Below are 57,671 nucleotides of genomic sequence, written 5' to 3'. Positions count from 1 at the left end.
GGGTCCGTTGCTCAAGCTGATCTTCAGACCATGGGCCGAGGGCACCGAGAACGTCCCTCGGGAGGGCGCGGTCATCCTGGCCAGCAACCACCTCTCGTACAGCGACTGGCTGTTCATGCCGCTGGTCATCCCGCGGCGGGTCACGTTCGTCGCCAAGGCCGAGTACTTCGAGGGCGTGGGCATCAAGGGCTGGCTCCAGAAGACCTTCTTCTCCGGCGCCGGTCAGGTGCCGATCGACCGCACGAGCGGCTCGGCGGCCGCCGGGGCGATCTCGACGCAGCTGCGGCTGCTCGCCGACGGCGAGGTGTGCGGCATCTACCCCGAGGGCACGCGCTCGCACGACGGCAAGCTCTACCGGGGCCGCACCGGTGTGGCCCGGCTGGCTCTCGAGGCCGGTGTGCCGGTCATCCCGCTGGCGGTCATCGGAACCAACGTCGTGGCTCCTCCGGGCAAGATCTTCGGCTCGTACGCGCGTCCGGGCGTCCGGTTCGGCAAGCCGCTCGACTTCAGCCGCTACGAGGGCATGCAGGACGACCGCTACATCCTGCGCGCCATCACCGACGAGATCATGTACGAGATCATGCGCCTGTCCGACCAGGAGTACGTCGACCTCTACGCGCAGGACGCCAAGAAGCGCGACCAGGCTCGCGAGAAAGAGGCGGCGCAGGCCGCGGCCCGCGAGGAGTCCGACGAGGTCTGGGACGAGATCAAGCCGGTCTGACCGAGCGAGCGTCAGACCGCGCCAGCGGAGCGCGAGCCTCCGCGGTCGGGCGAGGTCACGACCCATCCCGCTCGCCAGGGAGCGCAGCGACCGTGAGGGCGGAGCCCGAGGCGGACCGCCCGGTCAGGCTTGCGGGGGTCCCCCTCGCTTCGCTCACGGTCGGCCGCAAGCGTCCTTCCTGGAGGACGGAGGCGAGGTCGGCCTCGCCGCGGGCGCGAGCGGGCTAGTGTCGTAGGTCACACGACACTCAGGAGGGTCGATGCGCGTCGGCATGCTCACCGGGGGTGGCGACTGCCCCGGACTCAACGCTGTCATCCGTGCGGCCGTCCGCAAGGGAGTCCAGCAGTACGGGCACGAGTTCATCGGGTTCCGCGACGGTTGGCGTGGACCCCTCGAGGACGACACCGTCACGCTCGGCGTCGACGAGGTGCGCGGCATCCTGCCCCGGGGTGGCACGATCCTCGGCTCGTCGCGCACCAACCCGTTCGCGATCGACGACGGCGTGCAGCGCATCAAGGACAACCTCGAGAAGCACGGGTGTGACGCGCTCATCGCGATCGGGGGAGAGGACACCCTCGGCGTCGCGACCCAGCTCGCCGACCTCGGTGTCAGGGTCGTGGGGGTCCCCAAGACGATCGACAACGACCTGTCGGGCACCGACTTCACCTTCGGCTTCGACACGGCGGTCAACATCGCGACCGAGGCCATCGACCGGCTGCACACGACCGCCGAGTCGCACCACCGGGTGCTCGTCGTCGAGGTGATGGGACGTCATGCCGGGTGGATCGCGCTGCACAGCGGTCTGGCCGGAGGGGCCAACATCATCCTGATCCCCGAGCGCCCGTTCGACATCGACCGGGTGTGCGCCCAGGTCGAGAGCCGGTTCGCGACGCACTACGCGCCGATCATCGTGGTGTCCGAGGGCGCCGTTCCGGCCGAGGGCGGCGACATGTCGCTGGTCAGCGGCGAGAAGGACGCCTTCGGCCACGTGCGGCTCGGGGGCATCGGCGACCGGCTGGCGTCCGAGATCGAGCACCGCACCGGCAAGGAGGCGCGCGCCGTCGTGCTGGGCCACGTGCAGCGCGGCGGGTCGCCCACGGCCTTCGACCGCTGGCTCGCCACGAGGTTCGGCCTGCACGCGATCACCGCGGTGCACGAGGGTGCCTTCGGCACGATGATGGCGCTGCGCGGCACCGAGATCGCGCGGGTGCCGCTGTCGGAGGGCACCGAGACGCTCAAGACCGTCCGCCACGACCTCTACGAAGAAGCCGAGGTGTTCTTCGGTTGAGGCCGAGCGAGCTCTGCGAGCGAGCGCCGAAGCCGGGTTGAGCGTGACGCGGCGGAGCCGCCCGTCGACGAAACCTCGCACGAGATCAGGCACGGGCGGTTTCGAGGCTCGGCCGCGGGCGGCCTCGCACCTCAACCGGCGTGGGATGCCCTCCCACCACGAGCGGCGTAGCCTCACCGCATGCCTTCCTCCCGTCCTGTCGAGAATGTGTGGGACTACCCGCGTCCGCCGTCGATCGAGCCGAGCGACGAGCACCTGGTCGTCGTGCTCGGCGGTGTCACGATCGCCGACACCACGACGTCGTACCGGATCTGCGAGACCAGCCACCCGCCGACGTACTACCTGCCGATGTCGGCGTTCGCCGACGGCGTGCTGCGTCCGATCGACGGCTCGACGTGGTGCGAGTGGAAGGGGGCCGCCTCGTACTTCGACGTCGCCACCCCTGAGCGCACGATCGCCGCCGGCGCGTGGACGTACGAGACGCCCAACGACGGCTACCGCGACCTCGTCGGCCACGTCGCGATCTACCCCGGCAAGGTCGACGCCTGCTCGATCGACGGCGAGACCGTGCAGGCGCAGGAGGGCGACTTCTACGGCGGCTGGATCACGTCACGCGTCACCGGCCCCTTCAAGGGTGCTCCCGGCACGCTCGGTTGGTGAGCGGCGGGCCGACGGTGTCCGAGGTCGTCGCTACCGTCGACGCATGACCTCCACCCACCACACGATCGACTACGTCGAGCTGGGCGCACACGACCTCGCGGCGTCACAGAGGTTCTACGAGCAGGCGTTCGGTTGGCGCTTCACGGCCTACGGGCCGTCGCACGCAGGCATCCAGTCGTCCGACGGCGAGGGTGAGGTCGGCGGCATCGACGCCACGGCGTCGCCGAGAGCCGGGGGGCCGCTGGTGCTCCTCTACTCCGACGACCTCGACGCGTCCGCGGCGTCGATCATCGAGGCCGGTGGAACCATCGTCCGCGAGGCGTACTCCTTCCCCGGTGGCCGTCGTCTCCACTTCGCCGATCCGGGCGGCAACGAGCTCGGGGTCTGGTCGTCGACCTGACGGTCTCGTCAGCCGTCGCGGTGGTCGGCGTCCGGTCGAGCCCAGGTATTCTTCTGCGGTGAGCATTCCCAGCCTTGACGAACTCCATGCGATCGGCGCTGCCCAGCAGCCCACGTATGTCGACCAGTCCGCCCGCGACGCCGCGGTGCAGACGCTGCGGAAGATGCCGCCCCTGGTGTTTGCGGGCGAGTGCGACGCGCTGCGCGACCGTCTGGCCGACGTCGCGCGCGGCAAGGCCTTCCTGCTGCAGGGCGGCGACTGCGCCGAGACCTTCGAGGGCGTCACCGCCGAGAACGTCCGCAACAAGCTGCGCGTCCTGCTCTCGATGGCCGTCGTGCTGACCTACGCGGCCAGCGTCCCCGTGGTCAAGGTCGGCCGGCTCGCCGGGCAGTACGCCAAGCCGCGCTCGAGCGACACCGAGACCCGCGACGGCGTCACCCTGCCCGCCTACCGCGGCGACGCCGTCAACGGCTTCGACTTCACCCCCGAGTCGCGCGCGCACGACCCGCAGCGCCTCGTCGACGTCTACAACGCGTCGGCCGCCACGCTCAACCTCGCTCGCGCCTTCACGACCGGCGGCTACGCCGACCTGCGCCAGATGCACGCGTGGAACACCGACTTCGTCAAGAGCAGCCCCGTGGGCGAGCGCTACGAGCGCATCGGCACCGAGATCGATCGCGCGCTGGCCTTCATGGACGCGATCGGCGTCGACCCCGACGAGCTCCACACCGTCGACTTCTTCTCGTCCCACGAGGCGCTCATCCTCGAGTACGAGCACGCCCTCACGCGCATCGACTCGCGCACCGAGCAGCCGTACGACGTCTCGAGCCACTTCGTCTGGATCGGCGAGCGCACGCGTCAGCTCGACGGTGCGCACGTCGAGCTGCTGAGCCGCATCGCCAACCCCATCGGCGTCAAGCTCGGCCCCACGACGACGGCCGACGACGCGATCGCGCTCTACGAGAAGCTCAACCCCGACCGGACGCCCGGCAAGGTCAGCTTCATCACCCGCTTCGGCGCCGGCAAGATCCGCGACGGCCTGCCCAACCTGGTCGAGAAGGTCACCGCTGCCGGCATCGAGGTCGCCTGGATCTGCGACCCCATGCACGGCAACACGTTCGAGACGTCGAACGGCTACAAGACCCGTGAGTTCGACGACGTCATCGACGAGGTCCGCGGCTTCTTCGAGGTGCACCGCTCGCTGGGCACGTGGCCGGGCGGCGTCCACGTCGAGCTCACGGGCGACGACGTCACCGAGTGCGTCGGCGGCGGGGCCAAGCTCTCGGCCGAAGACTTGACCCACCGGTACGAGACGCTCTGCGACCCGCGCCTCAACCGTGCGCAGTCGCTCGAGCTGGCCTTCCTCGTCGCCGAGATGCTCGCCGGACGCTGACCGGCCCGGGGCGTGGCCCGCGCCCCGACGGGGTGCGGGCCACACCCCGTCAGAGCGGCGAGATGGTGACGGTCGCGTTGCGCTTGGCCGGCGTGCCCGCGTCGGGCGACTGGCGCTGGATGATGTAGTTGCCCGCCCCCGGGAACGAGAACGCGCGCACGTCGAAGCCGGCTGCCTCGAGCGCGGACCGGCCGTCGGACTTCTTCATGCCGATCACCGACGGGATCGGGGTGAACTCGGGACCCTTGGAGACCGACAGCGTGATCGTGTCGTTCTTGAATCCCTGGCCGCCCTCGGGCGCCTGCGAGATGACGGCACCCGGGGCGACGGTGTCGCTGAACGCCTCGCTGGCGTCGACCTTGAAGCCGGCCGACTCGAGGCCCTTGCGGGCATCGGCCAGGGGCTGACCCACGTAGCTCGCGATGTCGATGGGACGGCGTCCGAGGCTGACGCGCACGTCGACCGAGTCGCCGCGCTTGAGCGGGTCGGCGGACGTGATCGTGTCGGCCTTGATGATCAGGCCCTCGGCGATCGACTCGCTGTAGCTCTTCTTCTGCTCGCCGAGCTTGAGGTCCTGGGCGTCGAGCGCAGCGGTGGCCGCCTCGATCGTCATGCCCTTGAGGTTGCCCTCGGGGATGAACACGCGGTCGGGGCCCTTGGAGACCACCGCATCGATCGTGCCGCCGGGCAGGATCTTGTCGCCTGGCTCGGGGCTGGTGCTGATGATGGTGCCGGCCAGGACGGTCTCGGAGAACTTGCGATCGGTGACCTTGAACGTGAAGCCGGCCTTCTCGGCGTTCTGCTGGGCGACCGTCTCGGCGTTGTTGACCAGGAAGGGCGTCTCGTCGTAGCGCAGGTCGGTGACGTACCAGGTGAGCAGGCCTGCCAGGAGGGCCACGACGACGGCGGCGATCAGCAGGTTGCGCCCGCGCCGCGAGTGCCGCGGCGGCGCGGCCTGGCCGTACTGCTCGCGTGACATCGGCGGGTGCAGCCCGGCAGGCTTGGCCGCTCCCTCGATGGGCATCGGCGGGGGAGGCGGACCGCCGGCACTCCACTGCACGGTGGCCTCGGGCCCCGCCGCGGTCGCGGTGGTGACCGCGGACGCCGAGGCCGTGGCCGCGACGGTGGGGGCGAGCGCCTCGCGGGGGACGGCAAGGGTGGGCGCGTCGGCATCGACCCGGGCACCGGGCAGCAGGTCGCGGACGAGCTCGGGGTCGTCGTCGAGACCGGCGGCGAGGGCACGCTGGACCGAGCGAACCTGCTGCAGCAGCACGCGCGCGTCGGTGGAGCGCTGGTCGCGGTCGCGCACCGTCGCCCGCGCCACTAGGGCGTCGACGTACGGCGGGATGCCGCGCTGGACGGCCGAGGGACGGCCGATGTCCTCGTGGACGTGCTTGTAGGCGACCTGGATGGGCGACTCGCCGGCGTGCGGCTTGAACCCGGTGAGCATCTCGTAGAGCATCGCGCCGCACGCGTAGACGTCGGACCGGGCGTCGACGCCGTCGTTGGTGACGATCTCGGGCGCCAGGTACGACACGGTGCCGATCAGGGTGCCGCCGGTGGCGGTGGTCGCTGCGCTGACGGCGCGCGCCAGGCCGAAGTCGGCGACCTTGACCTCTCCGTCGGGCGTGATGAGCACGTTCTCGGGCTTGACGTCGCGGTGGATGATGCGCGCGGCGTGCGCCGCAGACAGGGCGATGAGCACCTGCTCGAGCAGCTCGAGCGCGCGGTAGGGAGGCATCGGCGCTTCGTCACGCATCAGGTCGCGCAGGGTGTTGCCGGGGACGTACTCCATGACGAGGTAGGTGACCTCGCCATCAGTGCCCTGGTCGAAGACCGACACGACGTTGCGGTGGTTGAGCTTGGCGGCCGATTTGGCCTCGCGCACGAACCGCTGCGTGAACTGTTGGTCGTCGCCGAGGCCCCGGTGCATGACCTTGATCGCGACCTCGCGGTCGAGGCGCTGGTCGGTGGCCTTGAACACGCTGGCCATGCCGCCGCGGGCGATGCGCTCGCCCATGAGGTAGCGCTCGTTGAGGATGGTGCCGACGAGGGCGTCGTCGCCTGTGATCGCCACTTGCCCTCCTCGTCGCACAGCGGACCCCGGCGGTCCTGAACGCATTCTAGTGACTCTGCCACATGGGTCCGTGACCAGCACCGATGCGTGTTGCGCGCCGCTGTGATCTCTCCCGCACGGGCGCTGCTGCCCTCAGCGAGCGCGGCGGGTCGCCTTCAGCGCCAGGGGATGGAGCACCTCGTGGGCCCGGCCGCCCAGCCGGTCGATCGCCGCGTCGGATGCCGCTTCGAGTCGCGAGATGTCGGCCTCGACCGCGTCCAGGGCACCGCTGCTGCGGATGAGGTCGGCGAGCGCCGCGACGCCGTCGACGGTGCCCAGGGCGTCGGCCAGCAGCGTCCGGCCGGCGGCGTCGGTGAGCTCGTGGGTGCGCGCGACCAGCACGGTGCGCTTGCCCTCGCGCAGGTCGTCGCCGGCGGGCTTGCCGGTCACCTCGGGATCGCCGAAGACGCCCAGCACGTCGTCGCGCAGCTGGAAGGCCTCGCCGAGCGGCAGGGCCACCTGCGAGAGCCCGGCGACGAGGTCCTCGTCGGCGCCGGCCAGGGCTGCACCGATGTGCAGGGGACGCTCGACGGTGTACTTGGCCGACTTGAAGCGGACGACCCGCATGGCCTCGTCGACCGACAGGGTGGGGCGGGTCTGCCCGACGACGTCGAGGAACTGGCCCGCGACGACCTCGGTCTTGCACAGGTCGAGGTACGTGAGCGCCCGCGGCACGGTGGGCAGGGTGCTGGCGCGGAACATCTCGTCGCACCACGACAGCATCAGGTCGCCCAGCAGCACGGCCACGGACTCGCCGAATCCCTCGGGGTCGCCGACCCGGGCGTCGTGCCGGTGACGTGACTCGAACTCGCGGTGCACGGCGGGGCGTCCGCGGCGCGTGTTGGACCCGTCCATCAGGTCGTCGTGCACGAGGGCGCTGCCCTGCAGCCACTCGAGCGAGGCAGCGGGCGGGACGATGCCGGGCTCGTCGGGATCGCCTCCGGCCACGAGCCACCCGGCGAAGCAGAACTGCGGCCGCAGCCGCTTGCCCCCCTCGACGAAGGCGGCCGCGGCGTCGGCGAGCTCGTCGAGATCGGGGCCCATGCCGGCGAAGAGCGAGCGCTGGCGCTCGACGAACCGTGCGAGCAGGTGATCGACCTGGGTGCTGAACACTGCATCAACCGCGTCGGTGGCCACGTCCTGAACGGTACCGTTGCCCCATGGCTTCCGATGACCGCTCCCTCGTCGCTGCCCTCCGGGCCCCCGCACCGAGCTACTCGTTCGAGTTCTTCCCGCCCAAGGACGACGACGGCGAGGCCGTCCTGTGGCAGACGATCGCCGATCTCGAGCCGCTCGACCCGACCTTCGTCTCGGTGACGTACGGGGCGGGAGGCACGAGCCAGGAGCGCACGGTCCGCATCACGGCGCGCATCGCCGAGCAGACCGCCATGCGTCCGGTCGGCCACCTGACCCTCGTGGCACAGACGCGCGGCGAGATCGAGTCGGTGCTCAAGCAGTACGCCGCCGCCGGCGTCGACAACGTCCTCGCACTGAGGGGCGATCCCAAGGGCGGGCCGCGGGCCCCGTGGGAGCCGCACCCCGACGGCATGACGTACGCCGTCGACCTCGTCGAGCTGGCCAAGGAGCTCGGCGGCTTCGAGATCGGCGTGGCCGCGTTCCCCGAGGGCCACCCCGATGCCGCCAGCCTCGACCACGACGCCGAGGTGCTGGCGGCCAAGGCGCGGGCCGGGGCCGACTACGCCATCACCCAGCTGTTCTTCCGCTCGTCCGACTACTTCGGGCTGGTCGAGCGGGTGCGCGCGCTGGGCAGCGACATCCCGATCGTCCCCGGCATCATGCCGATCCTCAACTTCGCGCAGGTCGCCCGCATGGCCGAGCTCTCAGGGGCGGCCATGCCGGCCGAGGTGCTCGAGCAGATCGAGCCGATCGCCGACGACAAGGTCGCCGTGCGCGCCAAGGGCATAGAGCTCGCGACGCAGCTGTGCCGCGACCTGCTCGCGGGAGGCGCTCCCGGCCTGCACTTCATCACGCTCAACCGGTCGCGAGCCACGCGCGAGATCTTCGAGCAGCTGCGGGCCGACGGCCTGGTCTGAGCCGCAGCAGGTCGTCAGCGACCGGCCGGGCCCACGTCGGCGGCGATCGCCGCCGTGGCCATGCCCACCGCCTCGAGCGAGCCGCCCGGGTGGGCGTGCGCGCCGGCGAGGTACAGACCGCCGGTCGGCGCGACGCCCGGCAGGTCGAACGCGGTGGTCCACCTGCTCCACGTCCAGCCCCAGTGGCCCATCGTCACGAGCTCGCCGGGGGACACGGTCGTGCGGTGCTCGACGTGGGCGCGCAGGTCGAGCCCGAGGCGGGCCAGGGCGATGATCGCGTCCTCGCCGCCGTGGTGCTCGATCGTCCACCGCCGGTCCCCGGCCCGGAACAGGCGCACCGGCGGATTGGCGTGCACCAGCATCTCGTCGGGCATCGGGGGAGCGTCGGCCGACAGCGTGACCAGGGTGCGGAAGGCGGGGATGACCGGCAGCATCCGCACAGGAGGCAGGCTGGCGGGCATCGTGGGTGCGCACCAGACGACGACGTCGGCGGCGATCGACCGGCGGTCGGTCACGACGCCGGTGACCTGCCCGTCCGACCGCGTGACGTCGACGGCCGTCTCGCCCAGGTCGACCGTGACGCGTCGCTCGGTGAGCCGCGTCTCGAGCGCGGCGGCCAGCCCGGGCAGCCCTCCCTCGAACCGCCACCGGCCGAACGAGCGCTCGACGTAGTGGCCGACCGCGAGGAACGCGGGGGTCGAGCGACGGTCGTGCCCCGCGAGCCGCACGGGGTCGAGGACGATCTTGGCCAGGCGCTCGTCGGCCAGCTCGCGGTCGAGCGCCGCGACCGTCCGGCGGGGGCGCAGCACCTTGCGGACCGCGCGGGTGACGGCCGGCCGGCCCGGGAAGACCTCGTCGAGCGCCATGCGCCGGATCAGGTTCCAGGGCTCGGCGAACTGGTCGACCCACGGCGACCACTCGTCCTCGCCGAACAGCGCCATGACGGCCTCGTGCTGGTCGCCGCGGTTGCCCAGCGGCAGGTCGAGCCGTGACCCGTCCTTGAACAGATGGCTGCGTCCGACGGTCTTGTCGAGGCCGATGACGCGGTCGATGGGGCGTCCGGACTTGCGGAACAGGTCGCGGAAGACGCCCGGCAGCGTCACGGTGTCGAGGTCGAGCGGCCAGGCGTGGCCGTCGACGACGTGACCGTTGAGGCGTCCGCCCAGACGGTCGCCGGACTCGACGAGCGTGACGTCGTGACGCAGCTTGGCCAGGCGCGCAGCGGCCGAGAGGCCCGCGAAGCCGCCACCGACCACCACGACGTTCGCCATGCGCGCAGACTACGGGCCGCTCGGCGCGACGAGGCGTGGGGGAGCGGGACGAGGAGGCGCTCGGGACCTGTGACTACAGTGTCGGTCATGGGTCCGGTGCGCTCCGAGCTGATGTGGCAGGCGGTCGCCGATGCCGTCCAGATCGCCGGTGACGGCGACCTGCTCGACGTGCTCGACCTCGGCGGTGGCACGGGCGGCGACGCCGTGCGCCTGGCTGCGCTCGGCCACCGGGTCACCGTGGTCGATCCCAGCCCCGACGCCCTCGCGTCGCTGCACCGGCGAGGTGTCGAGGCGGGTCTGGCCGTGCCGGTCACGGGCGTGCTCGGCGACTCGGCCGACCTGCTCGACCACGTGGCGCCGGCCTCCTTCGACCTCGTCGTCTGCCACGGCGTGCTCGAGCACGTCGACGATCCCGCCGAGGCCCTGAGGCCGGTCGCCGCGGTGCTCCGCCCGGGCGGCCACGTCAGCGTCATGGTGGCGGGGCGCAACGCCGCGGTCGCAGCGCGGGCCCTCGCGGGTGACTTCGCGACCGCCCAGACGCTGCTGGGCCGTTCGGCGTCCGGCTGGGACGTGCGCACGATGGGCGCTCGGCGGTTCGTCGCGCAGGAGGTCGAGACGCTGCTGGCCGACCTCGCGTTCGTGACCGTGCGCAGCCAGGGCGTGCGCGTGTTCGCCGACCTGGTGCCCAGCGCGATCGTCGACACCGAGCCCGGAGCACGCGATGCGCTGCTCGCTCTCGAGCGTGTCCTGACGGGGTCGTCGGAGTTCACGGGACTTTCGGCTGGTCTGCACACGATCGCCCGCCTAGACTTGACAGCAGCACCACCCGATCCAGGAGGCAAGAGTGCCACTCTCTGACGAAGAGGCCAGGCTGCTGCACCAGCTCGAGCAGTCGCTGGCCGCCGAAGACCCGGACTTCGCCTCCACGCTGCGCGGCGCCAAGTTCATGGCGCGCAACCGGCGGGTCGCGGTGCTCGCGGCCCTGGGCTTCATCGCCGGCCTCGCGGTGATGTTCTCCGGCGTGGTGTCCAAGATGACCTGGCTCGGCGTCATCGGATTCCTGGCCATGGTGGGCACCGCCTTCGTGTTCAGCCAGGCCTGGCGACGAGGCATCGGCGGCCGCGACGAGCAGACCACCGTTCCGTCGGCGCCGCGCGGACGTCAGCAGAAGTCGTCCGGCTCGTTCGTCGACCGCATGGAGGAGCGCTGGCAGCGCCGCCGCGACGGCGATGGCATCTAGCTCCCGCTGACGCGGTAGGGCGTTCTCGCCCCACTTCGCTCCACCACCACAACAACCGCCCCCTCGGGGGCGGTTTTTTTTGTGCGCTTGCAGGCGACATCGCGCTCTCCACCGGGTGGGGGGCGCGTGTCGACATGCCCGAAAACATGGCTCAGATGATGTCTGAGTGGTGCATAGTGGAGTACAGTGGTGCGAAATGGAGCGCATGACCGTCGACGAGGAGGAGCGAGGTGAACCCGGATGTCTCGAACTTCTTCGGCACCTACACCCCGCGACTCGACGACAAGGGCCGCCTGTTCCTGCCGGCGAAGTTCCGGCCGCGCCTCGAGACGGGCATCGTGCTCACCCGCGGGCAGGAGAACTGCATCTACGGGTGGACCACGGAGTCGTTCAACGCCTTCACCGACCGCATCCGCAACACCCCCTTCACCAACCAGGCGGCACGCAACTTCAACCGGATGTTCTTCTCCGGCGCCTCGTCGGAGGTTCCCGACAAGCAGGGACGCATCTCGATCCCCTCGGTCCTGCGCACCTGGGCGCACCTCGACAAGGAGTGCACCGTCGTGGGCGCCATGGATCGCATCGAGATCTGGGACTCCGGCCGCTGGGACGAGTTCTCCGCATCGCAGGAAGGTCCGTTCGCGGACATGTCGGAAGAAGTGATGCCCGGGATCTTCTGACGTTCGTGCGGCGAGATCTGCGCCCGCGCGGTTCTGACATCACTTCCCCGGTGTCAGACCCGGCGGTCGCGGATCTGGTCGCACGACGGTCAGCCGGGCAGCGCAGCACCACGGACAGCACGACCGGAGAAGGACGAGGAGGGGACATGACGATCGACATCGATACCGACACCGAGCCGACCAGGCGTGTGCGGCACGAGCTCGCCGACGGCGCCCGCCTCATGGCCTTCTCCCTCGGGTCGTCGATCGCCCTCGCGCTGCTGATCTCGATCGGCCTGGGCCACCTGTGAGCGACGCCAGCCACGTCCCCGTCCTGCTCGACCGCGTGCTCGATCTCCTGGCACCGTCCCTGACGGGGGAGCGGCCCGTGGTGGTCGACGCCACGCTGGGCCTCGGCGGTCACACCGAGGCGATGCTCGAGCGGTTCCCCGACGTCCACGTCATCGGCATCGACCGCGACCCCGAGGCGCTGTCGCGGGCCACGGCTCGGCTCGCGCCGTTCGGCGACCGCGTCACCTTCGCCCACGCCGTGTACGACGAGATCGGCGAGGTCGTCGCCGCTGCCGGGTTCCGGACGGTGTCGGGGGTCCTGTTCGACCTGGGCGTGTCGTCGATGCAGCTCGACCTGGCCGACCGCGGCTTCGCCTACGCGCAGGACGCACCGCTCGACATGCGGATGAACGGCGAGGACGAGCTGACCGCCGCCGACATCCTCAACACGTACTCCTCGCGCGATCTGTCCCGCGTGCTGCGCGAGTACGGCGAGGAGAAGTTCGCCAAGCGCATCGCCGACAACGTCGTCGCCGAGCGCGCCAAGGAGCCCTTCACCACCAGCGCCCGCCTCGTCGACCTGGTCCGTGAATCGATCCCGCAGGCCGCGCGCCGCACGGGAGGCAACCCGGCCAAGCGGACGTTCCAGGCGCTGCGCATCGAGGTCAACGACGAGCTGGGCGTCTACCGCCGGGCGCTGCCGGCCTCGCTCGACGTGCTGGCCCCCGGCGGCCGGGTCGTCGTCCTGTCGTACCACTCGCTCGAGGACCGCATCACCAAGCGCGCGTTCACCGAGGTCACCACGACCGACGTGCCCCGCGACATGCCGTTCGTGCCCGCCGGGCACGAGGCCAAGTTCACCCTCGTCACCCGCGGCGCCGAGATGGCCACGGACGACGAGGTCGACGACAACTCCCGGGCGCGGTCGGTCCGCCTCCGCGTGGTCGAGAGGACAACCGCATGAGCTCGATGGTCGCGCGTGCCCTGGCACCGGCTCCGAAGCGTCTGGAGGAGGCGAGGGCCGCCGGCCTGCGCCTCGTCCGTCCCGTCCGCAGCCGCGCTCGCCGTGCGCCGTTCGTGGTGGTCGTGCTGGCGGTGCTCGGATCCGGGCTCGTCGGGCTGATCGTCATGAGCACGGTGCTGCAGGCCCAGGCCTTCGAGTCTGCCAAGCTCGACCGTCAGGCCACGGCGCTCGAGACCCGCCAGCAGGCCATCTCCCGCGAGGTCGAGCGGCTCCAGAGCCCCGCCAACGTCGCGAGCCGCGCCATCGCGATCGGCATGGTGCCGAACGCCAACCCCGCCTTCCTGCGCCTGTCGGACGGCAGGATCCTCGGCAAGCCCGCCCCGGCGGAGCCCGGCAGCAACATCAGGAGCGTGACGCGATGAGCCGCACCAAGAACCGCGGCGCGTCCGAGCGTCACGTGCTGACCCGCCGCCGACTGAGGGCGTGCACCGTCGTCGTCTTCATCGTGTTCGGCCTGTTCGGGGCGCGCCTGTTCCAGATCCAGGGGCTCGACGCCAGCGCGTACGCGGCCCAGGCCGTCGCCCAGGGCACCAACCACTCGGTCGACCCGGCGCCGCGTGGCGCGATCCTCGACCGCAACGGCGCACAGCTGGCCACCAGCGTCGACGGTCTGGTCATCACGGCCAACCCGAAGATGACGACGGCCAAGGCGCCGCAGATCGCGCGCATCCTGCGGGAGAAGCTCGGCGACCAGATCGACTACTTCGACACGATCGACCTGCTGCGCAAGCCCGGCACCGAGTACGTCGTGCTGGCCCGCAACATCCCGCGGTGGACCGCCGACAAGGCGATCACGGCGCTGGGCAAGGCCGAGCTGGTCGGCGTGTTCACCGAGCGCGAGAACATCCGCACCTACCCGGGTGGCTCGCTGGCCGCCAACCTGCTCGGCTACGTCGACGGCTCGGGCAAGGGCGTCGCGGGCCTCGAGCAGCAGTACGACAAGGCGCTCACGGGCGTCGACGGCAAGAGCACCTACGAGGTCTCGCCCACGGGCCAGCGCATCCCGATGGCCGACAGCAGCATCACCAAGATGGTGCCCGGCAAGGACGTCAAGACCACGATCGACCGCGACCTGCAGTGGTACGCCGACCAGCGGCTCACCGATGCCGTGCACGAGTCCAGCTCGGACTGGGGACTCGCCATCACGATGGACGTCAAGACGTGCCAGATCGTCCAGATGTCGCAGTCGCCGACCTTCGACGCCGACACCCGCACCGGCATGGACGACTCCAACACCGTCTCGCGAGCCGTGCAGAACGTCTACGAGCCCGGCAGCGTCATGAAGACCGTGACGATGGCCGCGCTGGCCGACCAGGGCAAGATCGCCGCCGACACCCCGATCTCGGTGCCGTCCAGCCTCACGATCGACAAGTTCCGCATCGGCGACTACTGGGAGCACGGCAGGATCAACCTGACCGCCGCCGGCGTCATCGCCAAGTCGTCGAACCTCGGCACCATCGTCGCAGCGCAGCAGATGAGCGACCAGACGATGTACGACTACTTCAGCAAGTTCGGCTTCGGGCGCAAGACCGGCGTCAACCTGCCCGGTGAGTCCAACGGCATCCTGACCGACGGCAAGCTGTGGACCAAGGCCAACCACGCCACGATCGCCTTCGGCCAGGGCGTGTCCGTCACCGCGATGCAGATGATCCGCGCCGTCGGCGCCATCGCCAACGCCGGCACGATGTGCGAGCCCACCGTCGTCAGCGGCACGGTCGGTGAGGACGGCAAGGAGACGCCCGTCGCGACCACGCCCGGGCACCGCGTGGTCTCCAAGGACGCCGCCGCCACCGTCACCCGCATGATGGAGGCCGTCACGGCCGACGACGGCACCGCCCCCGCCGCGCAGATCGAGGGCTACCGGGTGGCCGGCAAGACCGGCACCGCGTGGCGCGTCGACCCCGCGACCGGTCGTTACATCCGCGGCCAGAACACTGTCTCGTTCATGGGCTTCGCGCCGGCCGACAACCCGCGGTTCCTGACCTACATCGTGCTCGACAAGCCGTACAGCAACGCGGGCGGTGGCTCCACCGCGGCGCCCGTGTTCCACGACATCATGTCGATGGCCCTCGAGCGCTTCGGTGTCGCGCCCAGCGGCTCGAAGAGCCCCAAGGTCGAGCAGACCTGGTAGGCGGGGCGGCTTCGCCGCCTCGTGCTCGTTCCTCGCACTCCTCCCGCCCCTCGCTGCGCTCGTGGCGGGCCCGCCTGTCCTTCGCTCGCTGCGCTCGCTCGGACCCGGGGCGGGTCTTTGCTCGCTGCGCTCGACTCGACCAGGGGGGACGTCATCACGGGTGTGCTCGCCTGGGTACTGATGTGATGACGTCCGGGCGGGTGGGGCGTTGTTAGGGTGCTGAGGTGACAGCCGAGGGGTCCGTGGGTCGTCGGCGGTCGATCGACGGCACCGGTCCCGTGGTCGGCGGACACCGCCTCCGCACCGACGTCCAGGGTCTGCGCGCCCTGGCCGTGACGGCCGTCGTGCTCTACCACCTCTGGCCGAACCGGCTCAGCGGCGGCTTCGTCGGCGTCGACGTCTTCTTCGTCATCAGCGGCTTCCTGATCACCGGCCACCTGCTCCGCGAGATCGACCGCACGGGCAGCGTCCGGCTGGCGCGCTTCTGGGCCGCCCGCGCCCGCCGGCTGCTGCCCGCCTCGCTGCTCGTGCTGACGGCCACGGCCGTCGCCGTGCTGATCGCCGTGCCACGGAGCCTGCAGGAACGATTCCTGTCCGAGGTCCTCGCCTCGGCGTTCTACGTGCAGAACTGGAAGCTGGCCGGCGACGCCGTCGACTACCTCGCCGCCGACAACCGGCCGTCCGCGTCGCAGCACTTCTGGAGCCTGTCGGTCGAGGAGCAGTTCTACGTCTTCCTTCCGCTGCTGGTGCTGGCCTCGGCGGTCGTGGCGCGCCGGCTCGGTGCCCGCCCGGCCCGCGTCGTGCTGGTCGTCCTGGTGCTCGTCACGACCGCCTCGTTCGCGTACTGCCTGCACCTGACGAGCACCGACCCCGGCATCGCCTACTTCTCGACCTTCACCCGCATGTGGGAGTTCGGGCTCGGCGGCCTCGCCTCGTTCGCGCCTCCCGCGCTCGCCGGGCTCAGCCGGCGACGGGCCGCCGTGCACACCGCGCTGACGCTCGCGGGAGGCGCCGCGGTCGTGGCGGCCATGGTCGTGATCGACGGGCAGACGCCCTTCCCCGGCAGCGCCGCCGTGCTTCCGGTGCTCGGCGCCACCGCCATCGTGCGCTGGGGTGGCTCGACGCTCGCGTCGTGGGTGGGGGCGCTGCCGCCCGTCGCGCTGCTCGGACGCATCTCGTACGCGCTGTACCTGTGGCACTGGCCCCTCATCGTGATGCCGCCCTTGGTCACGCTGACCGACCTCACGACGACCTCGAAGCTCGTGGTGCTCGCCGTCTCGGTCGTCGTCGCCTGGGCGTCGACACGGTTCTTCGAGGAGCCGGTCCGCTTCCGCGTGGCGCCGCGCGTTCGTCCCGTGGCGGTGCTCGGCGCCGTGCTGGTCGCGATGGTGCCCGTGGTGCTGGTGGCGGGCCTCGGGCGGTCGGCCGTCCAGGGTGACGACTCGGCGGCCGTCGCCGACGCCCAGCGGGTGCTCGCGGGCAGCCCGCGGTGCCTGGGTGCCGCGGCGATGGACCCCGACGGACCGCCGTGCGACAACCCCGACCTCGACGGCGTCGTCGTGCCAGACCCGGCCAAGGTCGCCGACGACACCTCGAAGCGTCCCGGCTGCTGGGCGACCCACGGGGTCGAGTCCGTCAACGTGTGCAGCATGGGCCCGCAGACGGGCTACTCGCTGCACCTGCTCGCGGTCGGCGACTCGCACAACCTGTCGATGGTGCCGGCCTACGAGAAGATCGCCGAGAAGTACAACTGGCGGATCGACCTGACCGGGCACGCCGCCTGCTACTGGACCACCGCCGATCTGCCGCTCAAGAGCCGCACCGAGAGCGCCAGCTGTGCCGAGTGGCGCAGCAACCTGCAGGACTACCTCGACGCGGCGGACGACATCGACGCCGTCCTCGCCACCAACTCCACGAGCGTCCCGGTCGACCCGCCCGAGGGGCAGAGCCGTCGGGCCACGATCGTCGACGGCCTCGTCGAGGCGTGGAGCACGATGACACGGCGGGGCGTGCCGGTCGTGGCCGTCGTCGACAACCCAGCCGCCGCCGACGACACGGTGCAGTGCGTCGAGCGGTACGCCCTGGACGATCCCGACCGCTGCGCGACGCCGCGGTCCGCGGCCTTCGAGCGCTTCGACGGCAACCCCGACGCGACGAGGCGCCTCGACCGCACGGCGCTGGTCGACATGACCGACTTCTACTGCACGGCCCGCGTCTGCCCGGCCGTCATCGGCAGCGTCGCGGTGCACCGCGACCGCACCCACGTGACCAAGACGTACATGGCCTCGCTGGCGCCCTACCTCGGACGCGAGATCGAGCGATCGCTGCGCTCGCTCGACGTGCTCTGAACCGGACCGTCGCCGCTGGCGGGAGGGTCCCGGTCGGTAGGGTTGCTGGGTGACGGATGCGATGCGGGTTCGGCCCAACCAGACTCCCCGGTGGCAGCTCTCGGAGCTGGCCGACCTGGTTGGCGGCAGCACCTCGGACGAGGCAGTGGTCACCGGCCTCGCGCTCAACACGGGGCAGCTGGTCGACGGCGACCTGTACGTCGCTCTGCCCGGAGCCAACGCCCACGGCGGCAGCTACGTCGAGCAGGCGCGTGACCGAGGTGCCTCGGCGGTGCTCACCGACGACGCCGGCGCCGCGCTGGTCGGCGACACCCTGCCGACGATCGTGGTCGACGCTCCCCGTCGCCGCCTGGCGGGCCTCAGTGCGGCGTTCTACGACCACCCGGCCGAGTCGTTCCAGACCCTGGGCATCACGGGCACGCAGGGCAAGACCACGACGACCTACCTCGCCGAGGCCGCCCTGGGCGACCGGGTCTCCGCCGTCGTCGGCACGATCGGGACGCGCATCGGCAAGGTCCCGGCGGCGTCCACGCTGACGACCCCCGAGGCCCCGCAGCTGCAGGCCCTGTTCGCGGTGATGCGCGAGGAGGCCGTGGAGCTGTGTGCGATGGAGGTGTCGAGCCACGCCCTGGTGCAGGGTCGCGTCGACGGATTCGTGTTCGACGTGGCGGTCTTCCTCAACCTCGGTCGCGACCACCTCGACTTCCACCACGACCTCGAGGACTACTTCCTGGCCAAGGCCGCCTTGTTCACGCCCGAGCGGGCCCGGCACGCGGTGGTCAACGTCGACGACGCGCACGGACGTCGACTGCGCGAGCTCACGCCGCTGCCGGTCACGACCTTCTCCACCGACGGCAACCCGGCCGACTGGCGGGGCGTCAACATCCGCCCGCACCGGCTCGGCACCGACCTCGAGGTGCTGGGGCCCGACGGGCTCGCGATCGACCTGTCGGTGCCGCTGCCAGGAGCGTTCAACGTGTCGAACGCGCTGGCTGTCGTCGCCGCGCTGGCGACCATCGGTCACGACCCCGCCGAGCTGGCCGCAGGCATCGCGTCGAGCACCGGCGTGCCCGGGCGCATGGAGCGGGTCGGGGCGGGCCAGCCGTTCACCGCGATCGTCGACTACGCGCACAAGCCCGATGCCGTCACCGCAGTCCTCACGGCGCTGCGCCCCGTCACGGCCGGGCGGCTGATCATCGTGATCGGCGCCGGGGGAGACCGCGACCACGGCAAGCGTCCGCTCATGGGAGAGGCCGCAGCACGTCACGCCGACGTGGTGATCGTCACCGACGACAACCCCCGGTCGGAGCGAGCCTCCTCGATCCGTACCGCCGTGATGGAAGGTGCTGCCGCCGGTCCGGGCCTCGCGATCGAGGTCGCCGACCGGCGCGACGCGATCGAGCACGCCGTGGCCATGGCCCACCTGGGCGACACCGTGGTGGTCGCCGGCAAGGGGCACGAGCGCGGTCAGGAGGTCGACGGGATCGTGCACTCCTTCGACGACCGCGAGGTGCTGGTCGAACTGATCGAGGCCGGCGCGTGATCCCCCTGACGCTCGCAGAGATCGCCGACGTCACCGGCGGTCAGGTCGTCGGCGACCCGTCGATCGTCGTCGATGCGCCCGCCACGCTCGACTCTCGGGCCGTCGAGCCCGGTGGTCTCTTCGTGGCGCTGGCCGGCGAGCACGTCGACGGCCACGCCTACGCCGCCCAGGCCGTCGCGACGGGAGCCGCCGCGGTGCTGGCCTCACGCGACACCGGCGTGCGCGGGGTCGTCGTGGGCGACGTGACGCGTGCCCTCGGCCAGCTGGCCCGTCACGTGCTCGACCTCCGCGAGGACGTCCAGGTCGTGGCCATGACCGGCTCCAGCGGCAAGACCAGCGTCAAGGACCTCCTCGCCCACGTCCTGGCGCCCGACGGCGCGACGGTCGCCACGAAGGGCAACTACAACAACGAGCTCGGCGTGCCGCTGACCGTGCTGGGCGTCGATGAGCTGACCCGGTTCCTGGTCGTCGAGATGGGGGCGCGCGCGGTGGGCGACATCGCGCTGCTGTGCCAGATCGCGCCTCCGTCGATCGGCATGGTCCTCAACGTAGGCTCGGCCCACGTGGGCGAGTTCGGCTCGGCCGACAACATCGCCCGTGCCAAGGGAGAGATGGCCGAGGCCGTCGGTGCCGACGGCGTCGTGGTGCTCAACGCCGACGACCCCCGGGTCGCCGCGATGCGGGCGCGCACCGAGGCCACCGTCGCGACCTTCGGCACGGGCCCCGACGCCGACATGGAGGTGGGCGACCTACGTCTTGACGAGGCCGGCTCTCCGCACTTCACGCTCGGGCACGACCGGCGGCGTGTCGAGACCACGGTGCCGCTGATCGGCGGCTACCACGCCATGAACGCCGCCGCGGCCGCCCTCGCCGCGGTCTCGCTGGGGCTCGACCTGCCCACGATCGCCGGCCGGCTCGCGACGGCCGGGGCGGCGCGGTCGCCGATGCGCATGGACCGCCAGGTGCGGCCCGACGGCCTGGTCGTGGTCAACGACGCCTACAACGCCAATCCCGAGTCGATGGCCGCGGCGCTGCGCGCGGTGGCCGCGATCGGCGGTGACCGGTCGGTTGCCGTCCTGGGCGCGATGCTCGAGCTCGGTGCCGACTCCGACGACGCGCACCGCCGCATCGGCGCGCTGGCGGCCGAGCTCGGCTACGCCCGCGTCGTCGTCGTCGGCGACGACGCGCGCGCGATCGCCGAGGGGGCCGGCGACGTGGCCGAGCTCGTCCCGTCCGTCGATGTGGCAAGGCGCACACTCCCCGCGAGCCTGACCGGGGACGAGGTCGTGCTTGTGAAAGCATCGAGGGGCGTTCGCCTCGAACGCGTCGCCGACGCTCTGCTCGAAGGGACCACCACTCGATGAAGGCCATCCTGATCGCAGGTGCGCTCTCGTTGCTGGTCACCCTGATCGGCACGCGGTTCGCCATCTCGGTGCTGGTCAAGCAGGGCTACGGCCAGCTCATCCGCGACGACGGACCCACGTCGCACCACACCAAGCGCGGCACGCCGACGATGGGCGGCCTGGTCATCATCGTGGCCGTGGTCGTGGGCTACTTCACCGCCAAGCTGGTCACCGGCATCTCGACGGACTTCCGTCCGGGCTGGGCGCCCAGCGCATCGGCGCTGCTGCTGCTGTTCCTGTTCGTGGGTCTCGGCGCGATCGGCTTCCTCGACGACTTCATCAAGATCTCCAAGCAGCGCAACCTCGGCCTGCGCAGCAAGGCCAAGCTGATCGGCCAGACGGTCATCGGACTGATCTTCGCCTGGCTCGCGATCGGCTGGGAGGACGAGACGGGTCAGACGCCCATCACGCACGCCGTCTCGTTCACGCGCGACATCGACGGCTGGCGCCTGCCGACGGTGCTGCTGATCGTGTGGGTGCTCGTGCTGATCGCCGGCACGAGCAACGGCGTCAACCTCACCGACGGCCTCGACGGCCTGGCGATCGGCGCGTCGATGATGGTCTTCGGCGCCTACATCTTCATCAACATCTGGCAGAGCGGCCAGAACTGCTCGGTCAGCGCCGGCATGAAGTGCTACGAGGTGCGCGACCCCCTCGACCTGGCCGTCGTGGCCTCGGCCCTCACGGGCGCCTGCTTCGGCTTCCTGTGGTGGAACGCGTCGCCGGCCAAGATCTTCATGGGCGACACCGGCTCGCTGTCGCTCGGCGGCGCGATGGCCGGGTTCGCGCTGATGACCCGCACCGAGCTGCTGCTGGTCATCATCGGCGGGCTCTTCGTGGCCATCACGATGTCGGTGATCCTCCAGGTGGGGTGGTTCAAGATCTCCGGCGGCAAGCGCATCTTCCGGATGGCTCCCTTGCAGCACCACTTCGAGCTGCTCGGGTGGGCCGAGATCACGATCGTCGTGCGGTTCTGGATCATCAGCGGCCTGTGCGTCGTGTCGGGCCTGGGCATCTTCTACAGCGAGTGGGTCACGGGAACATGAGCCTGGACGTGGCGAGCCTCGGACGCGAGTCGTCCTGGGAGGGTGTCCGCGCGGCGGTCGGTGGCCTCGGCGTCAGCGGCTACGCGGCGGCCGACACGCTGCAGCACCTCGGTGCGCACGTGATCGTGCTCGACGACGGCGACGACGACGCCCTGCGCGAGAAGGCGACGCTGCTCGAGATGCTCGGCGTCGACGTCCGCATGGGCCCAGGGTCCACCGCCTCGTTCCCCGAGGGAGTCGACCTCTTCGTGACGTCGCCCGGCTGGGAGCCCACGACACCGCTGCTGGCCGAGGCCGCCGCTCGAGCCGTCCCGGTCTGGGGCGAGGTCGAGCTGGCCTGGCGCCTGCGCGGCGAGGACGCCGCACCGTGGCTCACCGTCACCGGCACCAACGGCAAGACCACGACGGTGCAGATGCTCGAGTCGATCCTGCGCGCCCAGGGCCTCAACGCGCTGGCCGTCGGCAACGTCGGCACCCCCGTGCTCGAGGCGGTCATGAACCCCGAGCCCTTCGACGTCCTGGCCGTCGAGCTCTCGAGCTACCAGCTGCACTGGAGCCAGTCGTTGTCGGCGCAGGCCAGTGCCGTGCTCAACCTGGCTCCCGACCACATCGACTGGCACGGAGGGCTCGACGCCTACACCGCCGACAAGGCCCGCATCTACGAGCGCACACAGGTCGCGGCGGTCTACAACGTGCAGGATCCCGTCACCGAGCGCATGGTCGAGGAGGCCGAGGTCGTCGAGGGATGCCGTGCGATCGGCTTCACCCTCGGCATCCCGGCCACCGGCATGATCGGTCTGGTCGACGACGCCATCGCCGATCGTGCGTTCATCCCCGGTCGTGTCTCCAGCGCCGCCGAGCTCGGCAGCATCAAGGACATCGGCCTGGCCGCCCACGGCGACAGCAGCCGCGTGCCCGCCCCGCACGTGGTCGCCAACGCGCTGGCCGCCTCGGCCCTGGCCCGTGCCCACGGCGTCGAGCCCCGAGCCGTGCGCGACGGGCTGAGGGCGTTCGTGCCCGACGCCCATCGCATCGCCGAGGTCGCCACGGTCGCAGGCGTGCGGTGGGTCGACGACTCCAAGGCCACCAACGCGCACGCGGCCCAGGCGTCGCTCAACGGCTTCGAGCACGTGGTGTGGGTCGCCGGCGGGCTCGCCAAGGGCGCGTCGTTCGACGAGCTCGTGATCGCGACCCGCGACCGGCTGCGCGCCGTCGTGCTGATCGGCGCCGACCGAGAGCTGATCGCCGAGGCGCTGCGGCGACACGCGCCCGATGTGCCCGTCGTGGAGGTCGACACCGGCAAGACTGACCCCATGGATCGCGTCGTCGAGGTCGCGGCACCGTTGGCCCGTGAGGGCGACACCGTGCTGCTGGCCCCGGGGTGCGCGTCCATGGACCAGTTCCGCAACTACTCCGCCCGGGGCGACAGCTTCGCGGCGGCGGTGCACAGGTTGCGCGACCGATCCTGACCTTCCCCCGGACAGCACAGTCCCCGGCACAGAGGACGATCACGATGCGGAGCACCAGCGAGGCGATACGCCGGACGCTCGAGCGTCCGCTCGCGTCGTACCAGCTCGTGCTCGGCACCTCGGCCCTGCTGCTCGGCATCGGCCTGATCATGGTGCTGAGCGCCAGCTCGATCTACTCGTTGGTCAACTACGGCAACTCGTTCTCGATCCTCATCCGCCAGCTGATCTTCGCGGTGCTGGGAGTCATCGGTGCCGTCATCGCGGCCCGCATGCCGCTCAGCACCCTGCGCCGGTTCATCCTGCCGTTCCTGCTCGTCTCGGTGCTGCTCATCATGGCGACGTTCATCCCGGGCGTCGGCATCGAGCGCAACGGCAACCGCAACTGGCTGCCGCTGTTCGGCGGCTTCCAGCTGCAGCCGTCGGAGTTCGCCAAGCTCGCCCTCGTGCTGTGGATCGCCGATCTCTACGCGCGCCGGCAGAAGTACCTCGGCACCCCTCGCTACGTCCTGACCCCCATGGTCCCGGTGGCCGGCGCGGTGGCCCTGCTCGTCGTCGGGCAGCACGACCTCGGCACCGCGGTGGTCATCTTCGCCCTGACGGTCGGGATGCTCTGGGTCGCGGGTCTGCCCCGGCGGCAGATGGGCGGCATCCTCGCGGGCCTGTTCGTGGGCCTGGTGCTGGCCGTGGCCAACTCGCCCCACCGCGTCGCGCGCTTCCTCAACTTCCTCAACCCCGAGTCCGATCCCGAGAGCGCCGGCTACCAGGCGATCAAGGGCATGATGGCGCTGGCGCGTGGCGGGTTCTGGGGCGTCGGGCTCGGCAACAGCCGGCAGAAGTGGGGCGCTCTCCCCGAGGCCCACACCGACTTCATCCTGGCCGTCCTCGGCGAAGAGCTCGGCCTGCTCGGTACGCTCGTCGTGCTGGTGCTGTTCATCGTGCTGGGCTTCGCCGGCATCCGCATCGCGGCCCGCACCCGCGAGCCCTTCGTCCGCTACGCGGCCTCTGGCATCACGATCTGGCTGCTGATCCAGGCCATCATCAACATCGGGATGGTGCTCGGCATGCTGCCGGTCATCGGCATCCCGCTGCCCCTGATCTCGTACGGCGGCTCGAGCCTGCTCGTGACGCTGGTGTCGCTCGGCGTGCTGCTCAACTGCGCCACCACCGAGCCGGGTGCCCAGCGGGCCCTGGCGGCCGGTCGGGCCAACCGTCGCCGCGCCGCGGCCCCGACGCCCGTGCGCGTCGCAGGGAGGCGATGACGCGTGCGCGTGCTGCTCGCCGGCGGGGGGACCGCCGGCCACACCTCGCCCCTGCTCGCGACCGCCGCCGTGCTGGCCGACGCCGGTGACGACATCACGTGCCTCGGCACGCCGCGCGGCCTCGAGGTGACGTTGATCCCGCAGGCGGGCTACCCGCTCGAGCTCGTCCCGCCCGTGCCGCTGCCGCGTCGCCCCGGCAAGGCGATGGTGCAGGTGCCGGGCAGGCTCACCGCCGCGGTCAAGGCCACGGGCGAGGTCGTCGACCGCGTGCGGCCCGACGTGATCGTGGGCTTCGGCGGCTACGTCTCGGTGCCGGCCTACCTGGTGGCTCGTCGCCGTGGCATCCCTCTGGTGGTGCACGAGGGCAATGCCATCCCGGGCATCGCCAACAAGCTGGGCGCGCGCTTCACGCGTCACGTGGCCACCAGCTTCCCCGACACCGACCTGCGGCACGGGCGCTTCATCGGCCTGCCGATCCGGCGCGAGATCTCGCGTCTCGACCGGGCGGCCCTGCGGGCCGAGGCGCGCGAGTTCTTCGGGCTCGACCCCGATCGCCCGACGCTGCTGGTCACGGGCGGCTCCCAGGGCGCGCGGCGCATCAACCACGCGGTGTCGGCGGCAGCGCGCGACCTGGCCGATGCCGGCGTGCAGGTGCTGCACGCGGCAGGACGCCCCGACGAGGTCGCCCTCAACCCGCGCGCGGGCGACCCGCCGTACGTCGTGGTGCCGTTCATCGACCGCATGGACCTGGCCTACGCCGCCGCCGACCTGATCGTGTGCCGGGCCGGTGCCAACACCGTCACCGAGGTGGCCGCCGTGGGGCTGCCCGCCGCCTTCGTCCCGCTGCCCATCGGCAACGGCGAGCAGGCGCACAACGCTCATCCGGTGGTGCGCGCCGGCGGCGGGCTGCTGATCGACGACGCCGCCCTCACACCGGCGTGGATCGACAACGTCGTCATCCCGCTCGTCTCGCACGAAGGCCGCCTCGCGGCGATGTCGCGCGCCGCCTCGGGCATCGTGGCCCGCGACGCCGACGAGAAGCTCGCCGCCATGATCCGAGAGGCCGGGGGAGAGGCGTGAGTGAGCGCCAGCGAACGAACCATGGGTGCCGGTTCGCGCCGTCGGCTCCGTACTGTTGCTCTTTCTCGGAGGTGACGGCGTGAGTGAGCGCCAGCGAACGAACCATGGGTGCCGGTTCGCGCCGTCGGCTCCGTACTCTTGCTCTTCCTCGGAGGTGACGGCGTGAAGATCGAGGTTCCCGCCCACATCCCGCCGGTGGGCGAGCTGGGCCACGTCCACTTCATCGGCATCGGCGGTGCCGGTCTGTCGGCCATCGCGCGGCTCATGGCGCAGCAGGGCGTGGTCGTCAGTGGCAGCGACGCCTTCGACTCGGCCGTCGTCGCGGCGCTGCGGGCCGAGGGCATCACGTGCCACGTCGGGCACGACGCGTCGCAGCTCGACGGCGTCGACACCGTCATCGCCTCCACCGCGGTCCGCGACGACAACCCCGAGATCGTCGAGGCGCTGCGGCGCGGCCTGCGGCTGTGGCCCCGCTCGGCGGGCCTGCGCTCGGTCATGGAGGGGCGGCGCACGATCGCGGTGGCCGGCACCCACGGCAAGACGACCACCACCGCGATGCTGACGTGCGCCCTGATCGCCGCGGGCGCCGAGCCGTCGTACGCGATCGGGGCCGAGGTCGCGAGCCTCGGCGCCAACGCGCGGCTCGGCTCGGGCGACCTGCTGGTGGCCGAGGCGGACGAGAGCGACGGCGCCTTCCTGGTCTACGAGCCGGAGGGAGCGGTCGTCACCAACGTCGACGCCGACCACCTCGACAACTACGGCACGGTCGAGGCGTACGCGGCGGCCTTCGACGAGTTCGTCTCGCGCATCCAGCGGTTCGTCGTGCTGAGCGCCGACGACCCCGGGACGCAGGCACTCGCGCGCACCGCCCGGGCGGCCGGCCTCGAGGTCATGACGGCAGGCTTCTCCGAGGACGCCGACCTGCGCGGCCACCACCTGGTCGTCGAGGGCACGACCACGACGTTCTCCGCGTCGCTGCGCGGTGTCGACCTCGGGCCCGTCGAGCTGGCCGTCCCCGGCGCGCACTACGCGCTCGACGCGCTGCTCGCGCTCGGCACGGGTCTGCTGCTCGACCAGAACGTCGACCTGCTGATCGCGGGTCTTGCGGCCTACACAGGAGCCAACCGGCGCATGCAGCCGCTCGGCGAGGCCGGGGGAGTGCGGGTGTACGACTCCTACGCGCACCACCCGACCGAGATCGCTGCCGACCTCGCGGCGGCCCGGGCCGTCGCGGGCACCGGCCGGCTCGTGGTGGCGTACCAGCCGCACCTGGTCAGCCGCACCCGTGTCTACGGCGCCGAGATGGGCCGAGCGCTCTCGGCGGCCGACATGGTGGTCGTGGCCGACATCTACCTCGCGCGCGAGGATGCCGATCCCGAGGTCACCTCGGCCCTGGTGGTCGCCGCCGTCCAGGGGCCGCGGGCGATGCTCGGAGGCCCCGTCGCGGGGCTGGCCGACGTGCTCGTGCGCGAGCTGCTCCCCGGCGACCTGCTGCTGACCCTCGGGGCGGGCGACATCACGACGGTCGGCCCGGCGGTGCTCGAGGCCCTGGGATGACCGCGGAGCGGTTCTCCGAGAGAAGCCGCGCCGAGCGTCGCCGACGGTACTTTCGCGTCGCCCTGGGCGTGCTGGTCGTCGCCGCCCTCGGGGCCCTGGCATGGATGGTGTGGTTCTCGAGCGTCCTGGCGGTGCGAGACGTGGAGGTGTCGGGGCGCACGACGCTCAAGCAGGCGCAGGTGCTGCGCGTCGCGCAGGTGCCGCAGGGACGTCCCCTGGCCCGCGTCGACGTCGGCGCGATCGAGCAGCGCGTCTCCGGGCTCGACCGGGTCGACACCGTCGAGGTGGGACGCTCGTGGCCCCACACGATCTCGATCTCGATCGTCGAGCGCAAGTCCGTGGTCTGGGCGCGCGTCGACGGCCAGATCCGCGGCATCGACCGCAACGGCATCGCCTTCCGCTCGTACGGCTCGCCGCCGAAGGGCCTGCTCGAGGCCACGATCGACGTCACCGACGCGCGCGACCGGCTGCAGACGGCCGAGTCGCTCGCCTCGGTCGTCACGCTGATCGGCCGCAAGGACCCCGGTCTGCGCGAGCAGGTCGAGTCGGTCACCGCCTCCAGCAAGGACTCGATCGAGCTCAAGCTCACCAAGGGGCGGACCGTCGTGTGGGGGAGCAGGGACGACGGCGGTCGCAAGCTGCAGGTGCTCACCCCGCTGCTGCGCCTCGAGGCGTCCCGCTACGACGTCAGCGCGCCCGACCAACCGACCACGACGCCCTAGCTGCGGCGTGTCGTCGTCCCGGCCACAGCCCGTCCGCGTACGGTTCTTGTAGGTCGCAGGTTGACATAACTATAACCCTTCACTTGAGGGTTAGGGTTCATGCTCGGCGGCCGTCCCAGAACTTCATGAGCCTCGCGCCCGAGCTCATCCACCCTGCGCAACATCCTCGGAAGGACACACGATGGCGGTCCAGAACTACCTCGCCGTGATCAAGGTCGTCGGCATCGGCGGCGGCGGAGTCAACGCCGTCAACCGGATGATCGAGGTGGGGCTCAAGGGTGTCGAGTTCATCGCGATCAACACCGACGCCCAGGCGCTGCTGATGAGCGACGCCGACGTCAAGCTCGACGTCGGCCGCGACTCGACCCGCGGCCTCGGTGCCGGCGCGAACCCCGAGATCGGCAAGCAGGCCGCCGAGGACCACGCCGAGGAGATCGAGGCCGCCATCAAGGGTGCCGACATGGTCTTCGTGACCGCGGGCGAGGGTGGCGGCACCGGCACCGGTGGTGCCCCCGTCGTGGCCCGCATCGCGCGGTCGCTGGGCGCCCTGACGATCGGTGTGGTCACCCGCCCGTTCAAGTTCGAGGGTCGCAACCGCTCGGGCCAGGCCGATGCCGGCATCCAGGCGCTGCGCGACGAGGTCGACACCCTCATCGTCATCCCCAACGACCGGCTGCTGTCGATCAGCGATCCCAATGTCAGCCTGCTCGACTCGTTCCGGCAGGCCGACCAGGTGCTGCACCAGGGCGTCTCGGGCATCACCGACCTCATCACCACTCCGGGCCTGATCAACCTCGACTTCGCCGACGTCAAGTCGGTCATGTCCGACGCCGGCTCGGCCCTGATGGGCATCGGGTCGGCCCGCGGCGAGCACCGTGCGGCCGTGGCCGCCGAGAGCGCCGTCTCGAGCCCGCTGCTCGAGGCGTCGATCGAGGGTGCTCGCGGCGTGCTGCTCTCGATCGCGGGAGGCTCCGACCTCGGCCTGTTCGAGATCAACGAGGCCGCTGGCCTGGTCGCCGACGCGGTCCACCCCGACGCCAACATCATCTTCGGCGCCGTCATCGACGACGCCCTGGGCGACGAGGTGCGCGTCACGGTGATCGCCGCGGGCTTCGACGGCGGCGAGCCGATGCTGCGCGACGCCACCAAGCCGGCCCTGCTCAAGGAGAACCCGTCGCCGGCCGATCCGCCGCCGGCCGCGCCCGCCGCACCGTCGGCGCCGCGCACGGCCGAGAGCTACCTGCCGCCCGATCCCTACCTCGACGGAGGGCGCCCCACCACGCTGCCCCCGCGTGACGGAGCGGGCAACGAGGCGCTGCCGCCCGAGCCGATGCCGGCCGACTACGGGGACGACCTCGACGTGCCCGACTTCCTGCGCTGAGCCGGACGAGCCCGGTGTTCTGGCACGAAGGCCGCCACGGCCGCGTCCGGTTCGGGTTCACCGACCGCGAGGGCGGCGACAGCGAGGGCCCGTGGGCGTCGCTCAACCTCGCGGCGTCCAACGGCGACGACCCGGAGGTGGTCGAGCGCAACCTCGCGCTCGTGGCCGCAGCCGTGGGAGCCGATCGCCTCGTCCCGATGACCCAGGTGCACGGCAACGACGTGGCATGGGCCGGTGCCGAGGGTGCGGACGTCCCGGTCGCCGACGCGCTGGTCACCGATCAGCCGGGTGTGGCGGTGCTGGTGCGCGTGGCCGACTGCACCCCCGTCGTGCTGGCGGCCGACGACGCCGGCCTGGTAGCGGTCGTGCACAGCGGACGCGAGGGTCTGGTCAAGGGCGTGGTGCCGGCCGCCGTGCGCGCGATGCGCGAGCGTGGAGCCGCAGACGTCCGCGCCTGGATCGGTCCGAGGGCGTGCGGCCGCTGCTACGAGCTGCCCGTCGAGCTGGCCGATGCCGTCGCGTCGGTCGTGCCCGAGGCGCGCTCCACCACGTCGTGGGGCACGCCGGCGATCGACGTCGGAGCCGGCGTGATCGCGCAGCTCGAGGCCGAGGGCGTCGACGCGACCGACCTCGGCGCCGGCGAGTGCACGATCGAGCACGACCGCTGGTTCTCGTACCGCCGGCAGGGCCAGCGGTCGGGACGGTTCGGCGCCGTGGCGGTGCTCCGATGAGCGCGTCCGGCGACCGTCGTGCCGAGCTCGCCGCCGGACTGGCCGATACCGAGCGTCGCATCGTCGACGCCTGCGCCTCGGCGGGCCGCTCGCGCGACGAGATCACGCTCGTCGTGGTCACCAAGACCTATCCGGCGTCCGACGTCGACATCCTGGCCGAGCTCGGCGTCGTCGACGTGGGGGAGAACCGTCATCCCGAGGCCGGCGACAAGGCGCACGACGTCGAAGCATCGTTGCGCTGGCACTTCCTCGGCGGGCTGCAGACCAACAAGGCCGGAGCCGTCGCCCGCTACGCCGACCTGGTGCACAGCGTCGACCGGGTCAAGCTGGTCAACTCGCTCTCGCGCGGTGCCGAGGCGGCCGGTCGCACGCTCACCTGCCTCGTGCAGGTCGACTTCGACGCGACCGACCCCGGACGGGCCGGCGTCGTGCCCGACGCCATCGGCCCCGTCGCCGACGCGATCGCCGACGCGCCGGGCCTCGTCCTGGGCGGCCTCATGACCGTCGCGCCGCTCGGCGACGACCCCCGTCCGCACTTCGACCACCTCGTCCGCCTGTCGGGCGAGCTGCGTCGCGACCACCCCGGGGCGACGATCGTCTCGGCCGGCATGAGCGGCGACCTCGAGGCCGCCGTAGCCGCCGGCGCGACACACCTGCGAGTCGGGCGCTCGGTGCTCGGCGAGCGGGCTTCCACCCGGTAATCTCAGACACGTCACACCCGACACGGACCCACGGAGAAATCATGGCTGGCGCAATGCGGAAGGTCGGCGAGTACCTCGGCCTCGTCGAACAGGCCGACTTCGACGACGAGTTCGACGACCTCGACCCCGACGAGGCGCCTGTTCGCCAGGCTCCTGTCCGGCAGGCCGCACCCGCCGTGGTGCGCCCCTCGACGGTCTCCAGCATCGACGAGCGTCGCCGCGTCGAGCGTCCTGAGCGTCGCGCCTCCACGGCGTCCGACCTCGCACGCATCGAGACCGTCACGCCTCGCACCTACAACGACGCCCGCACGGTCGGCGAGCACTACCGCTCCGGCGTGCCCGTCATCATGAACCTGTCCGAGATCGACGACGACGACGCCAAGCGCCTCGTCGACTTCGCCGCCGGCCTGGTCTTCGCCGTGCACGGGTCGATCAACCGCGTCACTGCCAAGGTGTTCCTGCTGTCGCCCGAGAACATCTCGGTCACCGACGAGGACAAGCAGCGCATCGCTGCCGGCGGCTTCTTCAACCAGAGCTGACGGATGGCCACAGTCGGTAACGTCCTGCTGTTCGTCCTGTGGATCGCCCTCCTGCTGCTGATTGCGCGCTTCGTCCTCGACTGGGTCCAGATGCTGGCGCGCAACTGGCGGCCGCGCGGTCTGGTCGCGGTGCTGTGCGAGGGCCTGTACTCGATCACCGACCCGCCGCTGCGGGCCGTGCGCAACGTCATCCCGCCCCTGCGGCTCGGTGCCGTGATGCTCGACCTGTCGCCGATGATCCTGATCATCGGCATCTTCATCCTGCAGCGCATCGTCGAGGTCGCGTTCTTCTGACCAACCCGGCCGACTCGACCGAGCCGGCCGTCTGATGTCGGTACGCCTGTGGCAGAAGTGATGACCCACCGAGTACGGTGGAGACTCCAGGTCCCCAGGACTACCCCGAAACCCGAGGTGTACTCATGCCACTGACGCCAGAGGACGTGCGTAACAAGCGTTTTACGCCAGTCCGTCTTCGCGAAGGCTATGACATGGGCGAAGTTGACCAGTTCCTCGACGAGGTCGAGGCTGAGCTCGAACGTCTGACGGTCGAGAACGAAGAACTTCGCGCCAAGGTAGCTGCCGCATCGACCGGCGAGCCGACCGGACTGATCCCGGCTCTCTCGTCGCCGACTCCCGCCGCCGCGACCCCTCCGGCGCCTGCCGTGCAGGAGCCGGTCAAGGCTGTCGAGCCCACCCCGGCACCCGAGCCCGAGCCGGCCCCCGCGCCGGTCGCCGCGGCACCGGCCCCCGTGGCTGCGGCGCGTCCGTCGATGGGCGATGCCTCGTCCGCGGCGGCTCGTCTGCTCGAGATCGCCTCGACCAACGCCGATCAGCTGATGGACGCGGCCAAGGAAGAGGCCGACCGCATGGTCGGCGAGGCGCGGGCCAAGGCCGAGCGCATCACCAACGAGGCGCGTGGCAAGGCCGACCGGCTCGAGACCGATGCTCGCATCCGCGCGCAGAAGCTCGACGAGGAGACCAACGAGCGTCGTACGGCGGCTGTCGCCACGATCGAGCGCGATCGCTACGAGATCCAGCGCGAGGTCGAGCACCTGCGGGCGTACGAGCGTGAGTACCGCGCCCGGCTCAAGAACTACTTCCAGAGCCAGCTCGACCAGCTCGCGGCCAACGAGAGCACGACGGCCTCCACGCCCGTCCAGGCTCCCGCCGATGCGGCTCCGCGCCGTCTCCGCTCGCTGCTCGGCGACGACGAGAACCTCTAGTCGCACCTGCTCCACCCGAACGGCCCGCCTCCTCGGAGGCGGGCCGTTCTGCGTGGTGGCGAGCGCGTTGCTCGGCCCCTTGAACCGGGCACGGGCCGAGCGCAGCGAGGCAGGCGCCCACGCGGAGCGTGGCAGCGACGGAGTCGCTGGTCGGGCGAAGCCCGGCGCCCTAGGCCTTGGTGATCGTGAAGGCGAAGCCCAGCTCGTCGTCGCGGAACGCCGAGGCGTCGGACGTCTCGGCGAACGACGTGGCCAGCACCTCGTCGGCGATGAGAGCCTCGTGGGCGCGCAGGGCGTCGGCCATCGCACCGTCGGCCGTCCACGTGACGCCGATGCGATCGCTGATCTCGAGACCCGACGACTTGCGGGCCTCCTGGATGACGCGGATGGCCTCGCGCGCCGACCCCGCCAGCCGCAGCTCGTCGTCGAGCTCGAGGTCGAGGGCGACGGTCTCGCCCTGGTCGTTGACGACCGACCAGCCCTCGCGCGGACGCTCGGAGATGAGGACGTCGTCGGCCGTGAGCTCGATCGTCGCGCCGTCGAGCTCGACGGTCGCGGTGCCGTCGGCGCTCAGCCCGGCGGCGAGCGCGGCGGCGTCGGCCTGGGCGATCGCGGCGGCGACCTGCGGGGTCTGCTTGCCGAACCGCTTGCCGAGGTTGCGGAAGTTGCCCTTGGCCGAGTGGTCGACCAGCTCGCCGCCGGCCTCGGCCAGGGACTCGAGAGCGCCGACGTTGAGCTCTTCGCACACCTGGGCGCGCAGGTCGGCACCGAGCTGCTGCCACGCGCCGGATGCCACGAGGGCGCGGCGCAGGGGCTGACGGGTGCGCACCTTGGCCTCGGCACGCGCCGCGCGGCCGAGCTCGGTGACGCGGCGGGCCAGGTCGACGCGGGCTCCGAGACCGTCGACGATCAGCGACTCGTCGGCCGTGGGCCACGAGGCGAGGTGCACCGATGCCGGCGCGTCGGGCGTGACCGGCACGATGACGTCCTGCCAGACCTTCTCGGCGATGAACGGGGTCAGGGGCGCCATGAGCCTGGTGAGGACGTCGAGCGTCTCGTGCAGGGTCGCGAACGCCGCTGCGTCACCGCGCCAGAAGCGGCGGCGCGAGCGTCGCACGTACCAGTTGGACATGTCGTCGACGAAGCCCGCGAGGCGCGCGCCGGCTGTCTGGGTGTCGAACTGCTCGAGCGCGGCGGTGACGTCGCGGGTCAGCGTGTGCAGCTCCGACAGCAGCCACTGGTCGAGCACCTCGCGCTCGGCGACCGGCGGGACGTCGCCGGACGTCGGCGTCCAGCCGTCGGTACGGGCGTAGAGCACGTGGAACGCCGTGGTGTTCCAGTACGTCAGCAGCACCTTGCGGACGATCTCGGACAGCGCGGTGTTGCCGATGCGGCGCGGCGCCCACGGCGAGCCCGAGCACGCCATGAACCAGCGCAGGGCGTCGGCGCCGTGCTCGTCCATGAGCGGCATCGGCAGCAGGATGTTGCCGAGGTGCTTGCTCATCTTCTTGCCGTCCTCGGCCAGGATGTGGCCCAGGCAGACGACGTTCTCGTACGAGCTCTGGTCGAACACCAGCGTGCCGACGGCCATCAGCGAGTAGAACCAGCCGCGGGTCTGGTCGATCGCCTCGGCGATGTACTGCGCGGGGTAGGCCTGCTCGAACTTCTCCGTCGAGCCGGGCGCGTGCGGGTAGCCCCACTGCGCGAACGGCATGGAGCCGGAGTCGAACCACGCGTCGATCACGTCGGGGACACGCCGGTAGGTGCCCGGCTCGCCGTCGACCTCGAACGTGACCTCGTCGATGTACGGACGGTGCGGGTCGAGGTCCGACAGGTCGCGGCCCGTCAGGCTCGAGAGCTCGGCCAGCGACTCGATGCACACCAGCTTCGACGGGTCGACGTCGTTGCGCCAGATCGGCAGGGGAGTGCCCCAGTAGCGGCTGCGCGACAGCGACCAGTCGATGTTGTTGGTCAGCCAGTCGCCGTAGCGGCCGTTCTTGATGGTCTCGGGGAACCAGTTGGTGCCCTCGTTCTCGGCGAGCAGGCGGTCCTTGACCGCGGTCGTGCGGATGTACCAGGCGGGCAGCGCGTAGTACATCAGCGGCGTGTGGCACCGCCAGCAGTGCGGGTACGCGTGCTCGTAGGCCAGCTCGCGGAACATCAGGCCGCGCGAGGCGAGGTCGTCGGCCAGCGCCCGGTCGGCGGCCTTGAAGAACTGCCCGCCGACGAGCGGCACGTCGTCCTCGAAGTGGCCGTCGGGTCGGATGGGGTTGACGACCGGCAGGTCGTACGCCTTGCAGACGGCCATGTCGTCGGCGCCGAAGGCGGGGGACTGGTGCACCAGGCCCGTGCCGTCGTCGGTCGTGACGTAGTCGCCCAGCACCACGAAGTGCGCCTCCGCCGGGAAGGGGATGAGCTCGAACGGACGCTGGTACGTCCACCGCTCCATGTCACGGCCCGACACGGTCTCGCCCGTCGCGGTCCAGCCCTCGCCGAGGGCATTGGCCAGCAGGGGCTCGGCGACGACCAGGGTCTCGGTGCCGTCGGTGGCCAGCACGTAGGTGACGTCGGGGTTGACCGCGACCGCGGTGTTCGACACGAGGGTCCATGGCGTCGTGGTCCACACGAGCATCGAGGCCCGGCCGGCCCACGGCCCGGACGTGAGCGGGAACCGGACGTAGACCGACGGGTCGGTGATGGTCTCGTAGCCCTGCGCCAGCTCGTGGTCGGACAGCGTCGTGCCGCACCGCGGGCAGTAGGGGGCGACTCGGTAGTCCTCGGCGAGCAGGCCCTTCTTGAAGATCGTCGACAGCGCCCACCAGACGCTCTCGACGTACGAGGGCTCCATCGTGCGGTAGGGGTCGCTCATGTCGACCCAGTAGCCCATCCGGTCGGTCATCTCCTCGAAGAGATCGACGTTGCGGACGACGGCCTCGCGGCACTTGGCGTTGAACTCGGCGATGCCGTAGGCCTCGATGTCGGGCTTGCCGTTGAAGCCCAGCTCCTTCTCGACCGCGATCTCGACCGGCAGGCCGTGGCAGTCCCAGCCGGCCTTGCGGTCGACGTGGTAGCCCTGCATGGTCTTGAACCGCGGGAAGACGTCCTTGAACACGCGGGCCTCGACGTGGTGCGTGCCGGGCGTGCCGTTGGCCGTCGGCGGACCCTCGTAGAACGTCCAGCGGGGGGCGTCGGCGGGGGTGTCGAGGCTCGCCGCGAAGGTGCCCTGATCGGCCCACAGATCGAGGATCTCGCGCTCCAGGACCGGGAGATCCACATGGGCCGGAACGGGGCGGTACGAGGGGAGGTCAGACGCGTGCGAAGTCACACGCTCAATTCTACGGGTGGGCGTCGCCGACGCGGCGGCGCACCAAGTTGTCTGGCACCGATCTGGGGTCTACTCTCCACCCATGCCAAACACCAAGCTCGCCGTTCGAGCGGACGAGACCCCCTGGACAGCCGCCGAGACCAAGGAGGTCCGCAGCGAGCTGGAGGGCGACCTGGCTCGCCTGCGCGTCGAGCTCGACGCGTCCGCCCGTGAGCTGCAGGACCTGCTCCGCGACGGGGTCGACGGCGCCGGCAACGACCAGGCCGACGTCGGCTCCAAGGGCCTCGAGCGCGATGCCGAGATGTCGCTGCGCGCCAACCAGAGCGAGCTGCTGCTGCAGACCGAGAAGGCGCTCGACCGGCTCGAGAAGGGCACCTACGGCCAGTGCGAGGTGTGCGGCGAGGCGATCGGCAAGAATCGTCTGATGGCGTTCCCGCGTGCGACACTGTGCATGACATGCAAGCAGCGCGAGGAGCGTCGCTGAGCCCTGGCGACGACCACGGCGCGACCACGAGGACGTACGTACGGCTGTTCGCCGTCGTCGCAGTGGTCGCCTTCGTCCTCGACCAGGTCACCAAGGTCGTGGCCGTCGAGAAGCTGCAGGGTCGTGAGTCGATCGAGATCATCCCCGGCGTCCTGTCGCTGAGCTTCCTGCGCAACCCGGGTGCTGCGCTCAGCACCGGTGCCGGCTTCACGCTGGTGCTCAGCATCATCGCCATCGCGGTGTGCGTCGGTGTCGTCCGCGTGGCGCCGCGACTGCGCGACCGCGGATGGGCCGTCGGGCTCGGGCTGCTGCTGGCCGGTGCTCTCGGCAACCTGTCCGACCGCATCTTCCGCGAGCCGTCGCCGCTCAAGGGCCACGTCGTCGACTTCATCGACTACGGGGTCTTCGTCGGCAACGTCGCCGACATCGCGCTGACGTTCGCGGCCATCATCATCGTCTGGCGTGCGTGGCGCGGCGTGCGGATCGACGGCACACGCGAGGAGAAGTCATGACGACCGACGGCACCGAGGTCGCCCTCGACCACAAGGTCATCCAGATCCCCGAGGGGCTGGAGGGCGAGCGGGTCGACAGCGCACTGGCGCGGCTGCTCGGTCTGTCACGCACCCGTGCCAGCGAGCTGGTCGCCGAGGGGCACGTGACGCTCGACGGCCAGACGCCGGCCAAGTCCGACCGCGTGTCGTACGGCTCGGTGCTCGAGGCGTCGATCCCGGCGCCACGGCGCGCCGTCGTCGTGGCCACCGAGGTCGAGGGCATGCGGCTCGTGTTCCAGGACGACGACATCGTCGTGGTCGACAAGCCCGTGGGCGTGGCAGCACATCCGTCGGTCGGCTGGAGCGGACCGACGGTGCTCGACCACCTGGCCGGCGTCGGCATCCGCATCTCGACATCGGGAGCCCCCGAGCGTCAGGGCATCGTGCACCGCCTCGACGTCGGCACCAGCGGTCTGATGGCGGTCGCCAAGTCCGAGCACGCCTACACCGTGCTCAAGCAGGCCTTCCGCGACCGCACCGTCGACAAGACGTACCACGCGCTGGTGCAGGGCCACCCCGATCCGCACACCGGCACGATCGACGCGCCGATCGCGCGCCACCCCAAGCACGACTTCAAGTTCACGGTCAAGGACGGCGGCCGCGACAGCATCACGCACTACGACACGCTCGAGGCGCACCGCTTCGCGAGCCTGCTGACGATCAAGCTCGAGACGGGCCGGACGCACCAGATCCGCGTCCACATGAGCGCGATCCACCACCCGTGCGTCGGCGACCTGATGTACGGCGCCGATCCGACGCTCGCCAAGCGGGTCGACCTCGACCGCCAGTGGCTGCACGCCCACAAGCTGGGCTTCATCCACCCGCGCACCGGCGAGTACGTCGAGTTCGAGTCCACGTACCCGGACGACCTCGTGCACGCGCTCGAGATCGTCCGCACCATCGACGACAACCCGCTCCCTCGCTGACGCGAGGCATCTCCGAGAGGTCCGCCCTGTTGTTCGGTGAGGTCCCGTCCCTGCCCGTCGTCGTCCCCGCGGCGGTCGTGGTGTTCGGCGTGCTCGTGTGGCGGCTGCGACGACGCGGCGCGCTGTCGCCGCTGAGCGCCGCGCTCGCGGCCTGCGCCTGCGTCTATGGTGCGGGTGTCGTCGCCAACACGGTCTTCCCGATCTACCTCGACATGCCGGGCAGCGCCCCGTCGTGGTCGTCGTCGATCAGCGTGAGGCCCTTCGTCGACTACGAGCTCGCCGACGCGGTCCAGAACGTCATCGTCTTCCTCCCGGTCGGCGTGCTGGTCGCACTCGCCGCGGTCAAGCCCTCGTTGGCCAGGGCCACGGCGCTCGGGGCGTTGTTCAGCCTGCTGATCGAGACGACCCAGTACGTCAGTGCGCGCCTGTGGCACGGGGGCCACGTCGCCGACGTCAACGACCTGATCTTCAACGTGGTGGGCGCGATGGCGGGCTACGGGCTGGTCGCGAGCGCGAAGCGCGTGTACCGCCTCGCCCGCCCGGCCCGCCCCGCGAGTGGCGCCCGCCCCGCGAGTGGCGCAGATTCGCGGAACTGAGACGGCGTTTCCCGCGGATGCGCGCCACTCGGTGAGTGGGGTGCACCACTCGTGAGGGGACAGGTCCGTGGGTGGAAGAATGTCGCCATGCCTCCTGTCGTGCGCCAGTCCGAGAAGCTCAGGGACGTCCTCTATGACATCCGCGGACCCGTCAGCGCCCGAGCAGCCCAGCTCGAGGCCGAGGGGCACCGCATCCTCAAGCTCAACATCGGCAACCCCCAGCCGTTCGGCTTCGACGCCCCGGCCGAGATCCTGCAGGACGTCATCGCGGCCCTGCCCGGATCGGCCGGCTACTCCGACTCCCGCGGCATCCAGTCGGCTCGTCGCGCCGTTGTGCACCACTACCAGCTGCAGGACGGCTTCCCGACGATCGACATCGACGACGTCTGGATCGGCAACGGGGTCTCCGAGCTGATCTCGATCGCGCTGCAGGCGCTGCTCGACAACGGCGACGAGGTGCTGATCCCCGTCCCCGACTACCCCCTGTGGACGGCCGTCACCAATCTCGCGGGCGGGGTGCCGGTGCACTATCGCTGCGACGAGGACAACGAGTGGAACCCCGACCTCGCCGATCTCGAGTCCAAGATCACCGACCGCACCAAGGTCATCGTCGTGATCAACCCCAACAACCCCACCGGCGCGGTGTACTCGCGCGAGACGCTGGCCGGCATCGCCGACCTCGCCCGCAAGCACGACCTGGTGCTGATGGCCGACGAGATCTACGACAAGATCCTGTACGACGACGCCGTCCACGTGCCGATGGCCAGCGTCGCGCCCGACGTGCTGACGTTGACGTTCAACGGGCTCTCGAAGGCCTATCGCGTCTGCGGCTACCGGGCCGGTTGGCTGGTCGTGACGGGGCCGCTGGAGCGGGCCCGCGACTACCTCGAGGGCATCACGCTGCTGGCGTCGATGCGGTTGTGCCCCAACGTGCCGGCGCAGAACGCGATCCAGGTCGCGCTGGGCGGCTACCAGTCGATCAAGGAGCTGATCCTGCCCGGCGGGCGCCTGCTCGAGCAGCGCGACACCGCCGTGGCCGAGCTGGGCAAGATCCCGGGCATCAGCGTCGTCAACCCCAAGGGAGCGCTCTACGTGTTCCCGCGGCTCGACCCCGAGGTCTATCCCATCAAGGACGACCAGCAGCTCGTGCTCGACCTGCTGCTGCAGGAGAAGATCCTGCTGACCCAGGGCACGGGCTTCAACTGGCCCGACCCCGACCACCTGCGCATCGTCACGCTGCCGTGGGCGCGCGACCTCGCCGAGGCCATCCAGCGACTCGGCAACTTCCTGAGCAGCTACCGGCAGGTCTGAGCGCGCCGGGCTCGCTCGATCGGCCAGCCCTTGAGGGCTGTTTCTGTCGGCGTGATGCGGCATGATGGCTCTCACTGTTCCTGATAGGAATACTGAGAGGCGTCGACGTATGACAGACATGATCCGGGCCACCGGACTGGTGAAGCGGTACAAGGGGGTCGAGGCCCTCTCCGGGCTCGACCTGACGGTCCCCGAGGGCACGGTGCTGGGGCTGCTGGGCCCCAACGGCGCGGGCAAGACCACGGCGGTGCGCATCCTGGCGACCTTGCTGACGGCAGACGCCGGCTCGGCCGAGGTCGCCGGCATCGACGTGGCCAAGGACCCCGACGGTGTGCGGGCACGTATCGGCCTGTCGGGGCAGTATGCCGCCGTCGACGAGCACCTGACGGGCTTCGAGAACCTCCAGATGGTCGGACGCCTCTACGGCATGAAGAAGCCCCAGGCCTCCCAGCGCGCTCGCGACCTGCTCGAGCGCTTCGGCCTCGCCGATGCCGGCGACCGACCGTCCAAGACGTACTCCGGCGGCATGCGGCGACGTCTCGACCTGGCCGGTGCCCTGGTCGCCGAGCCGCCGGTGCTGATCCTCGACGAGCCCACCACAGGTCTCGACGTGCGCAGCCGTCAGCAGATGTGGACCGTCATCCGCGACCTCGTCTCCTCGGGCGCCACGCTTCTGCTCACCACGCAGTACCTCGAGGAGGCCGACCTGCTGGCCGACGACATCGTCGTGATCGATCACGGGCGCGCGATCGCCCGCGGCACCGCCGACGAGCTCAAGGCGCAGACCGGCGGCGAGCGCATCGAGGTGCTGTTGAACGATGGCACGCAGCGCGACGACGCCGCACGCATCCTCGCGTCCGTCGCAGTCGGCGAGGTGCAGATCGGCGACAACGAGCGCGAGCTGACGGCTCCTGTCGACGGCGGGGTCCCACAGCTGCGCACGGTGCTGTCCGAGCTCGACGCCCACGGCATCGACGTCCTCGACGTGGGCCTGCGACGGCCGACGCTCGACGACGTGTTCCTGTCCTTGACCGGCCGAGCGGCCGACGACGCGGCCGACCAGGCCGCCCCCACCGACGAGGGCACGGAGGTGCCGGCATGACCACCCTGACCCGCCACGCGACCGACGGATGGGTCGTGGCCAAGCGCAACCTCATCAAGATCGTGCGCGTCCCCGAGATCCTCGTGTTCGTGCTGATCTCGCCGATCATGTTCGTGCTGCTGTTCTCCTACGTGTTCGGTGGGGCGATCGATCCCGGCGCGGGGGTCAACTACCGCGAGTTCCTGATCGGGGGCATCTTCGCGCAGACCGTGGTGTTCGGCGCGACGTTCACGGGCGCCGGCCTGGCCGAGGACATGCAGAAGGGCATCATCGACCGCTTCCGGTCGCTGCCGATGTCCCGCTCGGCGGTCCTCGTGGGCCGCACGACGTCCGACATCGTCTACAACGTGCTGTCGCTGATCATCATGGCGCTCACCGGGCTGCTGGTCGGCTGGCGGCTGCGTGACGGAGTCGTCGACGCGCTGGCCGGATTCCTGCTGCTGCTCGTGTTCGCCTACGCGATCAGCTGGATCATGGCCTACATCGGCCTGATCGTGCCGAGCGTCGAGGTCATCAACAACGCCTCGTTCATCGTCATCATGCCGCTGACGTTCGTGTCCAACGCGTTCGTGCCGCTCGACCAGTTCAACAGCGTGCTGCGACCGTTCGTCGAGTGGAACCCGGTCTCGGCCGTCACCCAGGCCACGCGCGAGCTGTTCGGCAACACGGGCAACATGCCGCCGCCGTCCGACGCATGGTCGATGGTGCACCCGGTGCTCTACACGCTGCTGTGGATCGTGCTGATCCTCGCGGTGTTCGTGCCGCTGTCCATCCGGCAGTACCGGCGGGCGAGCAGCCGCTGACCGCTGCGCGCTGGCGGCGTCAGTCGTCGTCGCGCAGCGCCTGCCGGACGTCGGCGGCACCGTTCTCGTCGGCGTCCCGCAGGCGGTCCGCCGCGACGTCGCCCGCGCGACGCAGCGCGTTGAGGGTGTGGCGCAGCTTGTCGAAGTGGTCGGTCCAGTCGCGCTTGAAGCCGTCGTTGCTGCCGACCCGCTCGTCGTCCGGCTGCATGCGGCCGGCCCGGATCGCCAGGCGGACGTCCTCCAGCCGGTTCTCGGCCTGGTCGAGCACGCGGGTGCCCTCCTGCAGCTGGTCGCCGATGCTGCGGACGGCGCCGGGACCCGAGACGTTGTGGTGGTCGGGGCCGTCGTCGTGCGTGTCGACCTCGCTGATCGAGACGTTGGCGTGGCGGGGCAGCTTCTCGTCGACCGGGTTGTCCGCGGTCTTGGCCTTCTGCACCAGCTCGGCGTACTCGTCGACCAGTCCGCGTGCCGCGTGCCGGTACGCCGTGATGGCCTGGTCGACGGGGCTGCCCTCCTCGAGCAGCATCGCGTGCTCCCGTGGCTGACCGGCGCCGCCGTCGAGGAACGTCATGCCCGCCTGGCGCTTGAGCTGGGTGAGGTGCGACTCGGCGGCCTCGGAGTCGATGCCGTGGATCAGGGCCTCGATGTTCGGTGGTGCGTTCTTGTGTCCGTGCACCGAGTCGCGCAGCGTGTCGCGGGCCTGCTTCCAGCGGCGCTTGACGTCCTCGGCCCCGTCGATCGAGCTCGACAGCACGTCGGCCGCATGATCGATCGCATCGGCGAGCGCATCGAGCTGCTGCGAGTCGGCGTCGAGGGTGCGTCCCGTGCGTTGAGCCGCTCGCGACAGGGCCAGCACGATGCGTCCGCGCTCACCGTCGGGCGGGTTGGCCTGCTTGAGGAGGTGACTGGCCTGGTCCACCTGACGGGAGAGGCCACGCAGCCCCTGCACGGCGTTGCGCAGCTGGGCAGGATCGCCCGGGACGCGGATGGTGTCGGGCCCGATGGGCCCGGAGACCAGCTCGGCGTGCAGCGTCATGATGTCCCCCTGGATGCAGACGAGTGGGATCGATTATGGACCGCGACGCCGCGTTGCACCACCCGATCACGTGATGGGCGAGGTGGAGTCGTTCAGCGTCGGGCCTGCTTGCGGGCGGCGAACTCGGCAGCCTCGGCCAGTCGGAAGGTCGCGATGTCGGCGATGAGGTCGAGCGGAAGGGGTTCGTCGAGCGGGAAGCGGACCGCCGACTTCGAGGTCGAGTAGGGCCTCAGCCGCTCCGCGAAGTGAGCGAACGCCCCGGCCGTCGGGAAGAAGTTGAGCGACGTGTGCTCGGCGTGCCCGGCGAGCTGCACGATCACGACGCCGTGCTGCCGGTACGCCGGGATGTTGTGGCTGATGGTCTCCTCGGCGTCCGGCAGCGTCTCGGCGACCACCCGCCGCATCTCGACCAGCCGGGCCTCGACGTCGTAGGTGGCCGCGGCCAGGTAGTCGTCGACGGTCCGGTAGGTCTGCTTCTCGCGATCGGGGTGCCCAGTCATGCCCCCAGTATGGGCGCCCGGCGGGATGGGTACGTCAGCCGACGTCCGGGCTTCGGGTGTTCCCGCGCGCGACGCGACGAGTCGCAGTAGTGTGCCGTCCACATTGATACCGGGGGGATCCATGGCACATCTCGACAGGCGCACGCTGCTGCTGGGCTCGGCAGGTCTGGTGCTGGCAGGATGTGGCGGAGGCGGCAGTGAGAAGAAGGCAGCGGTGCGGGCCACCTCGAAGGGGCCCAACATCGTCAAGCCGCGCACCGGCAACCTCGTGTCCCAGGCCGACACCGCAGCACTCCGTGACCGGCTCAACGCGGCCTTCGCCACGCGCGACGTCGAGCAGCTCGTGGGCGTCATCGAGCCCGGGGACTTCGCCCTCGACGACGTCCGCGCACGGTGGACCCGCCGGTACGACAACTTCGACCGGCTCGGCTTCATCGAGGGGGAGTGGTACGTCGGCGCGCCCGCCGGACGCACGCGCAACGGCGCCGGTGGCCAGGTCGAGTACGACGGCGACCTGGTCTTCGCGCACACGGTCGCCGGCTGCGACGCCCAGCAGGTCGTCGAGAGCTATCGCGCGACCTTCCGCAAGACGTCCGAGGACGCTCCGCTCGAGCTGCTGCACATCGGCGACGCCGACTCGAGCTTCGACCCGTCGATCTGGGACGTGGCCGAGATCGACGCCATCGAGACCGACCACGCCCGGATCGTCTTCCGCGGCAAGGACGCGTCACGCGCCAAGGCCTTCGCGAGTCGGATCGAGGCCGGCGCCGCCAAGGCGTTCGACATCATGCCCAGGCCCCAGGGCGTCGACAAGGTCTTCTACGCCCTGACGTGGCCGCAGGTCGACGGCCGCCTCTACGGCGGTGTGGCGGTCGGCGAGGCCGACGCCCACGCGTACTACCACCCGTTCCTCGACCCGTCCGAGCTCGCGACGGGTCAGCGGGTGCCCACCGACACCGCAGGCCTGCCCAAGGCCACGGGCCGGGTGGGTCTGCACGAAGGCACCTTCTCCCGCTCCGACTTCGTCGACGTCGCGTGCCACGAGGCCGTCCACGTGCTGGCCAACCAGTGGTTCGTCAACTCCCCGCCGATCTGGGCCGTCGAGGGCCTCGCGCAGTGGAGCGAGGGGCGCAGGTACCTCACGGCCGCTCGCGGGCGCATGCAGGCTGCGTTCCCCCAGTTCGAGAAGGTCGTCTTCCAGGGGTACGACGAGTTCCACCAGTCGTCGCTCGAGACGGAGTTCTACCTGTGCTCGGCGGCGATGTACGCCTGCATCGAGGACGACGACGGCCTGGATGCGGTCATGAGGACGGCGCAGGCCTTCTACGGGTCGACCTCGCCCGAGAAGGCCGAGGAGAAGCTCGGCCGCACGCAGAAGCAGCTCGTCGCCGACACGCGGAAGTGGCTCGGCGCATGAGGCGGGTGACGGCGGTCGCGGTGGCGCTCGCGCTGGCGCTGGGAGGCTGCACGGGAGGTGGTGACGACGACCGCAGGACGTCGGACGACGAGAAGGCCGCGGGGCTGCCGCTGCCGAAGAAGGCTCCGTCGGCCCGTGGTCCCGCGACCGGACCGGCGCTCGAGCCCAAGGTGCTGCTGGCCTCGTCCGACGCGCTCGAGCAGCAGGCAGGATCGATCGACACCGCCCAGGTCGACCGCCGGTCAGGTGCCTTCATCAGCGGCTCCACCGTCGTCGGGTACTCGATCGACGACGTCTCGGGCTACTCGCTGACGTCGGGCGAGCAGCTGTGGACGTCCGACCTCGACCTCGGGGGCGGCACGGTGTGCTTCGTCTCCGAGCCCGACCGGGCCGTCAAGACCTTCACGATCGCCTACGGCGAGTCGAGCTTCTGCTCGAAGCTGGCGACCGTCCGGGTCAAGGACGGCAAGGTCCTGAAGCTGTCCGAACGGCTCTCGGAGTCGGTCGAGTTCGAGGGCGGACGCACGGGCGGGAGCGTCGACCAGCTCTTCACCGTGGATGGTCGCGATCACCTGATCGACTCGTCCGGCGTCGTCTGGGAGATGAAGGCAGGAGAGCCCGATCCGGTCGCACGTCTCGAGGCCCGGTCCTACTTCGACATCTACCCCACGCCGAAGGGCGACATGCTGATCGGCTCACGGCTCAGCGACCGAGGTCGGTGCCGGGTCGACGGCTACGCGCTGCCGTCGTTCGAGCACGTCTGGACGAGCGACACGGCCACCCTGTTCCCCGAGGTGCGCGAGGACTGCGTCATCTCGGTGGCGGCGGGCAACTCGGCGTTGCTGATGCAGGAGACGACGGAGGGCTACTCGATGGTGCAGGTCGACCCGGCCACGGGCACGGTCGTCGGTCGCGGTCAGGCGCCGAAGGACTCCAGCGCGCGGACGCCCAAGGGACAGTTCGACCTGGCGGGCGCCGCGCTGCACCTCGACCAGACCTTCGGGCTCCCCGGCGGCGACACGGTCTTCGCCCAGCTGCGCGGCCTGACCCGGTACTCGCTCGAGACCGGCAAGGTGGTCTGGGACCTCGACCTCGACCAGCTGCAGCTGGAGTCGACCGAGGAGTACCCGCTCACCACGGTGCTGCCGCACGGTGTGACGGCCGACGGGTACCTCGTGGCGTCCGTCAGCAACGACACCGCCGCCGAGCTCGTGGCGGTCGACGTCAAGACCGGCGAGCTGGCCGGTCGGTGGGCGGTCCCCTCCGAGTACCGCAACGGGTTCCAGGTCGACCCGGGGCTGGACCTGTTCTCCGGCGGCGTGGTGCTGACCCGCAACTTCGAGGCCTACGACCGCGCGTTCGCCGACTACCTCGAGGTGCCGAAGCCCGAGGGCGACCTCTACGACATCGGTGTCTTCACGTTCCCGAAGCCGGACGACTCCGCCGCGTCGGACGTGCCGACGGCGGGACCGACCGACGTCGACGTGAAGGCGCTGGGCGGCCTCGGGGCACCCGCGGACGCCGACCCGAAGGCCGGTCGCGACGTGGGGGCGGTGCGCACGGGGTCGCTCCTCGTGGCCTACGCCGGCAACACGCTGACCGGCATCGACCCGAAGACCGGCGACCAGTCCTGGACCACGACGGCGACGGACGACCCCGGCGCGAGCGTGTGCACGGCACCCGAGCCCGACCGCAAGGTCGCCACGCTGCTGCTCGGCGTCCGTTCCCGCGAGGGTGCGGCCTGCGACTCGCTGGTGGCCGTCGACGTCGCCAAGGGCACGGTGACCGATCGCGTCGCCCTGCCGGCGTCCGCGAAGTCGGTCGCTCGCATCGAGGTCGTCGACGGTGTCCAGCACGTCGTCACGGGCGACCGGAGGATCAGCCGTGTCGAGGGCGGCGCGCTGGTCCCGATCGCGACGCTGGCACGCCAGCCGTACTACTTCGAGCGCACGCCACAGGACCCGACGCTCGTCATCGCGACGACGTCGCTGAAGGACGGCCGCGACTGGGCCATCGACGCCTACCGGCTCCCGAACTACGAGCCGGTGTGGCAGACGACCGCGAAGAAGGTGTTCGGCAAGGTCGACCGGGAGAACTACGTCAACCTGGCGAGGGGCAACGGCCTGGTCGCGTCGACGACGTTCGGCGACGTCTCCGACACCGACGCGACCGTGAAGGACGTCCTCGTGGCGCTCGACCCGGCCACGGGGGCGGTGACGAGCAAGGTCGGACCGCTCAAGCGCGACTACCTGGCCGACGACCCGGCGCAGCTCTCGCTGTCGGACGCGGTCGTCAGCTCGTACGAGTCGGTCGGCTTCGACGACGGCGACATCGCCTTCTCGCAGAAGTCCGGCATCGTGCGCTACTCGCCGGTCGACCAGTCGATCGTCTGGTCGGTCGACACCCGCTCGATGGTCGATGCCATGGAGCGCGACCGCAGCGCGACGACCGGTGGCACGAGCCTCGAGCTGATCGACGGGGGGAGGACGGTCCTGGTGGTGACGAGCAACGACGTCTCGGTCGAGCTCATGACGCTCGACGCGGCGAAGGGCACCGTGACCGGCCGCTGGAACGTGCCGGCCGCAGCGCGCAACGGCCTGCAGGCGTCGCCGGACGTGGTGCCGGTCGCCGGCAACGTAGCCCTGGTGCACGACGACTACTCGTGGGAGTACGCCATGCAGCAGTCGGGCCGGCAGGTTCCGTCGGGCAAGCGCTGGGACGTGGGCCTCTTCTCGCTGCCGGGACGCAAGGCAGCCGCGAAGTGACCTCACGGGCGACAGATCTGTCAGGAGGCTCGACTACTCTGTAGACCTTCACCCCGACGCGCCGAGGAGGCCATCTCTCGATGTCGAGCGACTCGTCATTCGTGCACCTGCACGTGCACACGGAGTACTCGATGCTCGACGGAGCGGCCTTGCTCGACGGACTGTTCGAGCGCACCTCCGAGCTGCAGATGCCGGCCATCGCGATGACCGACCACGGCAACCTGCACGGCGCCTACGACTTCTACAGCAAGGCCAAGGCGCACGGGGTCAAGCCGATCATCGGCATGGAGGCGTACCTGACGCCCAACATCCCGCGCACCGAGAAGAAGGCCGTGCTCTGGAACAAGGGGGCCAAGGACGCCGACGTCGCCGGCCGCGGCGCCTACACGCACATGACGCTGCTGTCCGAGACCACCGAGGGCATGCACAACCTGTTCCGCATCGGCTCCTACGCGAGCCTCGAGGGGCAGTACCGCAAGCCGCGCGCCGACCGCGACCTGCTCCAGCGCTACGGCAAGGGCCTGATCGCCACCACGGGCTGCCCGTCGGGCGAGATCCAGACGTGGCTGCGCATCGGCAACTACGAGAAGGCCCGCGCCTCGGCTGCCGAGTTCCAAGACATCTTCGGCAAGGAGAACTTCTTCCTCGAGCTGATGGACCACGGCCTCGAGATCGAGCGCACGGTCCGAGACGGCCTGCTGCGGCTGAAGGCCGACCTCGGCCTGCCCGCCATCGCCACCAACGACTCGCACTACACCAGCCCTGAGGATGCCGAGGCCCACTCGGCCCTGCTGTGCGTCCAGTCGGGCAGCACGCTCACCGATCCCAACCGGTTCAAGTTCGACTCCAACGACTTCTACATCAAGTCGGCCGCCGAGATGCGCGACCTGTGGGAGGACCGCTTCGACCTCAAGGAGGCGTGCGACAACACCCTGCTGATCGCCGAGCGGTGCAACGTCGAGTTCACCGAGTCCAACGGCGGCTACATGGCGCGCGCCGACATCCCCGACGGCGAGACCGAGGAGAGCTGGTTCGTCAAGGAGGTGTGGCGCGGCATCGAGAGCCGCTACCCGGGTGACAAGCTCACCGACGAGGTGCGCGCCCGCACCGAGATGGAGCTCGACGTCGTCCGCACCAAGGGCTACTGCGGCTACTACCTGGTGGTCGCCGACTTCATCAACTGGGCCAAGGACAACGGCATCCGCGTCGGTCCCGGTCGCGGTTCGGGTGCCGGATCGATCGCGGCCTACGCCCTGCGCATCACCGACCTCTGCCCGCTGACGCACGGCCTGATCTTCGAGCGGTTCCTCAACCCCGAGCGCCCCTCGATGCCCGACTTCGACATCGACTTCGACGAGCGTCGTCGCGCCGAGGTCATCCGCTACGTCAGCAACAAGTACGGCGAGGAGCGCGTCGCCATGATCGCGACGTTCGGGCGGCTCAAGTCCAAGGCCGCGATCAAGGACGCCGCCCGCGTCATGGACTACCCGTTCTCGCACGGCGAGCGCATCACCAAGGCGTTGCCGGCCGACATCATGGGCAAGGGCGTGACGCTCAAGGGCCTGTTCGACAAGGACGACAAGCGCTACGGCGACGGGGGCGACTTCCGCAAGCTGCACGACGAGGACGCCGACGTCCGCAGGATCTACCAGACCGCGCTGGGGCTCGAGGGCCAGATCCGCCAGTGGGGCGTCCACGCCGCCGGCGTCATCATGTCGAGCGATCCGCTGATCGACATCGTGCCGATCATGAAGCGCGAGCAGGACGGCGCGATCATCACCCAGTTCGACTACCCGATGTGCGAGGCGCTCGGGCTGGTCAAGATGGACTTCCTGGGCCTGCGCAACCTCACGGTCCTCGACGACGCGCTGATCAACATCAAGCGCAACCGCGACATCGACCTGGTGCTCGAGGACCTCGACTTCGAGGACCAGGCGACCTACGACCTGCTGGCCCGCGGCGAGACCCTCGGAGTGTTCCAGCTCGACGGCGGGCCCATGCGGGCGCTGCTGCGCAGCATGAAGCCCGACAAGTTCGAGGACATCTCGGCCGTCGGCGCCCTGTACCGCCCCGGCCCCATGGGTGCCGACTCGCACAACAAGTACGCGCGTCGCAAGAACGGCCGCGAGCCCATCGACCCGATCCACCCCGAGCTCGAGAAGCCGCTCGAGACGGTGCTCGGCGAGACCTACGGCCTGATCGTGTACCAGGAGCAGGTCATGGAGATCGCCCAGGTGCTGGCGGGGTTCTCCCTCGGGCAGGCCGACAACCTGCGCCGTGCCATGGGCAAGAAGAAGAAGTCCGAGCTCGACAAGCAGTACGCCGGCTTCCAGGCCGGCATGCTCGAGCGGGGCTACTCGCAGAAGGCCATCACGACGCTGTGGGAGGTGCTGCTGCCGTTCTCCGACTACGCCTTCAACAAGGCGCACTCGGCGGCCTACGGTGTCATCTCCTACTGGACGGCGTATCTCAAGGCCAACTACCCGGCCGAGTACATGGCGGCGCTGCTCACCAGCACGCGCGTCGACAAGGACAAGTCGGCGATCTACCTCAACGAGTGCCGGCGCATGGGCATCAAGGTGCTGCCGCCCGACGTCAACGAGTCGGTCTCCAACTTCGCCTCGGTCGGCTCCGACATCCGCTTCGGCCTCGGCGCGATCCGCAACATCGGCGAGAACGTCGTGGCGGGCATCGTCGAGGGTCGCTCGGGCGGTGCCTACGCCGACTTCAACGACTTCCTCGGCAAGGTGCCGACGCTGGTCTGCAACAAGCGCGTCCTCGACTCCTTGATCAAGGCTGGGGCGTTCGACTCGCTGGGCCACCGGCGTCGTGCCCTCACGACGGTCGCCGAGGAGGGGGTCGACCTCTACATCGACCTCAAGCGCCAGGCCGCGATCGGCCAGGACTCGCTGTTCGGCGGCGTCGACGACGCGTTCACCGGCGGCACGGTCGAGGTGCCCGACACCATGCCGGAGTGGGAGAAGACGCAGCTGCTGGCCTTCGAGCGCGACATGCTCGGCCTCTACGTCTCCGACCACCCGCTGCAGGGGCTCGAGCACGTGCTGCGCGCCAGCAGCGACTGCACGGTCGGCGAGCTGCTGACCAACACCGACCTGCCCGACGGCAGCACGGTGCGCATCTGTGGTCTCATCACCGGCGTGCAGCGGCGCATGAGCAAGAAGGGCGACAGCTGGGCGTCGGTCACGATCGAGGACCTCGAGGGCGGTATCGAGGTCATGGTGTTCCCCGGCGCCTACCAGCTCGCGATGCCCGTGCTGGTGCCCGACACCGTCGTGGTGGTCAAGGGCCGTGTGCGACGCAAGGACGACGGCGTCGAGCTCAACGCGCTCGAGGTGACGATGCCGGCGATGCGGTCGGCCGACCCCAATCGCCCGCTGGTCCTCAGCCTGGCGGCACCCCGGGTCACCGCCGACCTCGTGGCCACCCTGAAGCAGGTGCTGTCGGCCCACCCAGGCATGTCCGAGGTGCACCTGCGACTCACCGGCAAGGAGGTGCCCACCACGATGAGGTTGCCCGCTGCGTGGCGTGTGGCACAGTCGCCCTCACTCATCGCCGACCTCAAAGAGCTGCTGGGACCCCATTGTCTGACCTGAGCACGACCTCTCCGTCCACGGCCGCGCCGGCCGTGATCCAGCCGGCCCCCGCGACGCCGGCGGCAGGCGGCCGACGTCTGATCGTGGCCGCGCTCGGCGCAGTCCTGGTCGGCGTCGCAGCCGGCGCGGTGTGGGCCTGGCTCGCGCACCCCGCCCTGTGGGAGGCGCGCGACGGCGGCCTGGTGCTCACCGAGGCCGCGGCCCGCGGACGCTTCTCGGTCGTGGTGGTGTTCGTGCTGATCGGCGTGATCGTGTCGGTGGTCGGCGGATGGCTCGTCGTGCGACTGGTGCCCGATGCCGGCTGGTTGGCGGTGCCGCTCGTGGCCATGCTGACCGTCCTGGCCGCCGTGGTGGCGTGGCGGGTCGGCATCGTCCTCGGCCCGCCCGATCCCAGCTCGGTCTCGGGCGTCACGAACGGTGACCGGGTGCCGTCCGAGCTCGCGATCGACAGCGTCGCACCCTTCTTGGTGTGGCCGATCTTCGGCCTTGCCGGCGTCATCGGCGCCACGTGGTCCGACGGACGACGTGTCAGCGAGCGATCCGAGCCACGACCGCTCCCGTGACGCTGACCAGGTCGGCCGGTGCGATCTCGGCCTCGAGGCCCCTGCGTCCGCCCGAGACGAAGATCGTCGCCCACTGCGACGCGCTGCGGTCGACGACCGTGCGGTGCCGCTTCTTCTGACCCACGGGAGAGATGCCGCCGATGACGTAGCCGGTCGCTCGCTGGGCCTGTGCCGCATCGGCCATCTGGGCGCGCTTGCCGCCGAGCGCCGTGGCGAGCGCCTTGAGGTCGAGCGAGCCCATGACCGGCACCACGCCGACGCACAGCTCGTCGTCGACGACCGCCATGAGCGTCTTGAACACCCGCGCGGGCTCGACGCCGAGCGCCGTGGCGGCCTCGATGCCGAACGACTCGGCCCGAGGGTCGTGCACGTACGAGTGGACGCTGAAGTCGACGCCGGCGCGGTGCAGTGCGACGAACGCCGGGGTCGACTCGGTGGGGTGGGGGTTGGCGGCCACGGCACCACCGTAGTGCGTCCGTAGACTTGCCGGTGTGATGAGACGACTCGATCTTCGTTCGCTGGCTCCCTCCGCCGACGAGGCGGCGACGGTGTACGGCGCTGCCGTGCCGCGTGCCGCCCTCGACGTCGAGCACGCGCTCGCGGCCGTCCGACCGATCTGTGACGACGTCCGCGAGCGCGGCACCGTGGCGGTGCTCGACGCGGGGGAGCGGTTCGACGGTGTGCGTCCTGCGCAGCTGCGCGTGCCCGCGAGCGAGCTGGCCGCGGCGCTGGCCGGCCTCGACCCCGACATCCGCTCGGCCCTCGAGGAGTCGATCCGTCGTCTGCGCGTCACCTCCGAGCGCGAGCTCGAGCACAGCCTCACGACCGACGTGGCCACCGGTGCGACGGTCGAGCGGCGCATCGTGCCGATGCAGCGAGTCGGCCTCTACGTTCCGGGTGGCCTGGCGCCGTTGATCAGCACCGTCGTGATGAACGCCGTTCCCGCGCAGGTGGCCGGGGTGCCGGGCATCGCGCTCGCGAGCCCCCCTCAGGTCGAGTTCGGGGGGCTGCCGCACCCGTCGATCCTCGCCGCTTGCGCGCTGCTCGGCATCGACGAGGTCTACGCGGCCGGAGGCGCGCAGGCCCTGGCGATGTTCGCCTACGGGGCCGCCTCCGACGACGGCATCGACTGCCGGCCCGTCAACCTGATCACCGGTCCCGGCAACATCTACGTCGCCGCTGCCAAGCGCCACCTGCAGGGCACGGTCAGCATCGACTCCGAGGCCGGGCCGACCGAGATCGCCGTCATCGCCGACCGGAGCGCCGACGCGGCCTTCGTGGCCGCCGACCTGATCAGCCAGGCCGAGCACGATCCCATGGCCGCCAGCGTCCTGATCACCGACAGCGAGACGCTGGCCGATGCCGTCGACGCCGAGCTCGCCGCGCAGATCGGCTCGGCCAAGCACGCCGAGCGCATCCGCACGGCACTCGAGGGCGTCCAGTCGGCCACGGTGCTGGTGCGCGACGTCGACCAGGCCGTCGACGTCGCCAACGGCTACGCCGCCGAGCACCTCGAGGTGCAGACCGCCGACTCCAGCGCCGTCGCCGCGCGCATCGTCAACGCCGGCGCGATCTTCGTCGGCCCGTTCACGCCGGTCTCGCTCGGCGACTACGCGGCCGGCTCCAACCACGTGCTGCCGACCGCCGGCTGCGCCTGCCACTCGTCAGGGCTGTCGGTGCGTGCCTTCTGCCGCAACATGCACGTCGTGACGTACTCCGACGCCGCGTTGCGCGAGGTCGGCGACCACGTCGTCACCTTGGCCGAGGCCGAGAACCTGCCGTCGCACGGCGCGGCCGTCTCCGTCCGGACGTCCCGCTGATGCCGGTCCCCGCCTGGGTGCCGATCCGCGACGAGCTGCGCGACGACGAGCCCTACGGGGCGCCGCAGCTCGACGTGCCGGTGCAGCTCAACACCAACGAGAACCCGTATGGGCCCAGCGAAGAGGCCGCCCGCGACATCGCCGAGTCGGTCTACCGGGCGGCCCTGACCCTCAACCGCTACCCCGACCGCGAGGCCGTCGAGCTGCGCACCTCGCTCGCGTCCTACCTCGGGCACGGGCTGACGGCCGATCGCGTCTGGGCGGCCAACGGCTCCAACGAGGTGATGCAGCAGGTGCTGCAGGCCTTCGGCGGGCCCGGTCGCACCGCGGTGTCGTTCGCGCCGACCTACTCGATGTATCCCGAGTACGCCCGCAACACCCACACCCGCTGGGTGGCCGGACGACGCCGCGACGACTTCGGCCTCGACGTCGACGCCGCGTTGGCGCTGATCGCGGCCGAGCGCCCCGACGTCGTGATCCTGACCTCGCCCAACAACCCCACGGGCACGGCGCTCGACCCCGCGCACACCCGCGCGATCCTCGAGGCGGCACCGGGCGTCGTCGTGATCGACGAGGCGTACGGGGAGTTCCGCCGCGACGGCACGCCGAGCGCGCTCGAGCTGCTCGACGAGTTCCCGCGGCTGCTCGTCACCCGCACGATGAGCAAGGCCTTCGCGCTGGCTGGTGGACGTCTCGGCTACGTCGCCGCCGACGAGGCGATCATCGACGCCCTGCGCATCGTGCGCCTGCCGTACCACCTGTCGGCGGTCAGCCAGGCGGCCGCGGTGGCCGCCCTGCGCCACGAGCCCGAGCTGCTGGCCCAGGTCGACGCGCTGCGCACCACGCGCGACGAGACGTCGGTCTGGCTGCGCGAGCAGGGCTTCGAGGTCGCCGAGTCCGACGCCAACTTCGTGCTGTTCGGTCGCTTCGACGATCGCCACGCCGTGTGGCAGGGCGTGCTCGACCGGGGCGTCCTGATCCGCGAGGTCGGCCCCCTAGGATGGCTCCGCGTCTCGATCGGCACGCCCGACGAGATGCTGGCCTTCCGAACCGCTCTCCTCGAGGTGACCCGATGACGCTTGGACAAGCTCAGCCCGCGGCCCGCACGTCCCGCATCGAGCGACGCACGTCCGAGTCGCACGTGGTCGTCGAGATCGATCTCGACGGCTCGGGCGCCAACGACATCTCGACCGGTGTCGGCTTCTACGACCACATGCTGACGGCGTTCTCGCGGCACTCGCTGATCGACCTCACGGTCCGCACCGAGGGCGACCTGCACATCGACGCCCACCACACCGTCGAGGACACGGCCATCTGTCTCGGCCAGGCGCTGCGCGAGGCGCTCGGCGACAAGGTCGGCATCACCCGCTACGGCGATGCGATCGTGCCGCTCGACGAGGCCATCGCGCAGGCCGTCGTCGACGTGTCCGGACGTCCGTACTTCGTGCACTCCGGCGAGCCCGAGCGGCAGATCACGGCGGTCATCGGCGGCCAGTACTCCGGCTCGCTGACCGCGCACGTCCTCGAGTCGATCGCCCACCACGCCGCGATGACGATGCACGTGCGGCTGATCGACGGACGCGACCCGCACCACATCGCCGAGGCGCAGTTCAAGGCCGTCGCGCGGGCCCTGCGTCAGGCGATCGCGCTCGACCCACGCGAGACGGGGATCCCGAGCACCAAGGGCGCCCTGTGACGCAGCCGCGTCCGAGCGTCGCGGTGCTCGACTACGGGTCGGGCAACCTGCGGTCGGCCGTGCGCGCCGTCGAGCGGGCCGGTGCCGAGGTCGTGCTGACGAGCGACGCAGCCGTCGCGGCCGAGGCCGACGGCCTGCTCGTCCCAGGCGTCGGGGCGTTCGAGTCGTGCATGCAGGGCCTGCGCGCCGTCGACGGCGTGCGCATCATCGAGCGGCGCCTGATCGCCGGTCGACCGGTGCTCGGCATCTGCGTGGGCATGCAGATCCTCTTCGCCGAAGGCATCGAGCACGGCGTGCGCACCGAAGGGTGCGCGGAGTGGCCCGGGGTCATCGAGCGGCTGCAGGCGCCCATCGTGCCCCACATGGGCTGGAACACGGTCGCGCCCCACGACGGCTCACGGATGTTCGCCGGGCTGGCCGACGAGCACTTCTACTTCGTGCACTCGTACGGCCTGCGCGACTGGGTGCTCACGCGCCCGCCCGCCCTGGTGCAGGCCGAGGTGACCTGGACCGAGTACGGCGGCGACAGGTTCGTCGCCGCCGTCGAGGACGGGCCCCTGTGGGCCACCCAGTTCCACCCCGAGAAGTCCGGCGACGCCGGCATGCACCTGCTGCAGAACTGGCTCGCCACGCTGTAGCCCCACGACGCAGGAGGGCCCGGACGGCGCTCGCCGTCCGGGACCCTTCGTCGTCGTGCGTGGGTCAGGTCAGCTGGACCTGAGCCACTTCGTCCACCGCGGCACTCGCACGTTCTTCGGCGAGATCACGTCGATTCGCGTCGTGATCGACGTGTCGGTGACCTTCGCGGTCATCGAGACCAAGGCGACCTTGAAGCGCGTCGGGTCGGCGAGGCACGAACGGTCGATGACGACGCGCATGGTTCCCTTGGCGCCGGTCTTCGTCTTCACCGGGACCTTGCAGATCTTCTTGTTGATGTCGCTGTCGCTGATGATCCGTCCCGATCGGCTGTTCGAGCTCATGAACAGGCGATCGGGCTCGGCCTTCCCGTTGACGCGGAATGCGATGACGGCGTGCGCGTCGCGGTGGAGCTCGGCGAAGCGCAACGTGACGCTCACCGTCTTCTTCCCGTGGCTGGCGCGCATGCTGCGCAGGTCGATCCCGCTGGCGATGCTGTCGCGATAGCCGAGCACCGAGTCCTTCTCGTCGACGTCGGTGCCGTCATCGGTCAGGACGAGCTCGCTCTGAATCACGTCCGACGCCTTGTCCTTCACGACACCGGTGTCGGCCGAGGCGGCGGTCGCCGTGCCGGCGAGGGCGAGGGCGGTGGTCAGGAGCGTCGCGGCGACGCGGGCGCTGGTGCGCATGGGGGGAACTCCTAGGGGTCGACGAGGAAGCACCGAACGCTAACCCGCGCGGCAGCGGGGACATCGTGTCTTCATCCAATCGACACCGTGGTGCAGACCGGCCGCCGGGGGAGCCCGCGTCGGTGGATAACATCACCGGCGTGACCCTCGAACTCCTCCCCGCTGTCGACGTCGCCGACGGACAGGCCGTGCGCCTCGTCCAGGGAGCGCTCGGCAGCGAGACGTCCTACGGATCTCCCCTCGACGCGGCCCTGCAGTGGCAGACCGACGGCGCGGAGTGGATCCACCTCGTCGACCTCGACGCGGCCTTCGGCAAGGGCTCCAACCGCGAGCTGCTGGCCGAGGTGGTCGGACGTCTCGACGTCAAGGTCGAGCTGTCGGGCGGCATCCGCGACGACGCCTCGCTCGAGGCCGCGCTCGCCACGGGCTGCACGCGCGTCAACCTCGGCACGGCCGCCCTCGAGAACCCCGAGTGGTGCGCCAAGGTCGTGTCGCAGCACGGCGACCAGATCGCCGTGGGTCTCGACGTGCGGGGCACCACCCTGGCCGCACGCGGCTGGACCGAGGAGGGCGGCGACCTGTTCGAGGTGCTGGCCCGGCTCGAGCGCGACGGCTGCGCCCGCTACGTCGTCACCGACGTCGCCAAGGACGGCACGCTCACGGGCCCCAACCTCGAGCTGCTGCGTCGCGTGTGCGAGAACACCGACAAGCCCGTCGTGGCCTCCGGCGGCGTCTCCAGCCTGCAGGACCTGCGCGACATCGCGAGCCTGACGTCGGCCGGTGTCGAGGGCGCCATCGTCGGCAAGGCCCTCTACGCCGGAGCCTTCACCCTTCCCGAGGCGTTGACGGCCGTCGCCGAGGCCTGAGCGTGCAAGGCCGGGACGTGTGGGGCGCCTTCTCGGCCGATCCGCGCGACGCGACGGTTGCGGGCCTGCGAGCGTCCGACGCCGATCGTGATCAGGCTGTGGACGTCGTGCGTGATGCCTTCGTCGACGGCCGGTTGACCCGCGATGAGTTCGAGTCGCGCCGCGACGCAGTGCTGCAGGCGCGCACGATGGGCGACCTGCTGCCGATGCTGGTCGATCTCTTACCGTCCTCGACGCCGGCGGTCCCTTCGACCGCACAGGTCGTCCGGGGCGGCTCCGGCGGGGCCGACCTGCACCGCGAGGCGCAGCTGCAGTACGAGCGCGAGGTGCGCGACGCACGCAACGGCTGGATCATGATCACCACGCTGTGCGTCGCGATCTGGGGTGCCACGAGCATCGCCGGTGGGTTCTACTTCTTCTGGCCCGTGTTTCCGTCGCTCGGCGTCGGCATCGGCTACCTCATGCAGCGGTTCAACCGGGAGAAGCGCATCGATGAGATCGAGGATGCTCTCGTCCTCAAGCGCAAGGTCCTCAAGCGCCGGAAGCGGGACTACGGAAGCGGGGGCCCTGAGTCGTGAACGGTGCCGTGGACGATCGAGGCTCGGCCGCGGGCGTCGTCATCCGTCCCGCGACGCGCGAGGACGTCGACGGTCTTCTTGCCTTCGACATGACCGTCGTCGTCCGGACGCGCGACGACTGGGACGACGTCATCGACAAGGCG

54 protein-coding genes (2 of these 54 cut by a window edge) are annotated in these 57,671 nt (G+C 70.7%); 46 read left to right on the top strand and 8 right to left on the bottom strand.

Annotated features, from left to right (window positions below):
- The 5 genes from DX116_RS14895 to DX116_RS14875 form a co-directional block, all read left to right on the top strand.
- Positions 1-721, top strand: the 3' portion of a protein-coding gene (locus tag DX116_RS14895; protein ID WP_119705016.1) for a lysophospholipid acyltransferase family protein. Its footprint begins 32 nt before the window's first position; the window shows 721 of its 753 coding nt (coding positions 33-753); its start codon lies beyond the left edge, outside the window; it ends in the stop codon at positions 719-721.
- Positions 722-980: 259 nt separating this feature from the next.
- Entirely contained in the window at positions 981-2,009 is a 1,029-nt protein-coding gene (locus DX116_RS14890; RefSeq protein WP_119705015.1) for a 6-phosphofructokinase, read from the top strand.
- A 180-nt stretch (positions 2,010-2,189) separates the two neighbouring features.
- Entirely contained in the window at positions 2,190-2,669 is a 480-nt protein-coding gene (locus DX116_RS14885) for a DUF427 domain-containing protein (protein ID WP_119705014.1), read from the top strand.
- Positions 2,670-2,712: 43 nt separating this feature from the next.
- Entirely contained in the window at positions 2,713-3,069 is a 357-nt protein-coding gene (locus tag DX116_RS14880; protein ID WP_119705013.1) for a VOC family protein, read from the top strand.
- 58 nt (positions 3,070-3,127) lie between these two features.
- A complete protein-coding gene (locus tag DX116_RS14875; RefSeq protein WP_119705012.1) occupies positions 3,128-4,462 on the top strand; it encodes a class II 3-deoxy-7-phosphoheptulonate synthase in 1,335 nt (444 codons plus the stop codon).
- Between the two features lie 49 nt (positions 4,463-4,511).
- Here the strand turns inward: DX116_RS14875 and pknB are convergent, their stop codons facing one another.
- Positions 4,512-6,539: a Stk1 family PASTA domain-containing Ser/Thr kinase gene (gene pknB / locus DX116_RS14870; RefSeq protein ID WP_158592007.1), complete on the bottom strand. Its 2,028-nt coding sequence runs from the start codon at positions 6,537-6,539 to the stop codon at positions 4,512-4,514.
- A 132-nt stretch (positions 6,540-6,671) separates the two neighbouring features.
- The gene (locus DX116_RS14865; RefSeq protein ID WP_233556807.1) at positions 6,672-7,715 is read right to left on the bottom strand and encodes a polyprenyl synthetase family protein; all 1,044 of its coding nucleotides are present in this window, start codon (positions 7,713-7,715) and stop codon (positions 6,672-6,674) included.
- A gap of 23 nt (positions 7,716-7,738) precedes the next feature.
- On the opposite strand from DX116_RS14865, the gene metF reads away from it, so the two are divergent.
- Positions 7,739-8,632 carry a methylenetetrahydrofolate reductase [NAD(P)H] gene (metF, locus tag DX116_RS14860; protein ID WP_119705010.1) on the top strand — a complete coding sequence of 298 codons (894 nt, stop codon included), beginning with the start codon at positions 7,739-7,741 and terminating at the stop codon, positions 8,630-8,632.
- Positions 8,633-8,646: 14 nt separating this feature from the next.
- Here the strand turns inward: metF and DX116_RS14855 are convergent, their stop codons facing one another.
- Positions 8,647-9,903 (bottom strand): phytoene desaturase family protein, encoded by a 1,257-nt coding sequence (locus DX116_RS14855; protein ID WP_119705009.1) that lies wholly within the window; start codon positions 9,901-9,903, stop codon positions 8,647-8,649.
- Between the two features lie 87 nt (positions 9,904-9,990).
- Between DX116_RS14855 and DX116_RS14850 the strand changes: the two genes are divergently transcribed.
- From DX116_RS14850 to DX116_RS14750, 22 genes are all read left to right on the top strand, one after another.
- Positions 9,991-10,761, top strand: a complete 771-nt coding sequence (locus tag DX116_RS14850) for a class I SAM-dependent methyltransferase (RefSeq protein WP_119705663.1) — start codon at positions 9,991-9,993, stop codon at positions 10,759-10,761.
- Positions 10,748-11,143 (top strand): DUF3040 domain-containing protein, encoded by a 396-nt coding sequence (locus DX116_RS14845; RefSeq protein ID WP_158592006.1) that lies wholly within the window; start codon positions 10,748-10,750, stop codon positions 11,141-11,143. Before DX116_RS14850 ends, DX116_RS14845 begins: the two co-directional genes overlap by 14 nt.
- 230 nt (positions 11,144-11,373) lie before the next feature.
- Positions 11,374-11,823, top strand: coding sequence for a division/cell wall cluster transcriptional repressor MraZ (mraZ, locus tag DX116_RS14840; protein ID WP_119705007.1), 450 nt, complete (start codon positions 11,374-11,376; stop codon positions 11,821-11,823).
- Positions 11,824-11,969: 146 nt separating this feature from the next.
- Positions 11,970-12,113 (top strand): hypothetical protein, encoded by a 144-nt coding sequence (locus tag DX116_RS19980; RefSeq protein ID WP_158592005.1) that lies wholly within the window; start codon positions 11,970-11,972, stop codon positions 12,111-12,113.
- Positions 12,110-13,057, top strand: a complete 948-nt coding sequence (gene rsmH / locus DX116_RS14835) for a 16S rRNA (cytosine(1402)-N(4))-methyltransferase RsmH (RefSeq protein ID WP_119705006.1) — start codon at positions 12,110-12,112, stop codon at positions 13,055-13,057. The genes DX116_RS19980 and rsmH overlap by 4 nt, the downstream gene beginning before the upstream one ends.
- Complete coding sequence (locus DX116_RS14830) at positions 13,054-13,479, top strand: hypothetical protein (protein WP_119705005.1); 426 nt, start codon at positions 13,054-13,056, stop codon at positions 13,477-13,479. Before rsmH ends, DX116_RS14830 begins: the two co-directional genes overlap by 4 nt.
- Positions 13,476-15,248 (top strand): peptidoglycan D,D-transpeptidase FtsI family protein, encoded by a 1,773-nt coding sequence (locus DX116_RS14825; RefSeq protein ID WP_119705004.1) that lies wholly within the window; start codon positions 13,476-13,478, stop codon positions 15,246-15,248. The genes DX116_RS14830 and DX116_RS14825 overlap by 4 nt, the downstream gene beginning before the upstream one ends.
- A gap of 224 nt (positions 15,249-15,472) precedes the next feature.
- The gene (locus DX116_RS14820; protein ID WP_119705003.1) at positions 15,473-17,596 is read left to right on the top strand and encodes an acyltransferase family protein; all 2,124 of its coding nucleotides are present in this window, start codon (positions 15,473-15,475) and stop codon (positions 17,594-17,596) included.
- A gap of 49 nt (positions 17,597-17,645) precedes the next feature.
- Positions 17,646-19,139 (top strand): UDP-N-acetylmuramoyl-L-alanyl-D-glutamate--2,6-diaminopimelate ligase, encoded by a 1,494-nt coding sequence (locus DX116_RS14815; protein WP_233556805.1) that lies wholly within the window; start codon positions 17,646-17,648, stop codon positions 19,137-19,139.
- Entirely contained in the window at positions 19,136-20,503 is a 1,368-nt protein-coding gene (locus tag DX116_RS14810) for a UDP-N-acetylmuramoyl-tripeptide--D-alanyl-D-alanine ligase (protein WP_119705001.1), read from the top strand. The genes DX116_RS14815 and DX116_RS14810 overlap by 4 nt, the downstream gene beginning before the upstream one ends.
- Positions 20,500-21,588 (top strand): phospho-N-acetylmuramoyl-pentapeptide-transferase, encoded by a 1,089-nt coding sequence (gene mraY / locus DX116_RS14805; RefSeq protein ID WP_119705000.1) that lies wholly within the window; start codon positions 20,500-20,502, stop codon positions 21,586-21,588. Before DX116_RS14810 ends, mraY begins: the two co-directional genes overlap by 4 nt.
- Positions 21,585-23,057 carry a UDP-N-acetylmuramoyl-L-alanine--D-glutamate ligase gene (murD, locus tag DX116_RS14800; RefSeq protein ID WP_119704999.1) on the top strand — a complete coding sequence of 491 codons (1,473 nt, stop codon included), beginning with the start codon at positions 21,585-21,587 and terminating at the stop codon, positions 23,055-23,057. Before mraY ends, murD begins: the two co-directional genes overlap by 4 nt.
- Positions 23,058-23,101: 44 nt before the next feature.
- Entirely contained in the window at positions 23,102-24,316 is a 1,215-nt protein-coding gene (gene ftsW, locus DX116_RS14795) for a putative lipid II flippase FtsW (RefSeq protein WP_119704998.1), read from the top strand.
- Positions 24,317-24,319: 3 nt separating this feature from the next.
- Positions 24,320-25,396 (top strand): undecaprenyldiphospho-muramoylpentapeptide beta-N-acetylglucosaminyltransferase, encoded by a 1,077-nt coding sequence (gene murG / locus DX116_RS14790; RefSeq protein WP_119704997.1) that lies wholly within the window; start codon positions 24,320-24,322, stop codon positions 25,394-25,396.
- A 162-nt stretch (positions 25,397-25,558) separates the two neighbouring features.
- On the top strand, positions 25,559-26,953 hold the full coding sequence (gene murC / locus DX116_RS14785) for a UDP-N-acetylmuramate--L-alanine ligase (protein ID WP_119705662.1): 1,395 nt from the start codon (positions 25,559-25,561) through the stop codon (positions 26,951-26,953).
- Complete coding sequence (locus tag DX116_RS14780) at positions 26,950-27,675, top strand: cell division protein FtsQ/DivIB (RefSeq protein ID WP_119704996.1); 726 nt, start codon at positions 26,950-26,952, stop codon at positions 27,673-27,675. Before murC ends, DX116_RS14780 begins: the two co-directional genes overlap by 4 nt.
- Positions 27,676-27,856: 181 nt before the next feature.
- Positions 27,857-29,056, top strand: a complete 1,200-nt coding sequence (gene ftsZ / locus DX116_RS14775; RefSeq protein WP_119704995.1) for a cell division protein FtsZ — start codon at positions 27,857-27,859, stop codon at positions 29,054-29,056.
- Between the two features lie 14 nt (positions 29,057-29,070).
- Complete coding sequence (locus DX116_RS14770; protein ID WP_119704994.1) at positions 29,071-29,787, top strand: polyphenol oxidase family protein; 717 nt, start codon at positions 29,071-29,073, stop codon at positions 29,785-29,787.
- A complete protein-coding gene (locus DX116_RS14765) occupies positions 29,784-30,488 on the top strand; it encodes a YggS family pyridoxal phosphate-dependent enzyme (protein WP_119704993.1) in 705 nt (234 codons plus the stop codon). Before DX116_RS14770 ends, DX116_RS14765 begins: the two co-directional genes overlap by 4 nt.
- A gap of 41 nt (positions 30,489-30,529) precedes the next feature.
- The gene (locus DX116_RS14760) at positions 30,530-31,027 is read left to right on the top strand and encodes a cell division protein SepF (protein WP_119704992.1); all 498 of its coding nucleotides are present in this window, start codon (positions 30,530-30,532) and stop codon (positions 31,025-31,027) included.
- Between the two features lie 3 nt (positions 31,028-31,030).
- Entirely contained in the window at positions 31,031-31,321 is a 291-nt protein-coding gene (locus tag DX116_RS14755) for a YggT family protein (protein ID WP_119704991.1), read from the top strand.
- 125 nt (positions 31,322-31,446) lie between these two features.
- Positions 31,447-32,250, top strand: coding sequence for a DivIVA domain-containing protein (locus DX116_RS14750; RefSeq protein ID WP_119704990.1), 804 nt, complete (start codon positions 31,447-31,449; stop codon positions 32,248-32,250).
- Between the two features lie 169 nt (positions 32,251-32,419).
- On the opposite strand, the gene ileS is transcribed toward DX116_RS14750, so the two are convergent.
- Positions 32,420-35,575, bottom strand: coding sequence for an isoleucine--tRNA ligase (gene ileS / locus DX116_RS14745; protein ID WP_119704989.1), 3,156 nt, complete (start codon positions 35,573-35,575; stop codon positions 32,420-32,422).
- Positions 35,576-35,657: 82 nt separating this feature from the next.
- Here ileS and DX116_RS14740 point away from each other — a divergent pair, with 82 nt between their 5' ends.
- The 7 genes from DX116_RS14740 to DX116_RS14710 all read left to right on the top strand — a co-directional run bounded on the left by DX116_RS14740 (position 35,658) and on the right by DX116_RS14710 (position 41,348).
- Positions 35,658-36,059, top strand: coding sequence for a TraR/DksA family transcriptional regulator (locus tag DX116_RS14740; protein ID WP_119704988.1), 402 nt, complete (start codon positions 35,658-35,660; stop codon positions 36,057-36,059).
- On the top strand, positions 36,032-36,571 hold the full coding sequence (gene lspA, locus DX116_RS14735; protein ID WP_233556803.1) for a signal peptidase II: 540 nt from the start codon (positions 36,032-36,034) through the stop codon (positions 36,569-36,571). Before DX116_RS14740 ends, lspA begins: the two co-directional genes overlap by 28 nt.
- Positions 36,568-37,536 (top strand): RluA family pseudouridine synthase, encoded by a 969-nt coding sequence (locus tag DX116_RS14730; protein WP_119704987.1) that lies wholly within the window; start codon positions 36,568-36,570, stop codon positions 37,534-37,536. The genes lspA and DX116_RS14730 overlap by 4 nt, the downstream gene beginning before the upstream one ends.
- Before the next feature lie 29 nt (positions 37,537-37,565).
- Positions 37,566-38,132: a VanZ family protein gene (locus DX116_RS14725; protein ID WP_199716088.1), complete on the top strand. Its 567-nt coding sequence runs from the start codon at positions 37,566-37,568 to the stop codon at positions 38,130-38,132.
- 87 nt (positions 38,133-38,219) lie between these two features.
- A complete protein-coding gene (locus DX116_RS14720) occupies positions 38,220-39,443 on the top strand; it encodes a pyridoxal phosphate-dependent aminotransferase (protein WP_119704986.1) in 1,224 nt (407 codons plus the stop codon).
- 109 nt (positions 39,444-39,552) lie between these two features.
- Complete coding sequence (locus DX116_RS14715; protein WP_119704985.1) at positions 39,553-40,545, top strand: ATP-binding cassette domain-containing protein; 993 nt, start codon at positions 39,553-39,555, stop codon at positions 40,543-40,545.
- On the top strand, positions 40,542-41,348 hold the full coding sequence (locus DX116_RS14710; protein WP_119704984.1) for an ABC transporter permease: 807 nt from the start codon (positions 40,542-40,544) through the stop codon (positions 41,346-41,348). Before DX116_RS14715 ends, DX116_RS14710 begins: the two co-directional genes overlap by 4 nt.
- A gap of 19 nt (positions 41,349-41,367) precedes the next feature.
- Here the strand turns inward: DX116_RS14710 and DX116_RS14705 are convergent, their stop codons facing one another.
- Together DX116_RS14705 and DX116_RS19975 are read right to left on the bottom strand one after the other, a co-directional pair.
- Positions 41,368-42,384, bottom strand: coding sequence for a hypothetical protein (locus tag DX116_RS14705; protein WP_119704983.1), 1,017 nt, complete (start codon positions 42,382-42,384; stop codon positions 41,368-41,370).
- 92 nt (positions 42,385-42,476) lie between these two features.
- On the bottom strand, positions 42,477-42,884 hold the full coding sequence (locus DX116_RS19975) for an iron chaperone (RefSeq protein ID WP_158592004.1): 408 nt from the start codon (positions 42,882-42,884) through the stop codon (positions 42,477-42,479).
- A 121-nt stretch (positions 42,885-43,005) separates the two neighbouring features.
- Here DX116_RS19975 and DX116_RS14695 point away from each other — a divergent pair, with 121 nt between their 5' ends.
- From DX116_RS14695 to DX116_RS14680, 4 genes are all read left to right on the top strand, one after another.
- Positions 43,006-44,301 carry a hypothetical protein gene (locus DX116_RS14695; RefSeq protein WP_158592003.1) on the top strand — a complete coding sequence of 432 codons (1,296 nt, stop codon included), beginning with the start codon at positions 43,006-43,008 and terminating at the stop codon, positions 44,299-44,301.
- Positions 44,298-47,066 carry an outer membrane protein assembly factor BamB family protein gene (locus DX116_RS14690; protein ID WP_147393677.1) on the top strand — a complete coding sequence of 923 codons (2,769 nt, stop codon included), beginning with the start codon at positions 44,298-44,300 and terminating at the stop codon, positions 47,064-47,066. Before DX116_RS14695 ends, DX116_RS14690 begins: the two co-directional genes overlap by 4 nt.
- A gap of 80 nt (positions 47,067-47,146) precedes the next feature.
- Positions 47,147-50,680: a DNA polymerase III subunit alpha gene (gene dnaE / locus DX116_RS14685; protein ID WP_119704979.1), complete on the top strand. Its 3,534-nt coding sequence runs from the start codon at positions 47,147-47,149 to the stop codon at positions 50,678-50,680.
- 32 nt (positions 50,681-50,712) lie between these two features.
- Positions 50,713-51,243: a hypothetical protein gene (locus DX116_RS14680; protein WP_119704978.1), complete on the top strand. Its 531-nt coding sequence runs from the start codon at positions 50,713-50,715 to the stop codon at positions 51,241-51,243.
- Here the strand turns inward: DX116_RS14680 and ybaK are convergent.
- Entirely contained in the window at positions 51,209-51,700 is a 492-nt protein-coding gene (ybaK, locus tag DX116_RS14675) for a Cys-tRNA(Pro) deacylase (RefSeq protein WP_119704977.1), read from the bottom strand. The two genes, DX116_RS14680 and ybaK, sit on opposite strands and share 35 nt — an antisense overlap.
- Before the next feature lie 34 nt (positions 51,701-51,734).
- On the opposite strand from ybaK, the gene hisD reads away from it, so the two are divergent.
- Genes hisD through hisH form a run of 4 tightly spaced genes read left to right on the top strand, consistent with a single transcriptional unit; the run spans position 51,735 to position 55,397 of the window.
- The gene (gene hisD / locus DX116_RS14670) at positions 51,735-53,063 is read left to right on the top strand and encodes a histidinol dehydrogenase (RefSeq protein ID WP_325048620.1); all 1,329 of its coding nucleotides are present in this window, start codon (positions 51,735-51,737) and stop codon (positions 53,061-53,063) included.
- Positions 53,063-54,139 (top strand): histidinol-phosphate transaminase, encoded by a 1,077-nt coding sequence (locus tag DX116_RS14665; protein ID WP_119704975.1) that lies wholly within the window; start codon positions 53,063-53,065, stop codon positions 54,137-54,139. The genes hisD and DX116_RS14665 overlap by 1 nt, the downstream gene beginning before the upstream one ends.
- Positions 54,136-54,759, top strand: a complete 624-nt coding sequence (gene hisB, locus DX116_RS14660; RefSeq protein ID WP_119704974.1) for an imidazoleglycerol-phosphate dehydratase HisB — start codon at positions 54,136-54,138, stop codon at positions 54,757-54,759. The genes DX116_RS14665 and hisB overlap by 4 nt, the downstream gene beginning before the upstream one ends.
- Positions 54,756-55,397: an imidazole glycerol phosphate synthase subunit HisH gene (gene hisH / locus DX116_RS14655; protein WP_119704973.1), complete on the top strand. Its 642-nt coding sequence runs from the start codon at positions 54,756-54,758 to the stop codon at positions 55,395-55,397. Before hisB ends, hisH begins: the two co-directional genes overlap by 4 nt.
- Before the next feature lie 69 nt (positions 55,398-55,466).
- Here hisH and DX116_RS14650 read toward each other — a convergent pair whose 3' ends face one another.
- Complete coding sequence (locus DX116_RS14650) at positions 55,467-56,084, bottom strand: hypothetical protein (protein WP_119704972.1); 618 nt, start codon at positions 56,082-56,084, stop codon at positions 55,467-55,469.
- Positions 56,085-56,224: 140 nt separating this feature from the next.
- Here DX116_RS14650 and priA point away from each other — a divergent pair, with 140 nt between their 5' ends.
- The 3 genes in view from priA to DX116_RS14635 are tightly spaced (at most 8 nt apart) and all read left to right on the top strand, a layout consistent with a single transcriptional unit that may run on beyond the window.
- Positions 56,225-56,950, top strand: a complete 726-nt coding sequence (priA, locus tag DX116_RS14645) for a bifunctional 1-(5-phosphoribosyl)-5-((5-phosphoribosylamino)methylideneamino)imidazole-4-carboxamide isomerase/phosphoribosylanthranilate isomerase PriA (RefSeq protein WP_119704971.1) — start codon at positions 56,225-56,227, stop codon at positions 56,948-56,950.
- 2 nt (positions 56,951-56,952) lie between these two features.
- Positions 56,953-57,528 (top strand): DUF1707 SHOCT-like domain-containing protein, encoded by a 576-nt coding sequence (locus DX116_RS14640; RefSeq protein ID WP_158592002.1) that lies wholly within the window; start codon positions 56,953-56,955, stop codon positions 57,526-57,528.
- Between the two features lie 8 nt (positions 57,529-57,536).
- A protein-coding gene (locus tag DX116_RS14635; RefSeq protein ID WP_147393676.1) for a GNAT family N-acetyltransferase crosses the window boundary here: on the top strand, positions 57,537-57,671 show its beginning. It continues 363 nt past the right edge of the window; only the first 135 of its 498 coding nucleotides appear in the window; the start codon lies at positions 57,537-57,539; its stop codon lies off the right edge, out of view.

This window comes from Aeromicrobium endophyticum (genome assembly GCF_003586285.1).
In the GTDB taxonomy this organism is placed as follows: Bacteria; Actinomycetota; Actinomycetes; order Propionibacteriales; family Nocardioidaceae; genus Aeromicrobium; species Aeromicrobium endophyticum.
The sequence above is the reverse complement of the archived record's forward strand: the minus strand, read 5'-3'. Positions and strand labels throughout refer to the sequence as shown.

Coding starts and splice junctions, on each gene's coding strand:
- dnaE (WP_119704979.1), top strand. CDS start 47,147: ATGTCGAGCGACTCGTCATTCGTGCACCTGCACGTGCACACGGAGTAC.
- hisB (WP_119704974.1), top strand. CDS start 54,136: ATGACGCTTGGACAAGCTCAGCCCGCGGCCCGCACGTCCCGCATCGAG.
- DX116_RS14665 (WP_119704975.1), top strand. CDS start 53,063: ATGCCGGTCCCCGCCTGGGTGCCGATCCGCGACGAGCTGCGCGACGAC.
- ftsW (WP_119704998.1), top strand. CDS start 23,102: ATGCGGAGCACCAGCGAGGCGATACGCCGGACGCTCGAGCGTCCGCTC.
- DX116_RS14740 (WP_119704988.1), top strand. CDS start 35,658: ATGCCAAACACCAAGCTCGCCGTTCGAGCGGACGAGACCCCCTGGACA.
- DX116_RS14765 (WP_119704993.1), top strand. CDS start 29,784: ATGAGCGCGTCCGGCGACCGTCGTGCCGAGCTCGCCGCCGGACTGGCC.
- DX116_RS14890 (WP_119705015.1), top strand. CDS start 981: ATGCGCGTCGGCATGCTCACCGGGGGTGGCGACTGCCCCGGACTCAAC.
- murD (WP_119704999.1), top strand. CDS start 21,585: ATGAGCCTGGACGTGGCGAGCCTCGGACGCGAGTCGTCCTGGGAGGGT.
- DX116_RS14710 (WP_119704984.1), top strand. CDS start 40,542: ATGACCACCCTGACCCGCCACGCGACCGACGGATGGGTCGTGGCCAAG.
- mraY (WP_119705000.1), top strand. CDS start 20,500: ATGAAGGCCATCCTGATCGCAGGTGCGCTCTCGTTGCTGGTCACCCTG.
- ftsZ (WP_119704995.1), top strand. CDS start 27,857: ATGGCGGTCCAGAACTACCTCGCCGTGATCAAGGTCGTCGGCATCGGC.
- DX116_RS14885 (WP_119705014.1), top strand. CDS start 2,190: ATGCCTTCCTCCCGTCCTGTCGAGAATGTGTGGGACTACCCGCGTCCG.
- DX116_RS14705 (WP_119704983.1), bottom strand. CDS start 42,384: ATGACGCTGCACGCCGAGCTGGTCTCCGGGCCCATCGGGCCCGACACC.
- DX116_RS14720 (WP_119704986.1), top strand. CDS start 38,220: ATGCCTCCTGTCGTGCGCCAGTCCGAGAAGCTCAGGGACGTCCTCTAT.
- DX116_RS14715 (WP_119704985.1), top strand. CDS start 39,553: ATGACAGACATGATCCGGGCCACCGGACTGGTGAAGCGGTACAAGGGG.
- DX116_RS14780 (WP_119704996.1), top strand. CDS start 26,950: ATGACCGCGGAGCGGTTCTCCGAGAGAAGCCGCGCCGAGCGTCGCCGA.
- DX116_RS14855 (WP_119705009.1), bottom strand. CDS start 9,903: ATGGCGAACGTCGTGGTGGTCGGTGGCGGCTTCGCGGGCCTCTCGGCC.
- DX116_RS19975 (WP_158592004.1), bottom strand. CDS start 42,884: ATGACTGGGCACCCCGATCGCGAGAAGCAGACCTACCGGACCGTCGAC.
- DX116_RS14730 (WP_119704987.1), top strand. CDS start 36,568: ATGACGACCGACGGCACCGAGGTCGCCCTCGACCACAAGGTCATCCAG.
- DX116_RS14695 (WP_158592003.1), top strand. CDS start 43,006: ATGGCACATCTCGACAGGCGCACGCTGCTGCTGGGCTCGGCAGGTCTG.
- DX116_RS19980 (WP_158592005.1), top strand. CDS start 11,970: ATGACGATCGACATCGATACCGACACCGAGCCGACCAGGCGTGTGCGG.
- DX116_RS14760 (WP_119704992.1), top strand. CDS start 30,530: ATGGCTGGCGCAATGCGGAAGGTCGGCGAGTACCTCGGCCTCGTCGAA.
- DX116_RS14755 (WP_119704991.1), top strand. CDS start 31,031: ATGGCCACAGTCGGTAACGTCCTGCTGTTCGTCCTGTGGATCGCCCTC.
- DX116_RS14880 (WP_119705013.1), top strand. CDS start 2,713: ATGACCTCCACCCACCACACGATCGACTACGTCGAGCTGGGCGCACAC.
- DX116_RS14825 (WP_119705004.1), top strand. CDS start 13,476: ATGAGCCGCACCAAGAACCGCGGCGCGTCCGAGCGTCACGTGCTGACC.
- metF (WP_119705010.1), top strand. CDS start 7,739: ATGGCTTCCGATGACCGCTCCCTCGTCGCTGCCCTCCGGGCCCCCGCA.
- DX116_RS14690 (WP_147393677.1), top strand. CDS start 44,298: ATGAGGCGGGTGACGGCGGTCGCGGTGGCGCTCGCGCTGGCGCTGGGA.
- lspA (WP_233556803.1), top strand. CDS start 36,032: ATGCAAGCAGCGCGAGGAGCGTCGCTGAGCCCTGGCGACGACCACGGC.
- DX116_RS14850 (WP_119705663.1), top strand. CDS start 9,991: ATGGGTCCGGTGCGCTCCGAGCTGATGTGGCAGGCGGTCGCCGATGCC.
- DX116_RS14830 (WP_119705005.1), top strand. CDS start 13,054: ATGAGCTCGATGGTCGCGCGTGCCCTGGCACCGGCTCCGAAGCGTCTG.
- DX116_RS14650 (WP_119704972.1), bottom strand. CDS start 56,084: ATGCGCACCAGCGCCCGCGTCGCCGCGACGCTCCTGACCACCGCCCTC.
- DX116_RS14750 (WP_119704990.1), top strand. CDS start 31,447: ATGCCACTGACGCCAGAGGACGTGCGTAACAAGCGTTTTACGCCAGTC.